The sequence below is a fragment of the Bacillus sp. 11C genome (assembly GCF_055486375.1).
In genome coordinates, this window is record NZ_JBUPVZ010000016.1 from 1 (window position 1) to 54469 (window position 54469).

Here is a 54469-nt window from a genome sequence, read left to right on the forward strand (position 1 = left end):
CCATCTGTCCGCTCGACTTGCATGTATTAGGCACGCCGCCAGCGTTCGTCCTGAGCCAGGATCAAACTCTCCGATAAAATGGATCACAGGTTAAGCTCACCGCATCCTGCGGTGACACCTGTGTGACCTGCGTCGTGCAGGCCTAGTTTGACTGACTACGCACATCGCTGTGCGATTTATAAAAAATGAATTAACAGGTACGTTTTGTCTTGTTTAGTTTTCAAAGATCATCACTGCCACTTAACGAAGCAGCTTTATTAATATAACATTCAGCTTCTTTTAAGTCAATAACTTTTTTCAAAGCATTTAATGAAGCTTTTAATTGTTGTCAGCTGTTTATCAGCGACGAATAATAATATATCACGGATATTATCAAAAGGTCAACACCTAATTTAAGCTGTATACAAAGATACATTTTATGGGTTATATTCAATCGGCCATGCTCATAAGATGTAATACAAGAACAATGGACAAGATAAGGAGGCATCATCAGTGAATCACTTCTATGTGTGGCACATTAAACGAGTGAAACAATTTATCATTATACTTATCGCCGCATTTGCAGCAGCCAGCTTTTTTTATATCCAAAGAGCTGTCCCGCTTCCCGTGTTTTCAACTGACACCGGACCTAAAGCCATTTATAAAGGAGAAACAGATTCGAAAGACGTTGCCCTTACTTTTGATATCAGCTGGGGTGATGAAAAAGCCGAACCTATACTTAATACTCTGAAGGCGAACGGGATTAAAAATGCGACGTTTTTTCTTTCCGCTTCTTGGGCTGAACGCCACCCCGACACAGTGGCGCGTATCGTGAAGGACGGCCATCAAATAGGGAGCATGGGCTACGCCTATAAAAACTATGCCAATTTAGAGAGCAGCGAAATAAAAAAGGACATTAACCGTGCGCAAACTGCCTTTGAAAAGTTAGGGATCAAAGACATGCAGCTATTAAGACCCCCTACCGGACAATTCAACAAGAATGTTCTAACGGTCGCAAAGCAATACAACTATACGGTCGTTCATTACAGCATAAACTCTCAGGATTGGACGAATCCCGGAGTTGAAAAAATCATCGATAATGTGACCCAGCAAGTTTCCGGAGGAGACATTGTTCTTTTACACGCCTCCGATTCGGCAAAACAAACAGAAGAAGCGCTGCCCGATATCATCCATCAGCTGAGAGAAAAAGGATTAAAAAATGTAACCGTAGGTGATCTCATTGCAAATTCTGATGCCAAATCCTCAGAGATAAAGTAATTACTTCGCTGCAAACTTTGGCAGCATCAGCAATTGGAAAGCATTACACGCCATTAACGGAAAAAGCATTAAATAAAGCCAGTCCTCATCATTTACTCTTAACGCAGGGAACCATTCTAATGCAGTAATCACAACCATTAAAAACAATGATGACACAAACGTTTTTTTAGGGGACTGCTTTTGCTTTATATATGCTGTTACCACCCCAAAGATCAGTAAAAATACCGGTAACCACGCATAACCAGTCAGCGATTCTCCGCTCTCTCCAAAAAATAAAAACCGCACGTACATTAAATCAAAAGCAACAAACAAGATGAAAAACAACTGAAGCAAATTCCACAAAGATGAGGATCTTAATATCTCAAGTGCAAACCGGTGAACGGTTAAAAAAACGAAAAACCCCATTTGGCTGATTACACTAAAAATCATGCCAACTCCAACAAACCAAAATAACACAGAGAAAATCTGCCCCGCTTCGAATTCTAGAAACAGCCCCTTATATCCTCCCCATTTTAAAGCAAAACCCACAATACCCGTGATGACCGCTCCGACAGCTAAATTAGAAAAGAAAAAACGAACCAAACCACGGCTTTTCATTTCTTTCATCCACCCCTCAAGAATCGCAAACCGCGATATTTTGTTATGTATAATTCTAAACAGATGAATCATATTAAAAGTAAGACAAGTATGTGAAAGGAGCTTAACCATGTCAAAAGCCAAAACGCTATTGATAAGCTGTTTTTTGTTATTATCTGTAACAGCTTGTGCTCCAAAAGACCAAGCAGCGGATATGGACTATGATCAGACTAAAAAAATGGTTGTTGATATATTAAAAACTGATGATGGAAAGAAAGCCATTAAGGAATTATTAAACGATGATGCGATGAATGAAGCGTTGGTGATTGACCAAGATGCGATTAAAGGAACGATAGTAAAAACACTCACCTCTAAAAAAGGAGAAGAATTTTGGAAAAACATCTTTGAAGACACTGATTTTGCCGAAGGTTTTGCGAAAACTCTTCAAAAAGAGCATGAAAAAGTGATAAAAAAACTGATGAAGGACCCGGATTATCAGAAGATGCTGATGGACGTTATGCAGGATCCAGGCATGAATAAAAAGTACAGCCAACTGGCAAAAAGCCAAGAATTCCGCAGTTACTTAGAAGAGGTTATTAACGAAACACTTTCTAGTCCGCTTTACAAAAAACAGTTCGAAGATGAACTGAAAAAAGCAGCAAAAGAAACCGCCAAAGAAAGTGAATAAAAGGAGAGCCGGGATATAGAATCCCGGTTCGCCTTTTTATACTTGCACTGACATTTTGTCAACTATTTTTTTTGCGATGTCCTGATATATTTCTCCTATAGGATGGCTTTTGTCATATACAGACGGAGCAAATTGACCCTTATCCCAATCAGGTTGTTTCAACGGGATTCTGCCAAGCAAAGGCACATTCAATTCCTCGGCTAGTTTATCTCCGCCGCCTTTTCCAAAGACGTATTCTCTTTCCCCTGTCTTTGCGCTTTCATAATAAGCCATGTTCTCTATAACACCAACAACTTCATGATCAGTTTTAATTGCCATAGAGCCTGCTCTAGCCGCTACAAAAGCAGCTGTAGGGTGCGGCGTTGATACGATGATTTCTTTGCAGCTCGGAAGCATTGTATGTACATCGAGAGCAACGTCCCCTGTTCCAGGCGGAAGATCAAGAACAATATAGTCTACTTCTCCCCACTCTACTTCATGGAAAAAGTTGTTCAGCATTTTACCAAGCATTGGCCCTCTCCAAACGACCGGCGCATTTTCTTCTACGAAGAAGCCCATTGACATCACCTTTACCCCAAAGCGTTCAACAGGAAGAAGTTTCTCTCCTTCAATAGTCGGACGCACAGTGATGCCCATCATATCCGGCACACTGAAGCCATAAATATCCGCATCAATTAAACCGACCTTTTTCCCTAGACGAGCCAGAGCAATAGCAAGATTTACTGACACAGTCGACTTGCCTACGCCGCCTTTTCCGCTTGCTACAGCAAGAAAGACTGGCGGATTATCCATATTTAATAATGTTTTTTTCTCAGCTGACGGCGCCCGGAACTTATCAACCGTTTCCTCAGGCAGCTCTTCAAATCGAAGGCCGACTGTCTCTGCGCCTGCCCCTTTTAAGACGTTTACGATCTCTTGCTGAATCTGCATTTGTTCTGCGGTTCCGGTTTTTGCAAGAGCGACTTTTACACTGACATGCCGTTTTTCAGGCTTTATTTTAATTTCCTTAACGGCATCCAATTCTCCCAGAGGTCTTTGAAGAAAAGGTTCGCGCATTTCACCGACTAGTTTTCTTACTTCATCTTCTCTTATCATCGAACCTCACCCTTTTGTGTATTCGTTTTCAAGCAATATTATATCATACATAATTGGCAGGTGTCTTATGCTTAGAACCATAAGAAAACCCTCCTTTACTCTGGAGGGTCTCCTTTTTCTGTGTAATATCGCATAATGCCTTTATATATGGAAGATGCCACCTTGTCCTGATATTTCGAATTCCCGAGCAGCTTTGCTTCACTTGGATTGGATAAAAACCCGACTTCTATAAGCGCTCCCGGTTTGGTGACGTTTTGCATTAAGTAGACACCATGAATCCGCTTTGCTTTCCGGGTTGTGTTTTCCAGGTTGCTTCTCAATTCATCCTGAATGTATTTCGCGACCTTCTCATTTTCTGCGTATTTTCCGAAATAAAAGCTTTGGGCTCCGCTCCACTTTTGCGAAGGAATCGCATTGAGATGGATACTGATATAGAGTTCAGCCTCTGAATGGTTTATTAATTTGACCCGCTGTCTCAAATCTTCCGCTTTTCGTCTGCTATAGCCCTTCGTTCCTTCTGGAGCGAGATCGGTATCACTTTCCCTGGTCATAATGACAAGCGCCCCTTGTTCCTGAAGGTAGTCCCTGACTCTAAAGGCCACTTCCAGGGTTACATCCTTCTCTAACAGCTTTCCGCCGACTGCTCCGCCGTCAGGGCCGCCATGACCTGGGTCCAGATAAATAATTTTCCCGCTCAAGGGCAGACTCCACGGCTCCCATGAATCGTTATTGCTGAACTGATACTTAAATAGAAATAGTAATACGATGAAGCCTAGCAAAAAACCGAGCCATTTAAGCTTTCTCCTCATCCCTTCCCCTCCCGCTTGTCCGTTACTACTATAACTATGGGACAGGGCCGGGAAATATGATTATCGCATGCGAAGCTTACACTGTTTTTCTCTTTGGACAAACCCCTCTGTCCACCAGTCTTTAATGAACTTTCGTGCTGCTTCATAAACCGTATTTTTATCAAATGTTGCGTATTGCTCGTGTATCCAATTATAGAGATAATCAAAAAACTCCATACGCAGCTCTTCTTCTTCACTTGCTGAGCGGGCACTAATGCTCTGCATGGATTCCCCGTAATAGCCGAATATCCCAAAACGCCCGCCTAACAAATAAGCTTCTATCGCAAAATCAATACAGCCTTCGCTGATAATATCTCTTTCATCATCTAAAAACGGGAATAATGGTTCCAAACAGTCCTTAACAGACAGAATAATTTGCCTCAGAGAGAGTTCTTTAAGCAAGTTCTTTTCTAATTCATAATCCTTTTGGCGTTTCACATCCATAAAAGACAGTACCTCTGCCATACAAATTCACTCTCCTTTTACCGGTTATTTTGAGGTTTGGATGGTGAAACCATGCCCGAATTCGGTTGGAAATTCGCCCAAATGAAGGTGCAGAGACCGGTAAAAAGAAGGGGATTTAGAAGCTTTCTACAGAGGATAGAACAAATGTTCTTTCTATAGCATTATAAAAGCAGCCCCTCTAATAGGTTGCTGCTTTTCATACTTTCACACTTCTTGTTGCAGAATATGTATGAATATATTGGTCCAATACAAAACCGCCTTTATCTTCATAAAAGCCAGTGACGATAAAACCGGCATCAATTTGGCCCTTGATTTGGTCTTCTAAGGAATGGCCGAATTCCAGAGCTTCTTTATTTTCAATCAGTTTTTTCACTTTATGTTTTGGAAGATCTTCTGGGTCGGCATATGGAATAGAGTGTTTTACTTTTAAAATGCCTTGCTGTTCTAATTCTACATCAAACAGAAATACGACAGGATTGACAAAACCCGAGATTAGAGCGCCGTTTCTTTTCAGCACACGGTGGGCTTCCTTCCAGACCGGGAGGACATTCTCAACAAAAACATTAGCAACAGGATGTACAATGATATCAAATGATTCATCCTGAAATTGACTGAGATCGTCCATGCTTCCTTTGACAGGATGTATCGCGAGACAATCGCGCTCAGCAACCATTCTATCCTGATCCAGCTGCTTTTCCGAGTTATCTAATACAGTGACATCCGCTCCTGCGGCTGCCAAAATCGGACCCTGCTGGCCGCCACCTGATGCTAAACAGAGAACTTTCAGCCCGTTGACAGGGGGAAACCAATCCCTCGGTACATCTTTCATTGGTGTCACTCTTATATCCCAATTTCCTTTTTTCGCTTGTTCGATGACATGCTGCTCGACAGCAACAGTCCATTCATTACCTGTTTCTACTTTTTGATCCCAAGCTTTGCTATTATGATCTACTAACGCATTCATGAATCGTTCTCCTTACTTTAATGTATAGAGTATAACAAATATTTCTAGATTGTTATCGCTTTCCCTTTGCATATTTAGAAAAAAGTTCATAGAAACGCAAAAAAACCACAAAGGAGATGTGATTTTTTTGGCTAGGGATTATCATATCATTTTTTTGAATCATATAAATGACAAAATACTTGGTGCTGCTCGGACATATTGCTTAGCATCGGCATCTCTGTTTTACATTGCCCCATGACAACTGGGCACCTCGTATGAAACGGACAGCCGGCCGGCGGATTTGAAGGACTAGGCAAATCACCTTTCAGCACAATACGTTCCTTTCTGCGATGCGGGTCTGGGATCGGGACAGCTGACAGCAGCGCTTTCGTATACGGATGCTTCGGATTCTGTATAATTGAATCGCGATCGCCAACTTCAACCAGTTTGCCAAGGTACATGACACCTATACGGTCGCTTATAAAATCAACAACACTTAAATCGTGTGCTATAAACAGGTAGGTTAAACCAAATTCCTTCTGCAAGTCTTTCATCAAGTTAAGTATCTGCGATTGGATCGATACATCGAGTGCGGAAACAGCTTCATCTGCAATGATCAGCTTCGGATTAACAGCGAGAGCCCGGGCGATTCCGATTCTTTGTCTTTGCCCGCCGCTGAATTCATGCGGAAAACGACTGCCGTGCTGACGGGACAGCCCCACCGTATCCAGAAGCTGATGCACTTTTCTTTCACGTTCAGAAGAAGTCATGAGTCCATGAACAATCAACGGTTCTTCAATGATTTCTTTCACTCTCATTCTGGGATTCAATGAGGCGTAAGGATCTTGAAATACCATTTGAAAATCTTTGCGCAAACTACGCACGTTTTTATCATTCATTTTTGTAATATCCTGTCCATTAAACAGAATACTGCCTTCAGTAGGCTCTAGCAGCTTCATTAACATCCGTCCGGTTGTCGACTTTCCGCATCCGCTCTCTCCGACCAGGCCGAAAGTTTCTCCGCGATTAATTGTAAATGATATATCATCAACCGCTCTCACGGGCTTTGATTTTTTAAAAAGTCCCGATGAATCCGCAAAGATTTTTTTCAAGTGTTTCACTTCAACTAAAGGTTCATGATTCATATACTTGCTCCTCCTTTCGCCCATTTTCATTAAGCCAGCATCGGCTTGTTCTTCCTTCCCCCACGTTTAGCAGCGGCGGTTCTTTTTTCAGGCATTTATCAAAGACAAACGGACAGCGTGATGCAAATTTGCATCCAGCCGGCCAATCCTCTGCCATCGGAACATTGCCTTGGATAGAATGCAAACGTTCCTGTCGCTTTCCGATTCGAGGGATGGATTCCAGCAGCCCTTTTGTATACGGATGCTTCGGATCATCAAACAGATCATAAACCGAGCCTTGTTCTACAATTCTTCCTGCATACATTACAGCCACTCGATCACACGTTTCAGCGATGACGCCAAGATCATGTGTGATCAACAATATCGATGTGCCGTGTTTCTCCTGCATATCTTTCATGACATCTAGTATTTGGGCTTGAATCGTCACATCAAGTGCTGTCGTAGGTTCATCTGCGATTAATAATTTAGGCGAACAAGACATGGCCATGGCGATCATGACGCGCTGTCTCATTCCTCCGGACAACTGGTGAGGGTATTGTTGTAAAATTTCATCAGCCCTTGAAATACCGACTTGGGTCAGCATTGAAACTGCATGTTCATCCGCTTTCTTTCGTGAATATTTGAGATGCTTTTTAATCGCCTCTCTTAGCTGATTCCCTATCGTTAGAACAGGATTCAATGAAGTCATCGGCTCTTGGAATATCATGGCGATCTCTTTTCCACGCAGTTCCCGCACTTCTTTTTCTGAAAGATCTAATAGGTCTTTGCCGTCAAAATGAATTGATCCGCCGACTATCTTTCCCGGTGTGTCTTTTAACAGTTTCATAATGGATAAAGAGGTGACGCTTTTTCCGCTCCCGGACTCACCGACAATACCCAGAATTTCACCTTCGTTTATCGTAAAATCAACTCCGTCAACTGCAGGAATTTCTTTACCGTTTACAAAAAAACTCGTCCGTAGCTGATTGACGCTTAATATCGGTTTCATTCATTTACCTCCTAATCCTTTATCTTAGGATCAAGTGCATCCCGGAGTCCGTCACCAAGCAAATTAAAAGCTAAAACGGTGAGAAATATTGCAAGTCCCGGAAAAATCGTCACATGCGGAGCTGTGTTTAAGTAGTTATGCCCATCACTCAGCATAGCGCCCCATTCAGGAGTAGAGGGATCTGCTCCTAATCCTAAAAAGCTAAGTCCTGCCGCTATTAAAATAGCAGAACCGATTCTCATTGTGAAATACACGATAATCGTTGAGAACGTACCCGGCAAAACGTGTTTAAGAATAATGCGTGTATCTTTAGCACCTGTTGATTTTGCCGCTTCCACGTACAGGCTTGATTTCATCTCCAGCACACTGCTTCGAACAATCCGCGCAAATACAGGCACGCTGAATATAGCAACTGCAAAGATTACATTCATCAAACCTGTTCCAAGTATTGCGATAATACCGATTGCCAGCAGCATTCCCGGAAAAGCTAATAAAATATCACAGAATCGCATAATCAAACTATCAATCCACTTACCAAAATAGCCGCTTATAATGCCAAGTGCACTCCCGGCTAAAGCTCCCAAAAAAACAGAAGACAAACCAACAGATAAGGAAATTCTCGCTCCAACTAATATCCTGCTGAAGATATCCCTTCCGTATGCATCGGTTCCCGCCAAATGAGCTGCTGAAGGCTTTAAAAATAATTGGCCGTAATCGACTTTTGCAGGTTCATATGGCACAAAATACTGGCCGAATAATGCGACAATAAATAATAGCAAAAGAAATACAGCGGATATCAGCGATACTTTTTGCTTTTTAAAAGAAACCCAAAAATCATGGAACCTGCTGCTTTTTGCCGGCTTCTCAACATGTTTTATCTCCATTTGATATCCTCCTTCCTATGATCCGTAGCGTACTTTCGGGTTCAGCCAGCCATATAACAAATCAACAATTAAATTAATGAGTAGAAATTCAAAAGAAAATAATAAAAGTTCAGCTTGTATAACCGGGTAATCCCTTGACACAATTGAATTAATTAACAGACGGCCCAATCCGGGCCAGCTGAATAACGTTTCTGTAATGATTGATCCGCTAAGCATAAATCCGAACTGTAATCCAGTCATCGTGACAACCGGAATCATCGCATTTCTGAAGGCATGCTTCATGAGAACTGTATATTCATGCAGGCCTTTAGCTCTGCTCGTCCGGATATAATCATTCTTTAACACATCCATGACTGCTGATCTTGTAAAGCGGGCAATGATAGCTGCAACTCCTGCTCCTAGCGTAATAGAAGGAAGAATATAATGTTTCCAAGAGTCTATTCCGCCTGTAGGAAGCCAGCCTAATTGAACGGAAAACAACTGCATGAGCATAAGCCCCAGCCAGAAAGAAGGAATAGATATCGCTGAAACGGCAAAAACCATTGTAATATGATCCTGCCACTTGTTTCTTTTGACAGCTGAAATCAATCCGATTGGAATTCCGAATAGCAGGGACCAAAACATGCTCACAACTGTCAGCCAAAATGTCGGCATAAACCGCTCAGACAACATCTCTGCCACAGGTCTTCCCGCCTGAATAGACGTTCCTAAATCTCCTTGAAAGAGATTGGACATATATGAGATGTATTGTTGATATAAAGGCTGATCTAAGCCATATTTCTCTCTTACTAATTTGATTTCATCAATTGTTGCATCACTGCCTGCGATTAACCGGGCAGGATCTCCGGGAATCATATGTACAAACATAAAGACAATGACAGTAATAATGAACAAGAGAGGAATCATCAGCAATAAACGTTTGATTGAATACTTTATCATTAAGCGCCCTCCTTGACTTCAATAAAAGGAGGCTGACCCACATGAGTCTGCCTCCGGAACACGCTGGATGGGCGTCACCCAAGCTCCAGCATTATTTTTTTTCAGCCCCGCGGACATCCATCACACCTGATGGCTGCATCACCACTCCGTCGACACTGTCTTTTTTCGCATAAATTAAATCTGGTACAGCAAGGAAAACCCACGGAGCATCTTCCCATATCTGCTGCTGCGCCTTTCCATATAATTCTTTGCGTTTCGCCGTGTCAGAACTTTGTAACGCTTGGTTCAGATAGCTGTTTACAGTACCACTTTGATAGTAGGACGTGTTATAAGAATTCGGCGGGAATGCTTCCTCTCCGCCAAAGACAGGGCGAAGACCCCAATCGGCATCGCCGGTAGACGGAGACCATCCGCCATTATAAAGCTCCAGATCAGCATCTTTCGCGTTTGTAACACCCCAGATTTTATCCCCGATAGTACCGCTTTCCATAGGAACTGTTTTTAATGTAATTCCTACTTTATCAAGCTGCTGTTTATAGAATTCCATCATTTTAACCTTATCAGAGCTGTTGCCTCCCCAGATTGTTGCCTCAAAACCATTTGGATAACCCGCTTCTTTTAAAAGCTGTTTCGCTTTTTTGATGTTATATTCGTATGGTGTTTGTCCTGCGTAAAACTGTGTATCAGGTGCAACAGATGATTTCGCTTCAGAAGCATATCCGTTATATACAACTTTCAGGAAAGCTTCTTTATCAATTGCATAGTTAATAGCCTGGCGGACTTTCACATCATTAAAAGGCTTTTTCATAGTATTCATTGAAAAATACTTCACAATTAAAGACGGCTTTGTAACCAGCGACAGGCCGTCGGTGTTCTCAATTGTTTTTGAATCAGTCGGAGGTACGGGATAGATGAAATCCGCTTCTCCCGTTTGAAGCATCGCAATTCGTGCTCCATTTTCAGGAACAGGCTTAAAGACAATGTTATGTACCTTTGGAAGGTCCTTGTTCCAATAATTTTTATTGACAGTTAATTTAAGATATTCGCCGTGCTGCCATTTTTCAAATGTAAACGGTCCTGTTCCGACCGGGTGCTGTGATACTTTGTCACCATATTTTTTTATCGCATCAGGACTAATCATCATAGCTGCCGGATGAGCAAAGTTGTTGATCATCGCCGCAAATGGCTTGCTTAAAGTGACACGCACTGTATCATCATCTATTACTTTCGTTTCTTTTACTAACTCAAATAAACTATGTCGTTTTAACTTAGATTCAGGATCGGCAAGACGGTCAATGTTCGTTTTCACCGCTTCGGCATTAAAGACAGTTCCGTCTTGGAACTTGATTCCTTTCTTGAGCTTGAACGTAAACTCAGTCGAATCTTTGTTTATCTCATAGCTTTTGGCTAGGACAGGAACAACTTTGTTATCCTTATCAAAGCCTAAAAGTCCCTCCATAATAGCTGATTCAGCTGTATAAGAGGCATTATCGTTTGTATCATGAGGATCAAGCGTTGTCACATCACTTTCTAAAGCAACCGTGAATGTATCACTTGATGACCCCTTACTCTCTGAAGCTTTATCATTTTTATCGTTGTTACCGCACGCCGCTAAGAAAATACTGGTAATAAGCACAAATGACAAGCTGAATATAAACCGCTTTTTCACTTTAAACCCCCCCATATAAAATTGTTAAAATTTAAACTAATTGAACAATAGTGTATACTACAAGAGAAGCGTCATATTGTCAATAATGCTGATAAGTTTAATAAGCTTTATGGCAGTCTGCAGTATAGTCAGTTGGAAGGAATGAGTATAGATGAAACCTGTTATCGGCATATCAGGGAGTATCATCATTGATCAAGGCGGGCGTTTCCCAGGTTATAAGCGCGCCTATGTAAATGATACATACGTTCAATCTGTTTTAGATGCGGGAGGCGTCCCTTTTATCGTGCCTGTTATAAATGATGAAGAAACAATCGATCAGATGATACAGCAAATAGATGGGCTTGTGATGTCAGGAGGGCATGATGTTAACCCCCTCCTTTACGGTGAGGAGCCTCTTGCTAAGCAAGGTTCAGTTTTTCCCGAGCGAGATGAATTTGATCAATTACTAATAAAAAAAGCCATTGCTGCCGACAAACCAGTATTTGCCATTTGCAGAGGATTGCAAATTTTGAATGTCGCGTATGGCGGCTCTATTTACCAAGATCTATCTTATATTAAGAATGCATCTATTAAACATGATCAGTACAATAATACCAAGGTTCCCACTCATACCATTGACATTGAAACGGGTACGCACCTTCATTCTATATTTGGAGATACAGCGCTGGTCAATTCGTTCCATCACCAAGCGATTAAAGATGTGGCTCCCGGGTTCCTTATATCTGCACGGGCACGGGATGAAGTCATTGAAGCAATCGAAATGGAGAGCAGCACATTTGTGCTTGGGGTTCAGTGGCATCCAGAAATGTTGACAAAAGAATATCCGCTCATGCTGATGCTATTCGAAACTTTAGTGGAGAAAGCCAATCAGCAAAAAGCGGCCGTTTTATAAAGCAAAAAGCAGAAGCACTCATATAGGCTTCTGCTTTTTTATAAGGATATAAAAAAGCTCCCAACCCAAGGTTGAGAGCTTCGAAAACGTAAAATTAACGTTTTGAGAACTGAGGTGCACGACGAGCGCCTTTAAGACCGTATTTTTTACGTTCTTTCATACGAGCGTCACGAGTCAGAAGACCAGCGCGTTTAAGTGTTGCACGGTATTCTGGATCTGCTTCAAGCAAAGCACGAGCGATACCATGACGGATTGCTCCAGCTTGACCAGATAAGCCGCCTCCATGTACGTTTACTAAAACATCATAAGTACCAGCTGTTTCAGTCAAAGTTAATGGTTGTTTGATATCTTCGATTAGAGCTGGAGATGGGATGTGCTCGCTGATTTCACGATTATTAACGACGATACGACCTTCTCCTGGAACTAAGCGCACACGCGCTACAGAGCTTTTACGACGGCCAGTACCGTAATATTGAACCTGTGCCAAATTGGTAACCTCCTTTTTAATTAACCGCGAAGTTCGTAAACTTCAGGTTTTTGTGCTTCATGTGGATGCTCAGAACCACGGTATACGTTCAATTTTTTGAACATTTGACGACCTAGAGAACCTTTTGGAAGCATGCCTTTGATAGCAAGCTCAAGCATTTTCTCAGGGTAGTTTGTACGCATTTCAAGAGCAGTTCTTGATTTTAATCCGCCTGGATGTTGAGTGTGACGGTAGTAGATTTTGTCAGTTAACTTTTTACCAGTTAACTCGATTTTTTCCGCGTTGATGATGATCACATGATCTCCAGTATCAACGTGCGGTGTGTAAGTCGGTTTGTGTTTTCCGCGAAGGATAGATGCAACTTCTGTAGAAAGACGTCCTAGAGTCTTGCCAGCAGCATCAACAACTAACCACTTGCGTTCAATAGTACTTGCGTTAGCCATAGGTGTTGTACGCATTGAATTTCCCTCCTAAATGATCTGTCATTTTCAATAAACTTCGATTACGTTCTATTTCACAACACAATAAGTTCCGGGGCTTATCGTGGGGTTGAAATACATACCATATGATATCTTATAACTTTATGCAGACTCTGTCAAGAAAATATTACACACCTGGTTTAGTTGTCATAGAAAACGTTCCATAAATATAGCCCGTGCCCCGGCGCTGTGCGCCCTGCCGCTTCGCGATCCTTCGCTTCCAGCATGGATTTCACATCATTGGGAGAAATTTTGCCAATACCTGCATCAAGCAAAGTACCCGCAATAATTCTGACCATATTATATAAGAAACCGCTGCCTGTGATCCGCATTTGCAGGCCGTCATCTGTCTCAGTCCAATCAAGTTCGTAAATCGTTCTTACCTTGTCCTGCACTTCTGTTTTAACCGCGCAAAAGCTCGTAAAATCATGCGTCCCTAAAAGATGCTTTGCCGCTTCTCTCATGTTCTGCACATTAAGGTGATATGAAAAATGGTAAGCGTAATGCCGTTTAAATACGTCCGGGTGTTTATCCGTGTATACAAAGTAGCGATATTCTTTTTTCACTGCGCTAAATCGTGCATGGAACCCATCATCCGCAATTTCCGCCTGTTTGACTGCGATATCGTCCGGAAGCAGTGCATTTAAAGCATACGGCCATCTCTCTGCCGGGATAGACAGCGGTGTATCAAAATGAATCACCTGTCCGGCTGCGTGAACCCCGCTGTCTGTTCTTCCTGACGATACGACCGGAATTCTTTCTTTCAACTTATGCAGGACAGCTAAAGCCTTCTCCAGTTCACTCTGAACCGTTCGTTTGCCCGGCTGAACCTGATAACCGTTAAACAAATGTCCGTCATAAGAAATCGTGCATTTCAGTCTCATACCAGCACCTCTAAGCCCTTAAGAAAAATAACAAAGCAGCCAATACCATCAAGCTGACAATGACAGAAGTATCTTTTCCTGTCCATACAAGCTTTCTATATTTCGTACGTCCCTCTCCGCTTTGATAGCCTCTTGCTTCCATTGCCACCGCAAGCTCCTCGGCACGTTTGAATGCACTGACGAAGAGAGGGACAAGAAGCGGGACAATAGCCTTTACTCTGTCTTTGACAGGGCCGCTTGTAAAATCAACACCTCGCGCCATCTGAGCCTTCATGATCTTATCTGTCTCCTCCATCAAGGTCGGGATAAACCGCAAAGAAATTGACATCATAAGAGCCAGCTCGTGCACAGGAAGCTTTACTTTTTTTAATGGATTCAGCAGCTGTTCCATTCCATCGGTAATCTCAATCGGAGTAGTCGTTAGTGTTAGTAAGGTTGTGATTAAAATCAGATAGACGAATCTTAGAGAAATGAATATCCCTTGAACCAAACCGCCCTCATAGACTTTGAAAACGCCTAATTGAAAGATAATCGGTCCTTCGTGTGTCATTAAAATGTGAAGAAGGAACGTGAAAAGGACAATCCAGATAATAGGCTTCAACCCTTTCATTAAAAAAGAGAAAGGAACTCTTGTTAAAGAAACGACGCCCGCTGTAAATAATCCAAGCAGTGCATATGTCTGTACATTATTGGCTAAGAATACGATACAAACAAATAAAAAGATCGTGATGAGCTTTGTTCTGGGGTCAAGCCGGTGCACAAGTGAAGAGCCCGGTACATACTTGCCGATAATCATGCTGTCCATCATAAGGTTTTCTCCCCATGAAAGAGAGTACGGATTTCAGCAGCGGCATCTTCAATCGTGAGCATAGGCTCTTTAAATTTGACGCCAAGTGCAGCTTCCAGCTGTCTTTGGAATTTGATCGTTTCCGGAAGATCCAGCCCCCAGCCAGCCATCTCTTCACCTTTTAAAAACAGATCACGCGGACTGCCTGAAGCTTGTATCGTTCCTTTATGCATGACAATCATTTCATCAGCGTATGCAGCGGCATCCTCCATGCTGTGAGTCACAAGGATCGTCGTCAGGTTTCCCCGTTGATGAAGCTCATAAAACATGTCCATTATCTCTTTTCGACCTCTTGGATCCAAACCAGCAGTCGGTTCATCCAAAACAAGCACTTCAGGATCCATTGCAAGTACGCCGGCAATTGCAACTCTGCGCATTTGTCCCCCGCTTAATTCAAAAGGCGATCTGTCCAGAAGCTCTTCTGATAAACCTACAAGCTTCAGCATCTCTCTCGCTCTTTGTTCAGCAGCCTCTTTTTTTAAACCAAAATTCATTGGTCCGAACGAAATATCTTTGAGAACTGTTTCTTCGAATAATTGATGTTCAGGAAATTGGAAAACGATTCCGACTTTTTTGCGAAGGGCTTTCAGCTCTTTATTCTTTTTCCCTGCCTGAATGACAGTGCTGTCTAGTGATATCTGTCCCTTCGTCGGCTTCAGAAGACCATTCAGGTGCTGAAGAAGAGTGGACTTGCCAGAGCCTGTATGCCCGATAACGGCTACGTAGCTTCCTTCTTTAATCGATGCATTGATGTCATACAGTGCAAGGCGCTCAAACGGCGTCTTCATCTGATAGCGATGCTCTACATCTTTGATTGTAATGTCCATAGCTCTTTCACCAGCCCTTCCTGAGTCAAATGATTTTCTTCCAGTGCCAGTCCATTTTCACGTAATAGCAGGCTAAGCTGGAATGAGAAGGGTAAATCAAGCCCGATTCGAACAAGTTCCTTATTCAATTTAAAAATCTCTTCAGGCGTCCCTTCGGCATGTTTCTTACCGCCATTCATGACAATGATTCGATCTGCTTTTGCCGCCTCATTCAAATCATGTGTGATGGAAATGACAGTTGCCATGCCCTGTTCCTTTAAGTGTCTTACCGTTTCAAGCACTTCTTCTCGCCCAATCGGGTCAAGCATAGATGTTGCTTCATCTAAGATAATAATATCAGGACGTGCGGCAATAACTCCCGCAATCGCAACTCTCTGCTTTTGGCCTCCGGAGAGATGGTGCGGCTCTTGATCGAGAAAATCTTGCATATTCACCTGTTTTACTGCCCAGTCTACTCTCTCAATCATTTCTTCCCGCGGTACACCATTGTTTTCTAAACCAAAAGCCACATCATCGCGAACCGTCGTTCCGACAAATTGGTTATCCGGATTTTGAAAGACCATACCAATCTTCTTACGCACTTCCCAAACCGATTCCTCTGTCAATTGAATCCCGGCAACCTTGATATCACCTGATTCAGGAAGGATTAAACCATTCAAAGTCCGGGCCAGTGTTGATTTTCCTGAACCGTTATGACCTACAATAGCAAGCCATTCACCCTCATACACCTGCAGGGAGACGCCGTCTAGTGCTCGCCTTTCTGCGTCTTTCCGATATCGAAATACGATATCCTCTACCGATATCAACTGATTTTGATTCATGGAAAACCGGCCTCCTCTCAGCTAACGCTCTGCTATTCTCTCTATATAAAAAGTTGCAGTATCTAAAAAAAGGGCATAGATCCAGTTAGAAACTGTCCCGCCCTTCTTTAGATACACAAAAATATGTGATATTAAACCAATTCGATAATTGCCATTGGTGCTCCGTCACCACGGCGAGGACCAAGCTTCATAATACGTGTGTATCCGCCTTGGCGCTCCTCGTAACGAGTTGCAATGTCAGAGAATAATTTTTGAAGTGCATCTTGGTTATTTTCTTCGTTAGCAACCTCGTTGCGGATGTATGCAGCAGCTTGACGGCGAGCGTGAAGATCACCGCGTTTGCCAAGCGTGATCATTTTTTCAACTACAGAGCGAAGTTCTTTCGCACGTGTTTCAGTTGTTTCGATTCTTTCGTTGATGATCAAATCAGTTGTAAGATCACGAAGCATAGCTTTACGCTGTGCACTCGTACGTCCTAGTTTTCTGTATGACATGTGATGTCCCCTCCTTTATTGGAATGCTGTTTCTGATAATAAACACACGAAAATCCTAGTTCGCATAGGAAACTAGTCAATCGTCTTTGCGAAGTCCGAGTCCAAGTTCTTCTAGTTTCGCTTTCACTTCTTCAAGTGATTTGCGTCCTAAATTACGAACTTTCATCATATCTTCTTCCGTCTTGTTCGCAAGCTCTTGAACCGTGTTAATACCCGCACGCTTTAAACAGTTGTAAGAACGAACAGAAAGATCTAATTCTTCAATTGTCATTTCAAGAACTTTCTCTTTTTGATCTTCTTCTTTTTCAACCATGATTTCAGCATGTTGAGCTTCGTCAGTTAAACCAACGAATATATTAAGGTGTTCAGTTAAAATCTTTGAACCAAGCGCAATGGCTTCTTTCGGTCCAGTGCTTCCATCAGTCCAAACATCAAGTGTAAGTTTATCATAGTTTGCAACTTGGCCTACACGAGTGTTCTCTACCTGATAAGATACACGAGAAACTGGTGTAAAGATAGAATCGATCGGAATCACGCCGATTGGCTGATCGTCTCTCTTGTTTGCGTCAGCAGGCGTATACCCACGTCCTCTTTGAGCAGTAAGGCGAACTCGGAAACTCGCATTCTCACCAAGAGTCGCGATATGAAGATCTGGATTTAAAATCTCTACATCACTATCGTGTGTAATATCTGCTGCCGTTACAGTTCCTTCGCCCTGTACATCAATTTCTAACGTCTTCTCTTCATCAGAGTAGATTTTCAATGCAAGCTTTTTAATGTGTAAGATAATCGTTGTAACATCTTCCACAACGCCTTCAATTGTCGAGAATTCGTGCAGTACACCATCTATCTGGATTGATGTTACAGCGGCACCAGGGAGTGAGGATAAGAGGATACGACGTAAGGAGTTACCCAGAGTTGTACCATATCCACGCTCAAGTGGCTCTACGACAAACTTACCAAATTTGGCATCGTCGCTGATTTCAACCGTTTCGATTTTTGGTTTTTCAATCTCGATCATTACTTAAAACCCTCCTTCAAAACGTCGAAACCTCGAATAGAATCATATGAGATTCCATCCGAAATTCCCCATTGTTTAGTCCCGTATGTGCTCAGGCAACGAGTCGGTGCATTCGTTTCATAAATAACTGTATCATAACCCATTATTGACAGGGACACAAAATCTATACAAACAAATTACACGCGGCGACGTTTTGGTGGACGGCATCCGTTATGAGGAACAGGAGTTACGTCTCTGATAGCAGTGACTTCTAGTCCAGCAGCTTGAAGTGCACGAATTGCAGCTTCACGGCCTGAACCAGGGCCTTTAACAGTAACCTCAAGAGTTTTAAGACCATGTTCGATTGAACCTTTAGCAGCTGTTTCTGCAGCCATTTGCGCAGCAAAAGGAGTAGATTTACGAGAACCTCTGAATCCTAGAGCTCCGGCACTAGACCAAGAAAGAGCATTACCATGAGTGTCAGTGATCGTAACGATCGTGTTATTGAAAGTTGAGCGAATATGAGCAATTCCAGACTCAATATTCTTTTTCACGCGACGTTTACGCGTGTTAGATTTACGAGCAGCAGCCATTGTTTAGGTACCTCCCTTACTTATTTTTTCTTGTTAGCTACAGTACGACGCGGACCTTTACGAGTACGCGCATTGTTTTTAGAGTTTTGTCCGCGAACAGGCAAACCTCTGCGATGGCGGATTCCGCGGTAGCTTCCGATTTCGATCAGACGCTTAATGTTAAGAGAAACTTCACGACGAAGGTCACCTTCTACTTTCAGTTTATCAATAACATCACGGATTTTACCAAGTTCTTCTTCAGTAAGATCACGCACACGAGTATCTTCTGAAACACCAGCCTCTTTCAAGACTTGTTGAGCCGTTGTGCGGCCAATTCCGAAGACATACGTTAAAGAAATAACAACACGTTTGTCACGTGGGATATCTACACCAGCAATACGAGCCATTCTCTGGGCACCTCCTTATAAATTATCCTTGTTTTTGTTTATGCTTTGGATTTTCACAGATCACCATTACTTTTCCTTTTCTGCGAATAACTTTACATTTTTCGCAGATTGGTTTAACTGATGGTCTCACTTTCATGTGTTTCCAACCTCCTTCAGTTTCCGGAGTGCTTTATTTGTAACGGTACGTAATCCTGCCACGAGTTAAGTCATATGGAGATAATTCTACCGTAACTTTGTCTCCAGGTAAAATGCGAATGAAGTGCATGCGGATTTTACCAGATACATGAGCCAAAACAGTATGGCCGTTTTCGAGTTCAACTTTGAACATCGCGTTTGGCAATGTTTCGACTATAGTACCTTCCACTTCAATTACATCGTCTTTCGCCATTCAAGTGTTCTCCCTTCTTCAAATCAGTAACTTGCTTTCTGACAAATTTCAAAAGAGAAAATCTCAGTTTTCCGTTTGTCACACGCCCTGTTTCGTTTATACTGTTCTGAACTTCCGGAGATACGCAATCATAAAGGGTTAAATGATTGATATTCTTTTTCTTAGGAGAATGAAATGTACGCTTTTCTCCGTCTGCTGTTAGTACAATGATGATCGTTAACAATTCCAATGACAACAGCAAGATGAATTCAGTCCTGCCAATGTTCATCCAAACTTTCTGCCCTATCAAGCAGGATAAAACACCTGTCTTCGGAATTATTTTCATCACCTAGACTCTCGTCAGTATATCAAAACCCGTTTCCGTAATCGCAATTGTATGTTCAAAATGAGCACACTTTTTCCCATCTACCGTTACAACCGTCCAGTTATCAGCCAATGTTTTCACGTAGCGGCTGCCAGCGTTCACCATAGGTTCAATAGCGAGAACCATGCCAGGTTTGAGCCGTGGTCCTTTGTTGGGCGGACCATAATGAGGAATTTGCGGGTCCTCATGCAAGTCTTGACCAACACCATGTCCGACATACTCCCTAACAACTGAAAACTGCTCATTTTCGACATACGTTTGTATTGCGTGGGAAATATTCGACAAACGTTCACCTGGTTTTGCTTCCTGCAAGCCTTTATATAAAGACTCCTCTGTCACTTCCAGAAGTTTTTTGTCATCATTGCTGATGTTTCCTACCGGATATGTCCATGCAGAGTCACCATGATAACCATTTAATTTAGCACCGATATCAATACTGATGATGTCTCCGTCCTTCAGCACCCTGCTGCCAGGAATACCGTGAACGAGTTCTTCATTAACTGATACGCAAATGCTCCCGCGAAACCCATTATACCCCTTAAAAGATGGGATTGCACCCTGCTTATTAATAAAACGTTCGGCAATTTGATCCAATTCTTTTGTCGAGATTCCTGGTTTAATATGCTTTTTTAACTCTTCATGAGTTAAAGCCACGATTCGCCCTGCTTCCCGCATGATACCAAGTTCACGTGGGGTTTTACAGATAATCATTTTTTTAATCCTCCAAGAAGATCCTTCACATCTGCATATACGTCTTGAATGTCCTGTTGGCCATTCACGTTTGCAAGATAACCTTTCTCAGAATAAAAATCGAGTAAAGGCTGAGTTTGCTTCATGTTTACCTCAAGCCGTTTAGAGACTGTTTCCTCATTATCATCTGCCCGTTGATAGAGTTCGCCTCCGTCTTTATCACAAACACCCGGCGTTTTCGGCGGATTAAAGACTAAATGATAGGTTGTGCCGCAAACACTGCAAATTCTGCGTCCAGTCAGACGTTCCATCAGAACATCCTTGTCGACTTCAATGTTAATGACATAATCAATCGGCTTGCCGTACTCCTCAAGAATTCCTTCAAGAGCCTCGGCTTGAGCGACTGTTCGCGGAAATCCGTCCAGAAGAAAACCTCTTTCACAATCGTCTTTGCCAAGCCTTTCTTTGACAATTCCGATTGTGACTTCGTCAGGTACGAGCTCTCCCTTATCAATATAAGATTTTGCTTCGAGTCCGAGTGGTGTTTCTTCTTTCATAGCAGCACGGAACATATCTCCTGTTGAGATATGAGGAATCCCATAATCCTCAACAATTCGTTCGCCCTGTGTACCTTTACCGGCACCAGGAAGCCCCATTAAGACTAAGTTCATTCGGATTTCCCCCGTCCTCTCTTTATTAAGAGGGAATGGATAAATCCATTTCCTCTAGTTTTTCATAAATCCACGGTAGTTTCGTTTCACCAACTGGCTTTCTAGTTGCTTCATTGTCTCTAAGGCTACCCCGACAACAATTAACAAAGATGTTCCGCCAATTTGTGCACTTTGAGGCAATCCAGCGAATTGAATGAAAAAGATAGGAAGAATGGAAATCACGGCTAAGAATATAGAACCCACAAACGTAAGTCGATACAAAATGCTCGTAATTCTATCTTGAGTCATTTTCCCTGGACGAACCCCCGGGATATAGCCACCCTGTTTTTTAAGGTTATCAGCCATTTGTTCAGGATTGACCTGTACAAAAGCATAAAAGTACGTAAAGGCAATAATCAACGCAACATATATCGCCATACCCACCGGATGCGTATTATCAAAGTAGTTTTGAATCCACTTTGTCACATCATTTGTTCCAAAGAATGACGCGATCGTCCGCGGCGTTATCAGAAACGCAACCGCAAAGATGACCGGAATAACCCCCGCAGGGTTTACTTTCAATGGTAGGTGAGTAGACTGTCCTCCGCCTGCAGGTGAACGACCTGTGCCTTTAGCATATTGAATCGCAATTTTCCGTACGGCTTGCTGAATGAAAATAACTCCAACAATAACTGCTAAAATCGCAATCACAAGAAGTGCGATTTTTACAATATGAATAAACAACTGATCGTCGCTGCCGACAAATTGAGTCTCATATATTTGTCCAACCGTTTTTGGAATACTAGCCACAATCCCCGCGAAGATAATGATCGATATTCCGTTGCCTACCCCATGAGACGTAATTTGTTCTCCGAGCCACATTAAAAAGGCAGTTCCGCCAGTGAGCACTAAAGCAATGATGAGATATGTCGAAACACCCGAATTTTCGATCAGCATACCGTTTGCCAGATTGTTGAATCCGTATGACATACCTAACGCTTGGATGAACCCAAGCACAATCGTAAAGTACCTTGTGAACTGAGCTAATTTACGGCGGCCAACTTCACCTTGCTTAGACCACTCGGTAAACTTCGGCACAACATCCATCTGAAGCAGCTGAATGATGATCGAAGCCGTGATATAAGGAGTAATTCCCATTGCAAAAATGGAGAATTGGTAAAGCGCACCGCCGCCAAATGTATTAAGGAGATCAAAAACACCCATTTGAGACTGTGCCTGTAACGCTTCAGCGTTAACATAAGGCACAGGAATAAACGCACCTATGCGAAAGACGATAAGCATGAGTAAAGTGAATATGATTTTATTCCTGATATCACTCACACGCATAAAGTTGGAGATTGTTTTAAACAAGTTAGATCACCTCAGCTGTACCGCCAGCAGCTTCAACAGCTTCTTTCGCAGAAGCAGAGAATTTATTGGCTTTTACAGTTAATTTTTTCTCTAATTTACCGTTGCCAAGAATCTTTACTCCTGCATTAAGTTTGCTAATAACACCAGTCTCAAGAAGAAGTTCAGGAGTGACTTCCGTTCCTTCTGCAAAACCGTTCAATTTGTCTAGGTTGACTACAGTGTAATCCTTGCGGTTGATGTTAGTGAAACCGCGTTTAGGAAGACGTTGGAATAAAGGCATTTGTCCCCCCTCGAATCCTGGACGCACACCGCCGCCAGAACGAGCGTTTTGACCTTTGTGACCTTTACCAGCTGTTTTACCGTTACCAGAACCAATACCACGACCTACGCGATTACGCGTTTTGCGTGAACCTTCTGAAGGTTTTAATTCATGAAGTTTCATTAGGACACCTCCTTATCCGATCAAATATTTTTATTGTTCTTTAACAGAAACTAAATGAGATACTTTATTAATCATACCGCGAATCGCAGCGTTGTCTTCATGAACAACAGTTTGGTTTGTTTTCTTTAAACCAAGTGTTCTCACAGTAACGCGTTGATCTTCCGGACGACCGATTACACTTCGTTTGAGGGTAATTTCTAATTTAGCCATTAATGTTCCCTCCTTATCCTAACAGTTCTTCTACAGATTTTCCACGAAGCTTCGCAACGTCTTCAGCACGTTTAAGTTCACTTAAACCTTGAAGAGTTGCACGAATCATGTTGATCGGTGTGTTAGAACCTAAAGACTTAGAAAGGATATCAGCTACACCTGCAAGCTCAAGTACCGCACGTACAGGGCCTCCAGCGATAACTCCAGTACCTTCAGAAGCAGGTTTTAACAAGATGTTACCTGCACCGAAACGTCCGATGATTTCGTGTGGAATTGTAGTTCCAACCATTGGTACTTCAATTAAATTCTTTTTCGCATCTTCAACAGCTTTGCGGATCGCTTCTGGTACTTCTTGTGCTTTACCAGTACCGAATCCTACGTGTCCGTTTTTGTCACCGACAACTACTAGAGCTGCGAAGCGGAAACGACGACCACCTTTAACAACTTTCGCTACGCGGTTAACCGTAACTAAGCGTTCTTCTAACTCTAATTTGCTTGGGTCAATACGACGCATAATCATGTGTCCCTCCTTCTTTTATTAAAATTTAAGTCCAGCTTCACGAGCAGCATCAGCTAAAGCTTTTACACGTCCATGGTATAAGTATCCGCCACGGTCAAATACTACGTCAGAAATGCCTTTTTCAGCAGCGCGTTTTGCAACTAATTCTCCAACTTTAGTAGCAGCAGAAGCATCTCCTGTGCTTTCAACGTTCAAGTCTTTATCGAGAGTAGATGCACTAGCAAGTGTTACACCATTTACATCATCGATGATTTGAGCGTAAATGTGCTTGTTAGAACGGAAAACGTTCAGACGCGGTCTTTCAGCAGTACCGGAAAGTTTAGCGCGAACACGAGCGTGTCTTTTAAGACGAGCAGCATTTTTGCTAGTTTTCGTAATCATCTAGGTCACTCCTTTCTTCACTTTAAGCGATCTTACTTAGCAGATTTACCTTCTTTGCGGCGAACAACTTCACCTTCGTAGCGGATACCTTTACCTTTGTAAGGCTCTGGAGAACGGACAGCACGAATGTTAGCAGCAATAGCTCCTACACGTTCTTTGTCTGTTCCTTTTACAACTACTTTAGTTTGAGAAGGAACTTCAATTTCGATGCCTTCCTCAGGAACGATCTCAACAGGGTGAGAGTATCCAACGTTTAAAACAAGTTTATTTCCGGATTTAGACGCACGGTAACCGACACCGACTAATTCCAAACCTCTTTCAAATCCTTTAGATACACCTTCAACCATGTTGCCAAGCAGACTGCGAGTAGTACCATGCAGCGCACGGTGCTCTTTATGATCAGAAGGACGAGCGACTGTAAGCACATTGTCCTCTACTTTAATCTCCATATCAGGGTGAAACGTACGAGTTAATTCTCCTTTTGGTCCTTTCACAGCTACAGTATTGTTATCGTTCAACGTAACTGTAACATCAGAAGGAATCTCAAGTAACTTCTTACCTACACGAGACATACCAAACACCTCCATTCATGTTAAACTTCTTACCAAACGTATGCTAGAACTTCTCCACCAGCTTGTTTTGCACGGGCTTCTTTGTCCGTTAAAACACCTTGTGATGTAGAAATAATCGCAATTCCAAGACCGTTAAGTACGCGAGGTACTTCATTAGATTTAGCATATACACGCAAACCAGGCTTGCTGATTCTTTTAAGACCAGTGATAACGCGCTCGTTGTTTTGTCCGTATTTCAAGAAAACGCGGATGATACCTTGTTTGCTGTCTTCTACGAACTCAACGTCACGAATGAAACCTTCACGCTTTAAAATTTCAGCAATTTCTCTTTTCAATTTAGAAGCAGGAATTTCAAGCTTCTCATGACGTACCATGTTTGCATTGCGAATACGAGTTAGCATATCTGCAATTGGATCTGTCATAACCATTATATAATTACCTCCTTCCCTTTCTTGGGGATTACCAGCTGGCTTTTTTCACGCCAGGAATTTGTCCTTTATATGCAAGCTCACGGAAACAAATACGGCAAAGTTTAAATTTACGAATGACTGAATGCGGACGTCCGCAGCGTTCACAGCGTGTGTACTCTTGTACTTTAAACTTTGGTGTACGTTGTTGTTTCGCAATCATAGACTTTTTAGCCACGATTTCGCCTCCCTTTCATTGATTATTTCTGGAACGGCATACCTACTTGAGTTAATAGCTCACGAGCTTCTTCGTCAGTATTAGCAGTTGTTACGATAACGATGTCCATTCCGCGAACCTTTGTTACTTTATCGTAGTCAATTTCAGGGAAGATTAACTGTTCTTTGATACCAAGTGTGTAGTTACCGCGACCGTCGAAAGATTTTTTAGAAATCCCGCGGAAGTCACGTACACGCGGTAAAGATACAGAAATAAGTTTATCAAGGAAATCATACATGCGCTCTCCGCGAAGAGTTACTTTCGCACCGATAGGCATTCCTTCACGAAGACGGAATCCAGCAATTGATTTCTTCGCACGAGTAACGACAGGTTTTTGACCTGCGATAAACGTTAATTCTTCAACAGCACTGTCGATTGCTTTCGCGTTTTGAACAGCGTCACCAACACCCATGTTGATTACGATTTTTTCGATTTTAGGCACTTGCATGACAGAATTATAGTTGAACTTTGTCATTAAAGCAGGTGCAATTTCTTTATTGTACTTTTCTTTAAGGCGGTTCATGAGATAGACCTCCCTTCCTTTTAATACTATTTATCTAGAACTTGCCCAGATTTTTTTGCTACACGAACTTTTTTGCCATCTTCCACTTTGTATCCTACGCGAGTCACTTCACCTGTTTTAGGATCGAGCGGCATAACGTTTGATACATGAATTGGCGCCTCTTGATTAGAAATACCGCCTTGAGGATTAGCTTGAGTTGGTTTAGAGTGTTTCTTCACCATGTTCACACCTTCAACTAAAACGCGGTCCTTTTTAGGGAAAGCAGCAAGGATTGTTCCTTGTTTGCCTTTATCTTTACCAGAGATAACCATTACTTTATCGCCTTTTTTAACATGCATCCTGATCGCACCTCCTTGACTAAGGCATTTATTTCATTAGATAACTTCTGGAGCTAGAGAAACAATTTTCATAAAGTTGTTTTCACGCAACTCACGAGCAACTGGTCCGAAGATACGAGTTCCACGCGGGCTCTTGTCGTCACGGATGATAACACATGCATTCTCATCGAAGCTGATGTATGAACCGTCGCTTCTGCGTGCTCCGCTTTTCGTGCGAACGATAACAGCTCTTACGACTTCACCTTTTTTGACAACGCCTCCTGGTGTTGCTTGTTTAACCGTGCAAACAATGACATCACCAATGTTAGCTGTTTTGCGTCCAGAACCGCCAAGAACTTTAATAGTAAGCACTTCACGAGCGCCAGAGTTATCAGCTACTTTTAAACGAGTCTCTTGTTGAATCATTATTTGTTACCTCCCTTCGGAAAAAGAATTCCGAACTTTATTAGATAATAACAGCTTCTTCGACAACTTCAACTAGACGGAAACGCTTAGTTGCAGACAATGGACGAGTTTCCATGATCTTTACGATGTCACCGATTTTAGCTTGATTATTTTCATCATGTGCTTTGAATTTTTTTGAGTATTTTACGCGTTTACCGTAAAGTGTATGTTTTTTGTATGTTTCAACAACAACAGTAATGGTTTTATCCATTTTGTCAGAAACTACACGGCCTTGGTAAACTTTGCGCTGGTTACGTTCGCTCATGCTCACGACCTCCCCTCAGTGATTATTTATTTGCAGCAATTTCTCTTTCACGAATCACAGTTTTCATGCGCGCGATAGCTTTGCGCACTTCACGAATGCGAGCAGTATTTTCAAGTTGTCCTGTCGCTAATTGAAAGCGAAGATTGAAAAGTTCTTCTTTAAGAGACTTTACTTTTTGTTCAATTTCAGCAGTGGTAAGGTCACGAATTTCATTAGCTTTCATTTGATTCACCACCAATTTCTTCACGTTTTACGAACTTCGTTTTAATTGGCAATTTGTGAGATGCAAGACGAAGCGCTTCACGAGCAACCTCTTCAGACACACCAGAAATCTCAAATAAAACTTTGCCCGGTTTTACAACAGCTACCCAACCTTCTGGAGCCCCTTTACCGGATCCCATACGTACCTCAAGTGGTTTAGCAGTGTAAGGTTTAGAAGGGAAAATTTTGATCCAAACTTTACCGCCACGTTTCATGTAACGAGTCATCGCAATACGTGCAGCTTCGATTTGACGGTTAGTAATCCATGAAGCTTCAAGAGCTTGGATACCGAACTCACCAAAATGTACTTCAGTACCGCCTTTCGCACGGCCACGCATTTTTCCGCGATGCTCTCTGCGATATTTAACGCGTTTTGGTAATAACATATTATTTTCCTCCTTCCTCAGTTTTCTTCTTAGTAGGAAGAACCTCTCCACGATAGATCCAGACTTTTACACCAAGCTTACCGTAAGTAGTGTCAGCTTCAGATGTTGCATAGTCAATGTCCGCACGTAATGTGTGCAATGGAACAGTTCCTTCACTGTAGTATTCAGAACGAGCGATATCTGCACCGCCAAGACGACCAGAAACCATTGTTTTCACACCTTGTGCTCCAGCGCGCATTGTGCGTTGGATTTGTTGTTTCTGCGCACGGCGGAAAGAAACACGGTTTTCTAATTGACGAGCGATGTTGTCAGCAACTAGCTGTGCATCAAGATCTGCTCTTTTGATTTCAAGAATGTTAATGTGTACACGCTTGCCAGTAAGGCTGTTAAGGGCTTTGCGAAGTGCTTCAACTTCAGAACCGCCTTTACCGATAACCATACCAGGCTTAGCTGTGTGGATCGTAATGTTAACGCGGTTTGCTGCACGCTCGATTTCTACTTTAGAAACAGAAGCGTCAGAAAGGCGTTTGCTAATGTATTCACGAATTTTTAAATCTTCGTGCAGGAAGTCAGCGTAATCTTTACCAGCGTACCACTTAGATTCCCAATCACGAATGACTCCGATACGAAGACCGACTGGATTTACCTTTTGACCCACTACTTATCCCTCCTTCTTTTCTGATACAACGATTGTAATGTGGCTCGTACGTTTGTTGATTTGGCTCGCACGTCCCATAGCACGTGGGCGGAATCTTTTTAACGTAGGGCCTTCGTCAACGAATGCTTGAGAAATAACCAGGTTGTTAACGTCCATTTCATAGTTATGCTCAGCATTTGCAATAGCGGATTTTAATACTTTCTCGATAATTGGAGAAGCAGCTCTTGGTGTAAGGTTCAAGATTGATACTGCCTCACCTACTTGCTTGCCTCGAATTAGGTCCATTACTAGACGTGCTTTACGAGGAGCAATACGGACTGTTCTTGCAACAGCTTTAGCTTGCATTTAAAAGCCTCCTCTCTTAGCGTCTTGTTTTTTTGTCATCACTAGCATGACCTTTGTACGTACGAGTTGGAGCGAATTCACCCAACTTGTGCCCTACCATATCTTCAGAGATGAATACAGGCACGTGTTTACGTCCGTCATAGACTGCGATTGTGTGACCAATAAACTGTGGGAAAATAGTGGAACGACGAGACCAAGTTTTTACCACTTGTTTCTTGTCTGATTCGTTTAATTTCTCGATTTTTGTCATCAAGTGTCCATCGACAAATGGTCCTTTTTTCAAGCTGCGAGCCATTTTGGAACCTCCCTTCGTGATTGCACTACGGTCCGAAATGAACCGTAGACAACCCCGTTATTTATTTTTACGACGACGTACGATAAATTTATCAGATTTGCTCTTTTTCTTACGTGTCTTGAATCCAAGAGTTGGTTTACCCCATGGAGACATAGGTGATTTACGTCCGATTGGCGCACGTCCTTCACCACCACCGTGTGGGTGATCGTTAGGGTTCATTACAGAACCACGAACTGTAGGACGGATGCCTTTCCAGCGAGAACGTCCAGCTTTACCAATGTTGATAAGTTCGTGCTGTTCATTACCTACTTGACCGATAGAAGCACGGCAAGCAGAAAGAATCATGCGAACTTCCCCAGAGTTAAGACGCACAAGAACGTATTTACCTTCTTTACCAAGAACCTGAGCAGATGTACCAGCTGAACGTACAAGCTGTCCGCCTTTGCCAGGTTTTAATTCAATGTTATGCACAACAGTACCAACAGGGATGTTGATAAGTGGAAGTGCATTACCTACTTTAATGTCAGCTTCAGGACCTGACATGATTTCAGTACCCACTTGAATTCCTTTAGGAGCAAGAATGTAACGTTTTTCTCCGTCTGCATAGTTGATTAGAGCGATGTTAGCTGAACGGTTTGGATCGTATTCAACTGTAGCAACGCGTCCAGGTATACCATCTTTATCGCGTTTGAAGTCGATAACACGGTATTGGCGTTTATGTCCGCCACCTTGGTGACGTACAGTCAATTTACCTTGGTTGTTACGTCCACCTTTTTTGTGAAGGGGAGCAAGCAAGGATTTTTCCGGCTTGTCAGTCGTGATTTCAGCAAAATCTGAAGTTGTCATGCCACGACGTCCATTAGAGGTCGGTTTATACTTTTTAATCGCCATTTTGAATTTCCCTCCTTCTTTTTACAGATAATTAAGCTTCAAAAATTTCGATTTCTTTGCTGTCTGCAGTAAGTTTTACGATCGCTTTTCTGCGACGGCTAGTCATACCAGTGTAGCGTCCGACACGTTTTGATTTACCTTTGTAGTTCATGATGTTGACTTTGTCAACTTTCACTCCAAAGATGCTTTCAATCGCGTCTTTCACTTCTGTTTTATTAGCTCTTACATCAACTTCAAAAGTGTATTTCTTTTCAGCCATTAAATCAGCAGAACGTTCAGTAATGACGGGGCGCTTTAGAACATCACGAGGATCTTTCATTATGCAAGCACCTCCTCTACTTTTTCAACCGCTGCTTTTGTAATCAGAAGCTTCTCGTGGTTGACAACGTCTAAAACGTTGATTCCGTTAGCTTCAACTACAGTAACTCCAGGAATGTTGCGAGCAGATAAAGCGACTGCTTCGTTAGCATCCGCAGTTACAATTAAAGCTTTTTTCTCAACAGATAATCCTTTAAGGATAGCTGCCATTTCTTTTGTTTTAGCTGTATCAAGAGCAAGATCTTCAAGTACGATGATGTTGTTGTCGATCACTTTAGAAGACAATACTGATTTGATTGCCAAGCGGCGAACTTTTTTAGGTAATTTATAAGAATAGCTGCGTGGTGTTGGGCCGAATACGACACCACCTCCGCGCCATTGCGGTGAACGGATAGAACCTTGACGGGCACGTCCAGTACCTTTTTGACGCCATGGTTTACGACCTCCGCCGCGTACTTCAGAACGATTTTTTACTTTGTGAGATCCTTGACGTAAGGAAGCTCTTTGCATAAGAATAGCGTCGAATACAACACTCTCATTTGGCTCGATACCAAATACAGAAGTGTTTAATTCGATGTCACCAGCAGTAGAACCGTTTTGGTTGTATAATGCTACTTTTGGCATGATCAATTTCCTCCTTTCCTAAGAGAGTTATTTAGATTTAACAGCACTTTTAACAGTGATTAAAGTTTTCTTCGGACCAGGTACGTTACCTTTGATCAAAAGAAGATTGCGTTCCGCATCAACTTTAACGATTTCAAGGTTTTGAACAGTGATTTGATCTCCGCCCATACGTCCAGGTAATAGTTTGCCTTTGAATACACGGTTAGGATCTACAGGTCCCATTGAACCAGGACGACGGTGGTAGCGTGAACCGTGAGACATTGGTCCGCGAGATTGTCCGTGGCGCTTGATTGCACCTTGGAAACCTTTACCTTTAGATACTCCTGTTACATCTACGATTTCTCCAGCAGAGAAAATTTCAACCTTGACTTCCTGACCAACTTCATACGCATCCATTTCCACTCCGCGTAATTCTTTAACGAAGCGCTTAGGAGCAGTTTCCGCTTTTGCAACGTGTCCTTTTTCAGGTTTGTTAGAAAGCTTTTCTCGCTTGTCGTCAAAACCAAGCTGGATAGCCTCGTAGCCATCGTTTTCAGCTGATTTCTTTTGAAGAACAACGTTTGGAGCAGCTTCAATAACAGTTACCGGAATAAGATCACCGTTTTCTGCGAATACTTGCGTCATACCAATTTTTCTTCCTAAGATTCCTTTGGTCATTCGTCACACCTCCTATTAAGATCATTCTATATTTTAGAATTAAAGTTTAATTTCGATATCGACACCAGATGGTAAATCTAATCGCATGAGAGCATCAACAGTTTGTGGTGTTGGGTTCACAATGTCGATTAAACGTTTATGTGTACGCATTTCAAATTGCTCACGAGAATCTTTGTATTTGTGCACCGCACGAAGGATTGTGTAAACTGATTTTTCAGTTGGCAACGGGATCGGACCAGATACGCTGGCACCAGAACGTTTTGCCGTTTCAACAATCTTCTCAGCAGATTGATCAAGGATTCTATGATCATATGCTTTCAAACGAATACGAATTTTTTGTTTTGCCATTATTTTCCCTCCTTTTCGCCTACATCACGTTAGACAGTTCTCCGCGAGAAAAACCTGAACACCTTGCCATGGCAAAGCGGCCGGGTGTGTCAGCAACCTCTCGCTTCATCGCAGTCAAAAGACCAACATACACCATTATACAGAAAATAGACGTATGTTGCAAGACTTATTTAAGATATGCATGATTTGCATACTTTTTTTATTATACAGGTGTTTGTCTTATTTATCAAGGACCTATCATAAGTGGTGCAGTGCGTGGCGACTCAATGTACTTGCGAATAATGATGGCTCCTCGATATGCGGGGTGTGAGCGGAATTCTCAAATTGAAGCCAGTGCTTTTCAGGCGCGTCAAGCTCTTGATAAAACTGTTTTGATATTTCAGCAGGAACAATTAGATCATGTCTCCCCGAAATGAAAAAGCACGGTACTTTAATAGAAGGAATTGATGCAAATCCATTAAACTGGTACAACTCATCAGTTAAATGTTTTTTGCTGAATCGATGTCCATTGAGGAATTTGTGCATGTTTTTTATTCCATACTCATTCCCGGTAAGCATTTGAAAAAAAATAGATAGAGCTTGACGATGATGGTGAGTGAATCCTCCCCTACTCATCTCGACACAAAACCGATAGATATGATGATTGATCTCCTTCTCCCAAGGCGGAGCGCCAATAAACCGTATGGCCTTGGATACTATACTGGCTCTCTTTGCATCACACATTTCACGAATATAATGATAAGCAGCTGATTCTTCATAGTGAGGGTTAACAACCTGGCTGATTCCATAATACGCGTAATACAACTCCGGACGTTGCTGCAGTACATGAAGTGCTAGCACCGAGCCCCACGAATGGCCGGCAAGATATAGTTTTGTTTTTGAAAAATGGTCTAGGACCCATTGAGTGACTTGAATTGCATCATTAATGAAATGACTGATTGTCATGGAGTGATGAGGAATTCGTTTTGAATAAGAAAGCCCTGATCCTCTTTGATCCCAATGTACTACTGTAAAATGCTGTTCCAGCTCTTTTTGATAATGCCTAACATACCCGATTTGGGGCGTCCCCGGCCCGCCATGTAAAAAAAGCAGCAAAGGATTTTTCACATCAGCCCCATTAATCATCAGCATTTGCTTCGTTTTGTCAATGGTCAGTTCTTTCATGATAGCGATTGATCTCTTTTCAGGAATCATAAAAATTAGCCCCTCGAATATGATAGATCCTATTATACAAGAAATAGATTATAAAATAAAAAACGAGACCCGCAGGGGGTCTCGTTTATGATCATACTATTACTCAGTGATTGTAGAAACAACGCCTGAACCAACAGTACGTCCGCCTTCACGAATAGAGAAACGAGTTCCTTCTTCGATAGCGATTGTAGAGATAAGTTCAACGATCATTTCAGTGTTGTCTCCAGGCATAACCATTTCTACGCCTTCTGGAAGTTGGATGATACCAGTTACGTCAGTTGTACGGAAGTAGAACTGAGGACGGTAGTTAGAGAAGAATGGAGTATGACGTCCACCCTCTTCTTTAGAAAGAACGTAAACTTCAGCTTTGAATTTGCTGTGCGGAGTGATTGTACCTGGTTTAGCAAGTACTTGACCACGTTGGATATCTTCACGAGCTACACCGCGAAGAAGGGCTCCAATGTTGTCTCCAGCTTCAGCGTAATCAAGAAGCTTACGGAACATTTCAACACCTGTAACAGTTGTTTTCTTGTTTTCTTCTTGAAGACCGATGATTTCTACTTCGTCACCGACTTTAACTTGTCCGCGTTCAACACGTCCAGTAGCAACTGTACCACGACCAGTGATTGAGAATACGTCCTCAACTGGCATCATGAATGGTTTTTCAGTGTCACGCTCTGGAGTTGGGATGTACTCATCAACCGCATCCATAAGTTCGAAGATTTTTGCTTCGTAATCAGCGTCACCTTCAAGTGCTTTAAGAGCAGAACCTTTGATTACTGGTACATCATCACCAGGGAAGTCATATTCGCTAAGAAGATCGCGAACTTCCATTTCAACTAGTTCAAGAAGCTCTTCGTCGTCTACCATGTCGCATTTGTTTAAGAATACAACGATGTATGGTACACCAACGTTTTTAGAAAGAAGGATATGCTCACGAGTTTGTGGCATTGGGCCATCAGCAGCAGATACTACAAGGATAGCTCCGTCCATTTGCGCAGCACCAGTGATCATGTTTTTAACATAGTCAGCGTGTCCTGGGCAGTCAACGTGTGCATAGTGACGAGTTTCAGTTTCATACTCAACGTGTGCAGTAGAGATTGTGATTCCGCGCTCGCGCTCTTCTGGTGCACCATCAATTTGATCGTACGCCATAGCTGTACCTTTACCAGATTTCTTATGAAGTACTGTTGTGATAGCAGCAGTTAATGTTGTTTTACCATGGTCAACGTGTCCAATTGTACCAATATTGGCATGTGATTTGGAACGGTCGAATTTTTCTTTAGCCATTCTAAAATCCTCCTTAAGAGCTTTTAATTAGTAATGTATAGTGTGATAGGAAGTGAAAGAAAGCTTTCACTTCCTCATCTTACAATAGTAGTTATACTTGAGTTAAGAGGCAAAATCAATTATTCGCCTTTATTTTTTTTGATAATTTCTTCAGAAATGCTCTTCGGTACTTCTTCGTAGTGATCCATGAACATAGTGAACGTACCGCGACCTTGCGTATTAGAACGAAGTGCAGTAGCGTAACCGAACATTTCAGCAAGAGGAACCATCGCGCGAACAACTTGTGCGTTACCGCGAGCTTCCATACCTTCTACGCGTCCGCGACGAGAAGTAACATCACCCATGATGTCTCCCATGTATTCTTCAGGAATAACAACTTCAACTTTCATAATTGGTTCAAGAAGAACAGGGTTACATTTGCTGACTGCATTTTTCAATGCCATTGAAGCAGCGACTTTAAACGCCATTTCATTTGAGTCAACATCATGGTAAGATCCATCAAAAAGTTTTGCCTTGATGTCAATTAGCGGGAATCCTGCTAAGACACCATTTTCAAGAGAGTCTTCAAGACCTGCTTGTACGGCTGGGATGTATTCACGAGGAACAACACCACCGACGATTGCGTTTTCGAATTCAAATCCAGCGCCTTCTTCATTAGGTTCGAATTCAATCCAAACGTGTCCGAATTGACCGCGTCCACCAGATTGACGTACGAATTTACCTTCAACTTTTGCACCTGAACGGAATGTTTCACGGTACGCAACTTGAGGAGCACCTACGTTAGCTTCTACTTTGAATTCACGCTTCATACGGTCAACAATGATATCGAGGTGAAGTTCACCCATACCAGAGATGATCGTCTGACCAGTTTCCGGATTTGTTTGAGTACGGAATGTAGGATCTTCTTCAGCAAGTTTCGCTAAAGCGATACCCATTTTATCTTGGTCAGCTTTTGATTTAGGCTCAATCGCTACATCGATAACCGGCTCTGGGAATTCCATTGATTCAAGGATTACAAGATCCTTTTCGTCACATAGAGTATCTCCAGTAGATGTATCTTTTAGACCTACAGCAGCTGCGATGTCTCCTGCATAAACAGTAGCGATCTCTTCACGGCTGTTGGCATGCATTTGCAGGATACGTCCGACACGCTCACGTTTGCCTTTTGTTGAGTTTTTCACGTATGAACCGGAATCAAGAGTTCCAGAGTACACACGGAAGAACGTCAGCTTACCAACATAAGGGTCAGTCATTACTTTAAATGCAAGTGCAGAGAATGGCTCTTCATCAGAAGAATGACGAACAATCTCTTCATCAGTATCCGGGCGTACACCTTTGATTGCAGCAACATCAGTTGGTGCAGGAAGGTAGTCAAGAACTGCATCAAGTACAAGCTGAACACCTTTGTTTTTGAAAGCGGAACCGACTAGTACTGGATAGAATTCAACATTCAAAGTACCTTTACGGATTGCAGCTTTCAACTCGTCGATTGTGATTTCTTCACCTTCGAGGTACTTTTCCATAAGCTCTTCATCAAGCTCTGCGACAGCTTCAATTAAGCTGTTACGAAGCTCTTCGGCTTGTTCTTTGTACTCTTCAGGGATTTCTTTCGCATCAGAACGAGTTCCAAGATCATCTTCGTAGAAATACGCAACGTTTTCTACAAGGTCGATGATACCTTCGAAATTGTCTTCAGCACCGATTGGCAATTGGATTGCATGGGCGTTAGCTTGAAGACGGTCTCTTAAAGTACCTACAGAGTAAAGGAAGTCTGCGCCGATTTTGTCCATTTTGTTGACAAATACGACACGCGGAACTCCGTAAGTTGTTGCTTGGCGCCATACTGTTTCTGTTTGAGGCTCAACGCCTGATTGTGCATCAAGTACGGCAACCGCACCATCAAGTACACGAAGAGAACGTTCAACTTCAACTGTGAAGTCTACGTGTCCTGGAGTATCGATGATGTTTACGCGGTATCCTTTCCACTGCGCAGTTGTCGCAGCGGATGTGATTGTGATACCGCGTTCTTGTTCCTGCTCCATCCAGTCCATTTGTGAAGCTCCTTCATGAGTTTCACCAATTTTGTGGATACGGCCTGTGTAGAACAAGATACGTTCTGTAGTAGTCGTTTTACCAGCATCAATGTGAGCCATGATCCCGATATTACGAGTTTTATCTAAGGAGAACTCTCTTGCCATTGGGTAATTTCTCCTTCCTTATTAGGAAATTGTGTTTTTTAAATATATGAAACCTACCAGCGATAGTGAGCAAAAGCTTTGTTTGCTTCAGCCATCTTATGAGTATCTTCACGTTTCTTAACAGCAGCACCAGTATTGTTAGCTGCGTCAAGGATTTCGTTAGCTAAACGCTCTTCCATCGTTTTTTCTCCGCGAAGACGAGCATAGTTTACTAACCAGCGAAGTCCAAGAGTAGTACGACGTTCAGGACGAACTTCTACAGGAACTTGGTAGTTCGCACCACCTACACGGCGTGCTTTAACTTCAAGTACAGGCATGATGTTTTTCAATGCTTGTTCGAAAACCTCCATTGCATCATTGCCAGTACGTTCTTTAATGATATCGAATGACTTGTATAGGATTGTTTGAGACTTACCTTTTTTACCATCGATCATCATTTTGTTGATTAGACGAGATACAAGCTTAGAATTATAAAGCGGATCAGGTAAAACATCTCTTTTTGCTACAGGACCTTTACGTGGCATCTGAATATCCTCCCTTCATTATTTTTACGTTTTTGTGTTTATTATTTTGCTTTAGGACGTTTAGTTCCGTATTTAGAACGGCCTTGCGCACGGTTTTCTACTCCAGCAGTGTCAAGCGCACCACGAACGATGTGGTAACGTACCCCTGGTAAGTCTTTTACACGTCCGCCGCGGATTAGTACAACGCTGTGCTCTTGCAGGTTGTGACCGATACCAGGAATGTAAGCCGTAACCTCGATTCCGTTAGTCAAACGAACACGAGCATATTTACGAAGTGCTGAGTTCGGTTTTTTCGGTGTCATTGTACCAACACGAGTACATACCCCGCGTTTTTGTGGAGAAGATACATTAGTGTGCTCTTTTTTAAAGCTGTTGTATCCTTTGTTAAGTGCAGGAGACTTTGAGTTTTCTACTTTACTCACGCGTCCTTTACGAATTAGCTGATTGATTGTAGGCATTATTTTTTCCTCCCTTCATTACGTTTTATAACCCACATACCCAGGTGGTTCATCAAAAGGCAAAAAACAATGTCTTCACACGAGAAAAAATCTCACGCAAAAACAAAAAAGTACGTTATAACATAATGGCAACAGCTGCTGCTCCTACTTCAATTCCGCAGGCTTTGCCGAGCTTTTTCATGGATTCGACCATTGAGACTGCGATCCCCTGATCTTTCGCAAGTGTAATAACACTTTTCGTAAGGATAGGATCTGCGTCTTCTGCAACGACTACTTCCTTTACCGAACCTCGTTTTAGAGCTTTCACTGTTTGCTTCGTACCAATAATAATTGATTTGGCCTGTGATACTTTATCATAAGACATAAATACATCCTCCAAAGTAACAGGTTTATTTCGAGCACCTTGGTTATATTATCATTCTAGGAGACGTATGTCAACATAGTATGACATTTTTTAGTTTCGTTCTTCTCATAGAGTGATTTTTTATTAAAAATATCTGCTGAAAGACTGTTTTGCAGTCTTTCAGCAGCTTTAAATCAATTATTCAACCGGAACCATGTCATCAGTCGGCTGAACATTTGAAACTGTTTTTACTTTTCGGTATTTCATCATACCTGTACCAGCCGGAACAAGCTTACCGATGATAACATTCTCTTTCAAGCCGAGAAGCTCATCACGCTTACCTTTGATCGCTGCGTCTGTAAGGACACGTGTTGTTTCCTGGAAGGAAGCAGCAGATAAGAATGAATCAGTTTCAAGAGATGCTTTTGTAATACCGAGTAAGACAGGACGGCCTGTAGCAGGACGATTACCTTCAAGCAATACCTTTTTGTTCGCTTCAGTAAATTGGTGAATATCAAGCAATGTACCTGGAAGCACATCAGTGTCACCGGCATCAATCACGCGGACTTTGCGAAGCATCTGGCGAACCATTACTTCTACGTGTTTATCACCGATTTCAACACCCTGCATACGATAAACCTTTTGAACCTCATGGAGAAGATACTCTTGAACAGCAGTCATGTCAGTCACTTTCAGAAGCTCTTTCGGATCGATTGAACCTTCTGTCAGTACTTGGCCTCGAGTAATTTTATCTCCTTCCGCTACTTTCAAACGGGAGTTATAAGGTGCCGTATAAGAACGTGTTTCCACTGCGCCTTGAACCACAATTTCCTGTTGCTTATCACGAACTTCATTGATCTCAACGACTGTACCGTCGATTTCTGTAATTGTTGCCTGACCTTTCGGATTACGCGCTTCAAAAAGCTCTTGGATACGCGGAAGACCCTGTGTGATATCGTCTCCGGCAACCCCGCCTGTATGGAATGTACGCATTGTTAACTGTGTACCAGGCTCACCGATTGATTGGGCAGCAATGATACCGACAGCCTCACCGACTTCAACATCGGAGCCAGTTGCAAGATTTCGGCCATAGCATCGTTTACATACACCATGAGGCGTGTTACATGTGAAGGCAGAACGAATCCAGACTTCTTCAATGCCGGCTTCAACAATCTCTAGTGCTTTATCTTCATCGATCAGTTCGTTTTCATTGACAAGTACTTCACCTGTTTCAGGGTGTTTCACTTGTTTTCGTGCAAATCGGCCAATTAAGCGTTCTTCTAAGCGCTCAATGGTTTCCGTTCCTTCTTTAAGAGGCTTAGCAAGGATGCCTCGGTCAGTTCCGCAATCAGTTTCACGGATGATAACATCCTGTGCAACGTCAACGAGACGACGTGTAAGGTATCCTGAGTCAGCTGTTTTAAGGGCGGTATCGGCAAGACCTTTACGCGCACCGTGAGTAGAGATAAAGTACTCCAATACTGTCAGACCTTCACGGAAACTTGATTTGATCGGCAATTCAATGATACGTCCAGCCGGGTTGGCCATCAGACCGCGCATTCCGGCAAGCTGTGTAAAGTTAGACGCGTTACCACGGGCACCAGAGTCACTCATCATGTAGATTGGGTTGAGCTCATCAAGTGATTGCATTAGTTTGCCTTGGATAACGTCTTTCGCAGCACTCCAGATAGAGATAACTCTCTCATAGCGTTCTTCTTCAGTGATTAGACCACGTCGGAATTGCTTCATGACGTTATCAACTTTACCTTGTGCTTCTTCAAGGATTTCTTGCTTATCATCGAGAACGACGATATCAGAAACACCAACTGTAATACCAGCTTTTGTAGAGTATCTGAAACCTAGGTTTTTCATGCGGTCAAGCATTTTAGACGTTTCCGTGATATGGAATCGTTTGAAGATTTCCGCGATGATTTTACCCAGAATGCCTTTTTTAAACGGTGCATTGATTGGCTGCTGTGCAATGGCAGCTTTAACATCGGCACCTTTTTCTAAGAAGAAACGGTCAGGTGTTTTCTCTTCAATGTTGCTCTTCGTTGGTTCATTCATGTAAGGGAATGATTCCGGCAGAATTTCATTGAAGACAAGCTTACCGACAGTTGTAATTAACAATTTTGAGCGCTGCTCTTCGGTAAATGTCACATTCTTAAGGGCGCTAGCTGGAACAGCTACTCTCGTATGAAGGTGGACATATCCGTTTTGATAAGCAAGAAGCGCTTCGTCTGTATTCTTGAAAACCATACCTTCACCGACAGCACCGGCACGCTCAAGTGTCAGATAATAGTTACCCAGTACCATATCCTGAGACGGTGTTACAACCGGTTTACCATCTTTAGGGTTCAAGATGTTCTGAGCGGCAAGCATCAAGATACGTGCTTCAGCTTGAGCTTCTGCAGATAATGGTACGTGAACCGCCATTTGGTCACCATCAAAGTCAGCGTTATAAGCTGTACATACGAGTGGGTGAAGGCGGATTGCGCGTCCTTCAACAAGCGTTGGTTCAAACGCTTGGATACCTAGTCTGTGAAGTGTAGGGGCACGGTTCAGAAGTACCGGGTGCTCCTTAATAACTGATTCTAGTACATCCCATACCTCAGGCTGTACGCGCTCAATTTTACGTTTCGCACTCTTAATGTTGTGAGCAAGACCTTTTTCAACAAGCTCTTTCATAACGAAAGGTTTGAAAAGTTCAAGCGCCATTTCCTTCGGCAATCCGCATTGGTACATTTTCAAATGAGGACCAACAACGATTACAGAACGTCCGGAGTAATCGACACGTTTACCAAGAAGGTTTTGACGGAAACGGCCTTGCTTCCCTTTCAACATGTGAGAAAGAGATTTTAACGGTCTGTTACCAGGACCTGTTACAGGGCGTCCGCGGCGGCCGTTGTCAATTAAGGCATCGACAGCCTCTTGAAGCATACGCTTTTCGTTTTGAACAATGATGCTAGGTGCACCAAGATCCAAAAGACGTTTCAAACGATTATTACGGTTGATGACACGACGATAAAGGTCGTTCAAATCAGAAGTCGCAAAACGTCCGCCATCAAGCTGAACCATCGGTCTAAGCTCAGGAGGAATAACAGGGAGCACATCAAGGATCATCCAAGAAGGCTTGTTTCCTGAGTTACGGAAGGCTTCTAAAACTTCAAGGCGTTTGATCGCACGAGTACGGCGCTGCCCTTGTGATGTTTTCAGCTCTTCTTTTAACATATCAACTTCTTTTACAAGATCAATATCTTGAAGAAGCTTATGAATCGCCTCTGCACCCATAGATGCTTGGAATTTATTACCGTATTTATCGAGATAAGCACGGTATTCTTTCTCAGACAGAAGCTGTTTCTTTTCAAGCGGTGTGTTTGCCGGATCAGTTACAACGTAAGAAGCAAAGTAAATGACTTCTTCTAAAGCACGAGGTGACATATCCAGCACAAGACCCATACGGCTTGGAATACCTTTGAAATACCAAATGTGGGAAACTGGGGCAGCCAGTTCAATGTGCCCCATTCTCTCACGACGGACTTTAGCCCGTGTTACTTCGACTCCGCAGCGGTCACAAACTACGCCTTTATAACGAACTCGCTTGTACTTCCCGCAATGACATTCCCAGTCTTTAGTCGGTCCGAAAATGCGTTCGCAGAATAGACCGTCCTTTTCAGGTTTTAACGTACGATAGTTTATCGTTTCAGGCTTTTTCACTTCACCAAAAGACCATGAACGGATTTTATCCGGTGAAGCAAGACCGATGTTCATATACTCAAAATTGTTCACATCTAGCAAGGGGCCTACCTCCCTTTTTATCTTCGGATTAACCGATGTCACTTGCCTTTATAACTAGAGATTATTCTTTTGTTACTACATCTCGTTCAACGTCTGCAGATGCTGTTTCCTCCGGCTCTTCATCACCTGATAACGCCAGGCCGTCAGCTTGTTTTGCATCTTCTTCGTCTTCTAAATCTCTCATTTCTATTTCTTCTTCATCACCAGAAAGGATTTTGACATCCATACCTAAGCTTTGAAGTTCTTTGATTAATACTTTGAATGATTCCGGAACACCTGGTTCAGGAACGTTGTCGCCTTTAACGATGGCTTCGTATGTTTTCACACGTCCAACCACGTCATCAGATTTAACAGTCAGAATTTCTTGAAGAGTGTAAGCCGCACCGTAAGCTTCAAGTGCCCAAACCTCCATCTCACCAAAACGCTGTCCGCCAAATTGCGCTTTACCGCCAAGAGGCTGCTGCGTAACAAGTGAGTAAGGACCTGTAGAGCGCGCATGAAGTTTATCGTCAACCATGTGAGCCAATTTAATCATGTACATAATACCGACAGATACACGGTTATCAAACGGCTCTCCGCTACGCCCGTCGTAAAGAACCGTTTTGGCGTCACGAGACATTCCGGCTTCTTCAAGTGTTTCCCAAACATCCTCTTCACGCGCTCCGTCAAATACCGGTGACGCAATGTGGATGCCGAGATAACGAGCGGCCATACCCATGTGAAGCTCCAATACCTGCCCGATGTTCATACGTGATGGTACGCCCAGCGGGTTAAGCATGATATCAATTGGTGTGCCGTCAGGAAGGTAAGGCATATCCTCTTCAGGAAGAATCTTAGAGATAACACCCTTGTTACCGTGACGACCGGCCATTTTATCCCCTTCAGAAATCTTACGTTTCTGAACGATATACACACGTACCAACTGGTTAACGCCTGGAGGAAGTTCATCTCCGTCTTCACGATTGAAGACTTTAACGTCGTGGATAATCCCGCCGCCGCCGTGAGGCACACGAAGAGAAGTATCACGAACCTCGCGGGCCTTTTCACCGAAGATGGCGTGAAGCAGGCGTTCTTCAGCAGTCAGTTCGGTTACACCTTTAGGCGTTACTTTACCAACAAGAAGATCTCCGTCTTTCACTTCTGCCCCAATACGGATGATTCCGCGGTCATCAAGATTGCGAAGCGCATCTTCACCGACGTTTGGAATATCGCGAGTGATTTCTTCAGGTCCAAGTTTTGTATCGCGTGCTTCTGATTCATATTCTTCAATATGGATAGATGTATAAACATCATCCTTCACAAGGCGTTCACTCATGATGATGGCATCCTCATAGTTGTAACCATCCCAAGTCATGAAGCCAACCATTACGTTACGGCCAAGTGCAAGTTCACCAAGCTCCATAGAAGGACCGTCAGCAAGGATTTCTCCTTTTACCACTTCATCGCCTACACTTACGATCGGACGTTGATTGTAGCAAGTACCTTGGTTGGAGCGGACAAATTTCAGCATGCTGTATTTATCCAGGTTCCCTTTTACTTTTTGACCATCTACTTCTTCATAACGGCGAACCCAAACGTTCTTCGCTTCTACGCGTTCAACGATACCAGGGTGTTTACAAATAACAGCGGCACCAGAGTCTTTACCTGATACATATTCCATACCAGTTCCAACGAACGGCGCTTCCGGCTGCATCAAAGGCACAGCCTGACGTTGCATGTTCGCTCCCATGAGGGCACGGTTGGAGTCATCGTTTTCTAGGAACGGGATACATGCTGTCGCAGCAGAAACAACCTGCTTAGGTGATACATCCATGTAATCCACACGGTTTCTGGAAACAACGGTGTTCTCCCCGCGGAAACGGGCTATGATGCTGTCATCAATAAATGAGCCATCGTCATCAAGACGAGCGTTCGCCTGAGCGACAACATAGTTATCCTCTTCATCAGCAGTTAAGTAATCGATTCTGCCCGTTACCTTCCCTGTTTCAGGGTCAACACGGCGATAAGGCGTTTCGATGAAACCAAAACGGTTTACTTTTGCATAAGATGAAAGCGAGTTGATCAAACCGATGTTTGGACCCTCAGGTGTTTCAATCGGACACATACGGCCATAGTGGGAGTAGTGAACGTCACGCACTTCCATTCCGGCACGCTCACGTGTCAATCCGCCTGGTCCTAATGCTGACAGACGACGCTTATGCGTTAATTCAGCAAGCGGGTTCGTCTGGTCCATGAACTGGGAAAGCTGAGAGCTTCCAAAGAACTCTTTAATGGACGCAATAACAGGACGAATATTGATCAGTTGCTGAGGCGTAATTGTATTCGTATCTTGAATTGACATTCTCTCACGAACCACACGCTCCATCCGGCTTAACCCGATACGGAATTGGTTCTGGAGAAGTTCACCTACAGAACGCAAACGGCGGTTTCCAAGATGATCGATATCATCTGTATCGCCTACTCCGTGCAGCAGGTTGAAGAAGTAGCTGATAGAGGAAATAATATCAGCAGGCGTAATGTTTTTAATCTCTTCTTCAATGTAAGCATTGCCGATTACATTGATAACCTGTTCTCCTTCTTGGTCAGTCGGAGCATAGATTTTAATCGATTGAAGAGTTACTTCATCTTCAACAACACCGCCATTTGGATACAGCTTTCTGAAACCGATTCCGTTTTCTAAGTATGGCAGTACTTTATCAAGTGTTCTTCTATCAAGAATCTGACCTTTTTCAGCCAGGATTTCTCCTGTTTCAGGGTCAACAAGCGTTTCAGCAAGTCTCTGATTAAAGAGGCGATTCTTAATATGAAGTTTTTTATTAATTTTATAGCGTCCTACATTTGCAAGATCGTAACGTTTCGGATCAAAGAAACGCGAATCAAGCAAGCTTTTCGCATTTTCAACTGTAGGTGGCTCTCCAGGACGGAGACGTTCGTAAATTTCAAGCAAAGCTTTGTCGCTATTTTCTGTGTTATCTTTATCAAGCGTATTTCGCAGGTATTCATTTTCTCCTACGAGATCAAGAATCTCTTGATCGGAACCGAAGCCGAGAGCACGCAAAAGAACCGTAACCGGCAACTTACGTGTGCGATCAATGCGGACATAAACAACATCTTTCGCATCAGTTTCGTATTCTAACCATGCGCCACGGTTTGGAATGACAGTAGCGGTAAAACCTTTTTTACCGTTTTTGTCTACTTTACCACTGAAATATACACTTGGAGACCGAACAAGCTGGGAAACGATTACGCGTTCCGCACCGTTAATGATAAAAGTACCTGTATCTGTCATGATTGGGAAATCCCCCATGAAGACATCTTGGTCTTTTACCTCTCCAGTTTCTTTGTTAATTAAACGAACCTTCACTCTTAGCGGAGCTGAGTAAGTCACATCACGTTCTTTTGATTCCTCTACAGGATATTTAGGCTCACCTAAACTATAATCAATGAACTCAAGAGAGAGGTTACCAGTGAAATCCTCAATTGGCGATATGTCTTGAAACATCTCTCTAAGACCCTCATCAAGAAACCACTGATAAGAAGAGGTTTGAATTTCAATGAGATTTGGTAATTCTAACACTTCGCTAATGCGAGCATAGCTTCTGCGCTGGCGGTGTCGTCCATACTGAACTAGTTGACCTGTCAACTGATTCACCCCTCAAATCATGCGTATTATATGTGTAATAAGCATTTCTTCCAAAGAAAGAAAATACTTTTACAAGACAAAAGAAAAAAGGGTTTCTAATTAAGAAAACCACATCCAAAAACAAATACCGATTTTATTAGCATTTCCATACTTGTATAATTTATACATAGATATTGACAATTCATCATATCAAGCAAAATATATACATTGGCATTTTATAATATTAACATAGCTAAAATACCGAGTCAAACTTTTTTTGCTTTAATGATATAATAGCCTTTCTTTTTTTGAACGACAGAAACTTCATCGAACAATTCCTCGAGCTTTTCAATGGCAGAAGGCGCGCCTTGTTTTTTCTGTATGACGATCCACAACTCACCTGAAGTTTTTAAGTGTTCAGCGCTTTTCTCAAAGATAGCATGGACAACTTTTTTTCCGGCTCGGATTGGGGGATTTGTAAGAATAGAAGCAAATGTTTGAGCAGAATCAACGTTCGAAAACAAATCACTCTGATAAATCTTAACGTTTGTTATTCCATTTTGTTCCGCATTTTCATTTGATAGCTCTACGGCTCTCTCATTAACGTCAATCATGTGGATGGTCCGGTCTTTAAAGTCGCTGGCGAGCGATAAACCAATCGGGCCGTACCCGCAGCCAACATCCAGAATGCCGCCCTCAACTTCAGGCTCTTCAAAAGAATCAATCAGCAGGCGGGAGCCGAAATCAACTTCCTTTTTAGAAAAAACCCCGCTGTCGCTGGTAAACGTGAAATCTTTTTTACGAAGCCTAAAAGACCAGGTTTGCTTGTTGCTTTTAACTGAAGGTTTATCTGAATAATAATGCTCACTCATTATTAGAACCTCCTTTTGTAATGGCATAAAGAATGGCAAAGAAAAAGCCCGCCTCATAAAAGCGAGCTCCCCCTACAGGTAAGTGAAGATTACTTAACTTCTACAGAAGCGCCAACTTCTTCAAGTTTAGCTTTAAGCTCTTCAGCTTCTTCTTTAGCAATACCTTCTTTAAGTGGTTTTGGAGTGTTGTCAACAAGTTCTTTAGCTTCTTTCAAGCCAAGACCAGTGATTTCACGTACAACTTTGATAACTTTGATTTTTTGAGAACCTGCACCAGCAAGGATAAGGTCGAATTCGCTTTGCTCTTCAGCAGCTCCGCCTGCAGCAGCTCCGCCAGCTACAGCTACAGGAGCAGCAGCAGTTACGCCGAATTCTTCTTCGATTGCTTTTACTAGGTCGTTCAATTCAAGTACAGTTGCTTCTTTAACGGAAGCAATGATTTCTTCGATATTTAAAGCCATTTGTAATTCCTCCATTTTGTTTTAATTTATGAAAAACTGATTAGATTAAGCGCCTTGTTCTTCTTTTTGTTCTGCCACAGCTTTTGCAGCAAGAGCAAAGTTGCGAACTGGAGCTTGAAGTACGCTAAGCAACATAGAAAGCAAGCCATCGCGTGATGGAAGTTCAGCAAGAGCTTTCACTTCTTCAACAGTAGAAACTTTACCTTCGATAACGCCAGCTTTAATTTCTAGAGCTTCGTGATTTTTAGCGAATTCATTAAGAACTTTAGCCGGAGCGACAACATCATCAGTACTGAATGCGATCGCGTTCGGTCCAGTTAAGAAATCATTCAAACCATTAAGCTCAGCTTGTTCAACCGCACGGCGAGTCATCGTATTTTTGTAAACTTTGAACTCAACGTTAGCTTCGCGAAGCTGTTTACGAAGTTCTGTTACTTCAGAAACGGTAAGTCCGCGGTAGTCAACGATGATCGTTGATTTACTTTCTTTCAGTTTAGAAGCAATTTCTTCAACAACAACTTTTTTTGTTTCAATTGCGCTGCTCATGGTTACACCTCCTGTAGATTCTTGTGTAACACTTATACCGTTAGGTGATCACGACCGAGACGACGGATTCCATATAAAAAGCCTCCATGAGACATGGAGGCTGTATATACAAGCATACGTAACGTAATAGCTGTGATAATATACACCTCGGTAGGAAGATTAAGCGGTTAGGCCCCTACTGTCTACGGTATAAATGATATTCTATTTTACAACATTTTGAATAATATCAGAATGTTGATGTCGTGTCAATATTATTTTACGTTGAAAGTTGAAGAGTCTACTTTGACACCAGGTCCCATAGTAGAAGTTACCGCAACGTTTTTCACGTAAACGCCTTTTGCTGCAGCAGGTTTAGCTTTCAGGATTGTATCGTACATTGTTGTGAAGTTCTCAACAAGTTTTTCATCCTCGAAAGAAACTTTACCGATAGGAACATGAATGTTTCCAGCTTTATCAACGCGGTATTCAACTTTACCAGCTTTGATTTCGCCGATTGCTTTTTCAACTTCGAAAGTAACTGTACCAGTTTTAGGGTTTGGCATTAAACCTTTTGGTCCAAGTACACGGCCGATTTTACCAACTTCACCCATCATGTCAGGTGTTGCTACGATTACATCGAAATCGAACCAGCCTTGTTGAATTTTGTTGATGTAGTCAGTATCGCCAACGAAATCTGCACCAGCAGCTTCAGCTTCTTTCGCTTTTTCGCCTTTTGCGAAAACGAGAACGCGCTGAGTTTTACCAGTTCCGTTTGGAAGCACAACTGCTCCACGGATTTGCTGGTCGTTTTTACGAGGGTCAACCCCAAGACGGAAAGCCACTTCAACTGTAGCGTCGAATTTAGCTGTGTTTGTTTTTTTAACGAGAGCTACTGCTTCAGAAACGTCGTAAGCTTTTGAACGATCTACAAGCTTAGCAGCTTCAGCGTACTTTTTACCTTTTTTAGCCATTTTAAAATTTCCTCCTTATGTGGTTATAGCGGAATAACCTCCCACGAATAAGGGTTGCGAACTTGTTAAAACTCGCAACCCGACAAGAAACAAATTAATCCTCGATTACAATACCCATACTGCGTGCAGTACCTTCAACCATGCGCATTGCCGCTTCAACGTCTGCTGCGTTTAAGTCAGGCATTTTCGTTTCAGCGATTTCGCGTACTTTATCGCGCTTAACGGTTGCCACTTTATTACGGTTTGGTTCACCAGAACCAGACTCAATTCCAGCCGCTTTTTTAAGCAATACAGCAGCAGGTGGAGTTTTTGTAATAAATGTAAATGAACGGTCTTCGTAAACCGAAATTTCAACAGGAATAATTAAACCAGCTTGGTCAGCTGTACGAGCGTTGAACTCCTTACAGAATCCCATGATGTTAACACCGGCTTGACCAAGTGCAGGTCCAACTGGTGGTGCTGGGTTAGCTTTTCCAGCAGGAATTTGCAATTTTACAACTTTTACTACTTTTTTAGCCACGAGACACACCTCCTTAAGTCCGTGATGTGGTAATAGGGTAAACCCTCCCACTCAAGGTTTCATTCTTTATATGAATGACGAAATATCAAGCTAGTTGCCTTGGATAAGTCCAAGACGTACCTTTGCTATATTATCATTTATATATAGCAATTTCAAGTTTTTTCACATTACAATTTATCGATTTGGGTAAATTCCAGCTCAACCGGCGTTTCCCGGCCGAACATATTAACGAAAACTTTGACCTTGCTTTTATCATAATCAATCTCTTCAATTGACCCAGTAAAGTTAGCAAAAGGTCCGTCTATTACTTTCACTGTCTCTTTCAGTTCAAAGTCAATGTCCGTTTTGCGTTCGTCCATGCCCATTCTCTTCAGAATGGTTTCTGCTTCGCCCGGAAGAAGCGCCGTAGGTTTTGAACCAGAGCCGGCAGATCCTACGAAACCAGTAACACCCGGCGTGTTGCGGACAACATACCAAGAGTCGTCTGTCATTACAATTTCAACAAGCACATAACCAGGGAATACTTTCTTTTTCACCACTTTTTTCTTGCCGTTTTTGATATCCGTTTCTTCTTCTTCAGGTACGACTACACGGAAAATTTTATCTTGCATCCCCATTGATTCAACACGTTTTTCCAAGTTGGCTTTTACTTTATTCTCATAACCAGAGTACGTGTGAACAACATACCAATTCTTTTCCATTCTCTTCAGGACTGTTCAGTCCTTCCCTCCCCGCATTTGGTTTTAGTGAATTACCATAACGCTCAAAAAATAGGCGTCAAGCCTATGATAACTTTCATTTTAAGCCACAATAAAAAACCCGCTGAACGGGTTTTGGCAAGTGATATTATGATCTATTATAGCACGTATTGCTGATCATTATTCAACTATTAAACGAATTAATTGAGAAATTCCTGTATCAAGGAGGGCAAAAAAGATAATAAAAAAGATAACTGTTGAAATCACCGTAATGGTATAACGCGTTAACTCTTTTCCTTTAGGCCAGCTTACCTTTTTCATTTCTTTCCCAACATCTTTAAAGAATCTCATAATACGCATGTAAAAGACCTCCACAATTTAAAAGCGCAAAAACTATTTTGTTTCAAGATGAGCTGTATGTGAATTGCAAGTACTGCAGTATTTCTTTACTTCTAATCGCTCAGCCGCTGATGCAGAGCTCTTCATTGTCGTATAATTACGGTTTCCGCAAGTCTTGCATGCCAAGGTAATCTTTTTTCTCATGTCATTACACCTTTTTCTAAATAGACATTAGTTCTTATCTTTAGTAACATATCACAGTCAGAAAAATACTGTCAATATAACTTAAATCCCTATCAAAAACTGATTTCGCGAATTTCCAAGTACTTCTCCAGCTTGCGTTTCACACGCTGAAGGGCATTATCGATCGATTTCACATGCCGGTTCAGTTCATCAGAAATCTCTTGGTAACTTCTCCCGTCAAGATATAAGACGAGGACTTTTCTCTCTAAATCACTTAATATTTCTCCCATTTTCATTTCAATATCATCAAATTCTTCCTGGTTGATGATCATTTCCTCAGGATTTAAGGTTTTCGCTCCTGAAATGACATCAAGCAGCGTTCGGTCTGATTCTTCATCAAAAATCGGTTTATCTAATGAGACGTAGGAATTCAAAGGAATGTGTTTCTGGCGAGTAGCTGTCTTTATTGCGGTAATAATTTGGCGGGTAATACATAATTCTGCGAAAGCTTTGAATGAGGTAAGCTTGTCCTCTTTAAAGTCGCGAATAGACTTATAAAGGCCTATCATACCTTCCTGAACAATATCCTCTCTGTCCGCTCCTATTAAAAAATAGGATCTTGCTTTTGCCCGAACAAAGTTTCGGTACTTCGTAATCAAGTAATCTAACGCATCACTGTCCCCAACATGAACCTTTTCAATGACCTGCTCGTCCTCCAACTGACAAAACTGTTCTTTGTTGAATTTTCCCTTGTTGTTCTGTAGATTCACTCCGATCCCCCCGGCGCACGTAGATAGAAATATTATACAGTATTGGGCAAAAAAGCGTCAACTTAATCTAAGTCCCCCCGCCTCCACTTTTCAAACGTTTTCAAAACCTCTTCCGATAAAGCAATTTTACCCGCCGGCTTTTCGGAAGTGATTTTTCTGACCCGTCTCTCTATTCGCCTTTCAATCGCTTCTACCTCTCTCAAAAGCTCCCGGGCCGATTTCCGCAATGCCCCCTGTCCGAAAATCGCCCACTGTTCAGTATAATCAGAGGTCGCGACATGAATTTGAGTCGCGATATTATTCAACGCCTGAGCAAGCTTTTCTATCCGCTCATCAGCCGTTTCATTTTCTTTTGTAAAAATCACTTCAACTCTGTGGTTGGTCTGTTTTTTCTCAAGCCCTTTTACGAGATGCGCGTCAAAAACAACAATAACCCTGTTTCCTGTATACGATTGATATTCCGCCATTTTCTGAATCAGTACGTCTCTCGCCTCTTCAAAACTGTTCGCTTTTAAATCCTTCAGCTGCGGCCAGGCTCCAATCATGTTGTATCCGTCTACTAACAGGATATCCATAAGTCTTTATTCTCCCAGAGGGTTTCGTTTCCGATAGACTTCATACATCAAAAGACCAGCCGCTACAGATGCATTCAGTGAAGTTACCTTCCCGGCCATCGGGAGTTTAATGAGAAAATCACACTTTTCTTTAACGAGGCGGCCCATCCCTTTTCCTTCACTTCCGATAACTAAAGCCAAAGGCATATTGCCGTCCATATTGCGGTAATCCTCACGCGCAGACGCATCCGTTCCGACAACCCAGATACCCCGCTCTTTCATCTCTTCTAACGTTCGTGCCAGATTGGTGACTTTTACCACAGGGATATGCTCGATCGCGCCTGTTGATGCTTTTGCCACTGTTGTTGTCAGCCCGACAGCTCTCCGTTTTGGAATCACGATGCCATGGGCGCCGACCGCATCAGCTGTTCTCATAATGGAACCAAGATTATGAGGGTCTTCAAGTTCGTCCAAAATAAGGAAGAAAGGCTGTTCATTTCTTTCTTCGGCTGCTTTATATAAATCATCCAGTTCCGCATATTCATAAGCGGCAACCTGTGCCACTACGCCTTGATGCTGCCCTGTCACCATTTGATCGAGTTTTTTTCTCGGGACATATTGAATCGTGATTCCCTGCTTTTTCGCAAGTTCAATCACCTGCTGTGCTTGTCCCTTTACGGTGTTTTCCGCCATCCACAGCTTATACAGCTTCCGATCTGATTTTAACGTTTCGATCACTGCATTTTTTCCTATGACGTAATCATGTTGCTGACTCATTTGTTTTCCTCCCTGACGTCCCGAATTGTATAGCTTCGGCAACGAGCTGACTAAGTCTATCCTCTTTTTTCTCTAGAAAAAGGTAGCCAAGCAGCGCTTCAAATGCCGTACTGTAGCGGTACGTCTGAACATCTGTATTTTTAGGTGTCGTTCCCGACTTGGCATTTCTGCCTCTTTTCAACACCGCTTCCTCTTCTTCCGTAAAAAATGATTTATCCTGCAGAAAGAATAGGATCTCAGCCTGTGACTTAGCCGAAACAATCCGGCTTGATTTCTTATGAAGATCATTTGGTTTGGTAAAGCCCTGCTTAAGCAGGTGATGCCTGACATACACTTCAAAAATGGCATCACCTATATAAGCAAGCGCAAGACCGTTAAGCTGCTTTGAATCTTTTATCGTCTCAAAATCAAGCATCCGTTATTCTCCCCGTTTCCAGCGAGTGCCTTGAGCCGTATCTTCAAGAATGATATTCATGCTTTTCAGCTGGTCGCGGATCTGATCTGACAATGCAAAATCGCGGTTCCGGCGCGCTTCATTTCTTTTTTCGATTAAGTCTTCAATCTCTTGATCAAGCAGTTCCTGCTCCCCCAATGAAAAACCGAGGACAGAAACAATGCGGTTAAACATCTCAATAAACGCCGTAATCACATGATCAGCCGTATGATCTTTCTGAAGATAATAATTAGCATGCTTCGCTAAGTCGAATAAGACAGAAATGGCATTCGCCGTATTAAAATCATCATCCATCGCTTCTTCGAATGCTTTGCGGTGCTCTTCCACTTTCCCCAGCCATTGATCGTCATCTTCCGTTAAATTCGTACTGCTGTTCAGACGGTGCTGAAGGTTGCTGTACGCTGTTTTTAAACGGTTAAACGCACTTTTTGTATTCTCCAAAAGTTCTTCTGAATAGTTAATTGGATGACGATAATGAACAGATAGCATAAAGAATCTTAAAAGCTGCGGATCATGCTGTTTAATGATGTCATGCACAAGCACAAAGTTGCCCAGTGATTTTGACATTTTTTCATTATCAATGTTGATATAGCCATTATGGAGCCAGTACTTTGCAAACGTTTTGCCTGTCAGCGCCTCAGATTGCGCAATTTCATTTTCGTGGTGAGGGAAGGTTAAATCCTGTCCGCCCGCATGGATATCAATCTGGTCACCCAAATACTTTTTCACCATCGCTGAGCATTCAATGTGCCAGCCCGGACGTCCTTTACCCCAAGGGCTATCCCAAGAGATTTCTCCGTCTTTCGCCGCTTTCCACAGCGCGAAATCAAGAGCATCTTCTTTTTTCTCACCGACCCGGATGCGTGCACCTGATCTCAGTTCATCAATTGATTGCTGAGAAAGCTTTCCATACCCTTCAAATGCTCTTGTTTTGAAATAAACGTCACCTTCTGATTCATAAGCGTAGCCCTTTTTCACGAGCTGATCTACGAACTCGATAATCACATCCATGTTTTCCATCACTCGCGGATGAAGGTCGGCTTTTCGGCAGCCGAGCGCGCCTACATCTTCAAAGTATGCTTTAATAAAACGCTCTGAAATGGCAGGTACATCCTCACCAAGTTCATTTGCCGCTTTTATTAATTTATCGTCTACGTCTGTAAAGTTAGAGACATACTGCACATCATAGCCTTTATACTCCAGATAATTTCGAACCGTATCATAAACGATAGCGGGACGCGCGTTCCCGATGTGAATGTAATTGTAAACCGTCGGTCCGCACACGTACATTTTCACTTTTCCCTCTTCAAGAGGAACGAATGTTTCCTTCTGTCTAGTCAAAGTATTATAAAGAGTGATTGTCATTTTTGATTGATCCTTTCTTTTCTGTCTTCAATTTCTGCCTTCAGCTCTAAAATCTGCTGTTCCAAAGACTTAAAGCGATCAGCAACCGGATCGGGCAAATCCTGATGGTTTAAATCGCGTCTTACTTTCTTGCCATTTTGTACAACGACCCGTCCAGGAATGCCGACAACTGTTGAAAAATCAGGAACATCGTGCAACACTACTGAACCGGCACCAATCTTTGAGCCTTCACCGACAGTAATCGAACCGAGCACTTTAGCACCTGTGGCTATCAATGCGTCATTTTTAATCGTTGGGTGCCTTTTTCCCTTTTCTTTCCCCGTTCCCCCGAGGGTAACCCCCTGAAAAACGGTGACGTTATTGCCGATTTCACATGTCTCCCCAATGACAACCCCCATACCATGGTCTATGAAAAATCTTCTCCCGATTGTAGCGCCAGGGTGGATTTCTATCCCGGTAAAAAATCGGCTTACTTGAGATATAAGGCGTGCAAGGAAATAAAATTTTCGTTTATATAAAGCATGTGCAATCCGATGCGCCCATATAGCATGTAAACCGGAATAAGTTAAAATCACTTCAAAATAGCTTCTTGCTGCTGGATCTTGATCGAACACTGTATCAATGTCTTCTTTGAGCATTCTAAAAAACACATGCTTCCCCCCCCATTTCTCTCTATCTGATTTCCTCTACCCAATAAAAAAAAGCGCCTCTGCATGTAAAC

Annotated in this window: 72 protein-coding genes, 1 rRNA gene and 1 other annotated feature; of the genes, 3 read left to right on the forward strand and 70 right to left on the reverse strand. The window is 42.5% G+C overall.

Annotated elements, in window-relative coordinates; all coding sequences use genetic code 11:
* Positions 1–77, reverse strand: a 16S ribosomal RNA gene (locus tag ACY3LV_RS17840); the annotation flags it as partial.
* A gap of 415 nt (positions 78–492) precedes the next feature.
* Between ACY3LV_RS17840 and pdaB the strand changes: the two genes are divergently transcribed.
* Positions 493–1257: a polysaccharide deacetylase family sporulation protein PdaB gene (pdaB, locus tag ACY3LV_RS17845; protein ID WP_333562244.1), complete on the forward strand. Its 765-nt coding sequence runs from the start codon at positions 493–495 to the stop codon at positions 1255–1257.
* Here pdaB and kbaA read toward each other — a convergent pair whose 3' ends face one another.
* Positions 1258–1854: a KinB-signaling pathway activation protein gene (kbaA, locus tag ACY3LV_RS17850; protein ID WP_202329135.1), complete on the reverse strand. Its 597-nt coding sequence runs from the start codon at positions 1852–1854 to the stop codon at positions 1258–1260.
* A gap of 109 nt (positions 1855–1963) precedes the next feature.
* On the opposite strand from kbaA, the gene gerD reads away from it, so the two are divergent.
* Positions 1964–2521 (forward strand): spore germination lipoprotein GerD, encoded by a 558-nt coding sequence (gene gerD, locus ACY3LV_RS17855; protein WP_464864264.1) that lies wholly within the window; start codon positions 1964–1966, stop codon positions 2519–2521.
* A 36-nt stretch (positions 2522–2557) separates the two neighbouring features.
* Here the strand turns inward: gerD and salA are convergent, their stop codons facing one another.
* The 9 genes from salA to ACY3LV_RS17900 form a co-directional block, all read right to left on the reverse strand.
* Positions 2558–3616 carry an iron-sulfur carrier protein/transcriptional regulator SalA gene (salA, locus tag ACY3LV_RS17860; protein WP_333562245.1) on the reverse strand — a complete coding sequence of 353 codons (1059 nt, stop codon included), beginning with the start codon at positions 3614–3616 and terminating at the stop codon, positions 2558–2560.
* 95 nt (positions 3617–3711) lie between these two features.
* Positions 3712–4425: an N-acetylmuramoyl-L-alanine amidase CwlD gene (cwlD, locus tag ACY3LV_RS17865; protein ID WP_333562246.1), complete on the reverse strand. Its 714-nt coding sequence runs from the start codon at positions 4423–4425 to the stop codon at positions 3712–3714.
* A gap of 60 nt (positions 4426–4485) precedes the next feature.
* On the reverse strand, positions 4486–4929 hold the full coding sequence (locus ACY3LV_RS17870) for a YbaK family protein (protein ID WP_087991710.1): 444 nt from the start codon (positions 4927–4929) through the stop codon (positions 4486–4488).
* A 196-nt stretch (positions 4930–5125) separates the two neighbouring features.
* Positions 5126–5893, reverse strand: coding sequence for a class I SAM-dependent methyltransferase (locus ACY3LV_RS17875; RefSeq protein WP_333562247.1), 768 nt, complete (start codon positions 5891–5893; stop codon positions 5126–5128).
* A gap of 146 nt (positions 5894–6039) precedes the next feature.
* Complete coding sequence (locus tag ACY3LV_RS17880) at positions 6040–7017, reverse strand: dipeptide ABC transporter ATP-binding protein (RefSeq protein WP_333562248.1); 978 nt, start codon at positions 7015–7017, stop codon at positions 6040–6042.
* On the reverse strand, positions 7007–8005 hold the full coding sequence (locus ACY3LV_RS17885; protein WP_333562249.1) for an ABC transporter ATP-binding protein: 999 nt from the start codon (positions 8003–8005) through the stop codon (positions 7007–7009). Before ACY3LV_RS17885 ends, ACY3LV_RS17880 begins: the two co-directional genes overlap by 11 nt.
* Before the next feature lie 11 nt (positions 8006–8016).
* Positions 8017–8889 (reverse strand): ABC transporter permease subunit, encoded by an 873-nt coding sequence (locus ACY3LV_RS17890; RefSeq protein WP_333562250.1) that lies wholly within the window; start codon positions 8887–8889, stop codon positions 8017–8019.
* Positions 8890–8904: 15 nt separating this feature from the next.
* On the reverse strand, positions 8905–9828 hold the full coding sequence (gene gsiC, locus ACY3LV_RS17895) for a glutathione ABC transporter permease GsiC (protein ID WP_333519450.1): 924 nt from the start codon (positions 9826–9828) through the stop codon (positions 8905–8907).
* Positions 9829–9919: 91 nt separating this feature from the next.
* Positions 9920–11497, reverse strand: a complete 1578-nt coding sequence (locus ACY3LV_RS17900; protein ID WP_464864265.1) for a glutathione ABC transporter substrate-binding protein — start codon at positions 11495–11497, stop codon at positions 9920–9922.
* A gap of 151 nt (positions 11498–11648) precedes the next feature.
* Here ACY3LV_RS17900 and ACY3LV_RS17905 point away from each other — a divergent pair, with 151 nt between their 5' ends.
* Positions 11649–12389, forward strand: coding sequence for a gamma-glutamyl-gamma-aminobutyrate hydrolase family protein (locus tag ACY3LV_RS17905; protein WP_464864266.1), 741 nt, complete (start codon positions 11649–11651; stop codon positions 12387–12389).
* Between the two features lie 94 nt (positions 12390–12483).
* On the opposite strand, the gene rpsI is transcribed toward ACY3LV_RS17905, so the two are convergent.
* The 59 genes from rpsI to cysE all read right to left on the reverse strand — a co-directional run bounded on the left by rpsI (position 12484) and on the right by cysE (position 54398).
* Positions 12484–12876, reverse strand: a complete 393-nt coding sequence (gene rpsI, locus ACY3LV_RS17910) for a 30S ribosomal protein S9 (protein ID WP_003225846.1) — start codon at positions 12874–12876, stop codon at positions 12484–12486.
* Between the two features lie 20 nt (positions 12877–12896).
* Entirely contained in the window at positions 12897–13334 is a 438-nt protein-coding gene (rplM, locus tag ACY3LV_RS17915) for a 50S ribosomal protein L13 (protein ID WP_003225844.1), read from the reverse strand.
* Between the two features lie 161 nt (positions 13335–13495).
* Complete coding sequence (truA, locus tag ACY3LV_RS17920; RefSeq protein WP_333562252.1) at positions 13496–14239, reverse strand: tRNA pseudouridine(38-40) synthase TruA; 744 nt, start codon at positions 14237–14239, stop codon at positions 13496–13498.
* A 10-nt stretch (positions 14240–14249) separates the two neighbouring features.
* A complete protein-coding gene (locus tag ACY3LV_RS17925; RefSeq protein ID WP_333562253.1) occupies positions 14250–15047 on the reverse strand; it encodes an energy-coupling factor transporter transmembrane protein EcfT in 798 nt (265 codons plus the stop codon).
* The gene (locus ACY3LV_RS17930) at positions 15044–15913 is read right to left on the reverse strand and encodes an energy-coupling factor ABC transporter ATP-binding protein (RefSeq protein WP_333562254.1); all 870 of its coding nucleotides are present in this window, start codon (positions 15911–15913) and stop codon (positions 15044–15046) included. The genes ACY3LV_RS17925 and ACY3LV_RS17930 overlap by 4 nt, the downstream gene beginning before the upstream one ends.
* Positions 15889–16734, reverse strand: coding sequence for an energy-coupling factor ABC transporter ATP-binding protein (locus ACY3LV_RS17935; RefSeq protein ID WP_464864267.1), 846 nt, complete (start codon positions 16732–16734; stop codon positions 15889–15891). Before ACY3LV_RS17935 ends, ACY3LV_RS17930 begins: the two co-directional genes overlap by 25 nt.
* Positions 16735–16865: 131 nt before the next feature.
* Positions 16866–17228 (reverse strand): 50S ribosomal protein L17, encoded by a 363-nt coding sequence (gene rplQ, locus ACY3LV_RS17940; protein ID WP_003225836.1) that lies wholly within the window; start codon positions 17226–17228, stop codon positions 16866–16868.
* 76 nt (positions 17229–17304) lie between these two features.
* Positions 17305–18249 (reverse strand): DNA-directed RNA polymerase subunit alpha, encoded by a 945-nt coding sequence (locus ACY3LV_RS17945; protein ID WP_087991698.1) that lies wholly within the window; start codon positions 18247–18249, stop codon positions 17305–17307.
* Positions 18250–18425: 176 nt separating this feature from the next.
* Positions 18426–18821: a 30S ribosomal protein S11 gene (rpsK, locus tag ACY3LV_RS17950; RefSeq protein ID WP_010332782.1), complete on the reverse strand. Its 396-nt coding sequence runs from the start codon at positions 18819–18821 to the stop codon at positions 18426–18428.
* A gap of 20 nt (positions 18822–18841) precedes the next feature.
* Entirely contained in the window at positions 18842–19207 is a 366-nt protein-coding gene (gene rpsM / locus ACY3LV_RS17955) for a 30S ribosomal protein S13 (RefSeq protein ID WP_003156545.1), read from the reverse strand.
* 22 nt (positions 19208–19229) lie between these two features.
* Positions 19230–19343, reverse strand: a complete 114-nt coding sequence (gene rpmJ / locus ACY3LV_RS17960; protein WP_003156543.1) for a 50S ribosomal protein L36 — start codon at positions 19341–19343, stop codon at positions 19230–19232.
* Between the two features lie 33 nt (positions 19344–19376).
* The gene (gene infA, locus ACY3LV_RS17965; protein WP_003156508.1) at positions 19377–19595 is read right to left on the reverse strand and encodes a translation initiation factor IF-1; all 219 of its coding nucleotides are present in this window, start codon (positions 19593–19595) and stop codon (positions 19377–19379) included.
* A complete protein-coding gene (locus ACY3LV_RS17970; RefSeq protein WP_176365281.1) occupies positions 19573–19863 on the reverse strand; it encodes an RNA-binding protein in 291 nt (96 codons plus the stop codon). The genes infA and ACY3LV_RS17970 overlap by 23 nt, the downstream gene beginning before the upstream one ends.
* 60 nt (positions 19864–19923) lie before the next feature.
* Positions 19924–20670 carry a type I methionyl aminopeptidase gene (gene map / locus ACY3LV_RS17975; RefSeq protein WP_087991697.1) on the reverse strand — a complete coding sequence of 249 codons (747 nt, stop codon included), beginning with the start codon at positions 20668–20670 and terminating at the stop codon, positions 19924–19926.
* Positions 20667–21320 (reverse strand): adenylate kinase, encoded by a 654-nt coding sequence (locus ACY3LV_RS17980; protein WP_087991696.1) that lies wholly within the window; start codon positions 21318–21320, stop codon positions 20667–20669. The genes map and ACY3LV_RS17980 overlap by 4 nt, the downstream gene beginning before the upstream one ends.
* Positions 21321–21374: 54 nt before the next feature.
* A complete protein-coding gene (gene secY, locus ACY3LV_RS17985; protein WP_087991695.1) occupies positions 21375–22670 on the reverse strand; it encodes a preprotein translocase subunit SecY in 1296 nt (431 codons plus the stop codon).
* Position 22671: 1 nt separating this feature from the next.
* Entirely contained in the window at positions 22672–23112 is a 441-nt protein-coding gene (gene rplO, locus ACY3LV_RS17990) for a 50S ribosomal protein L15 (RefSeq protein ID WP_087991694.1), read from the reverse strand.
* 30 nt (positions 23113–23142) lie between these two features.
* Positions 23143–23322 (reverse strand): 50S ribosomal protein L30, encoded by a 180-nt coding sequence (gene rpmD / locus ACY3LV_RS17995; protein WP_003156497.1) that lies wholly within the window; start codon positions 23320–23322, stop codon positions 23143–23145.
* 13 nt (positions 23323–23335) lie between these two features.
* A complete protein-coding gene (rpsE, locus tag ACY3LV_RS18000; RefSeq protein WP_003328273.1) occupies positions 23336–23836 on the reverse strand; it encodes a 30S ribosomal protein S5 in 501 nt (166 codons plus the stop codon).
* Between the two features lie 24 nt (positions 23837–23860).
* Positions 23861–24223 carry a 50S ribosomal protein L18 gene (gene rplR, locus ACY3LV_RS18005; protein ID WP_087991693.1) on the reverse strand — a complete coding sequence of 121 codons (363 nt, stop codon included), beginning with the start codon at positions 24221–24223 and terminating at the stop codon, positions 23861–23863.
* 32 nt (positions 24224–24255) lie between these two features.
* A complete protein-coding gene (gene rplF / locus ACY3LV_RS18010; RefSeq protein ID WP_087991692.1) occupies positions 24256–24795 on the reverse strand; it encodes a 50S ribosomal protein L6 in 540 nt (179 codons plus the stop codon).
* A gap of 29 nt (positions 24796–24824) precedes the next feature.
* On the reverse strand, positions 24825–25223 hold the full coding sequence (gene rpsH / locus ACY3LV_RS18015; protein WP_003241998.1) for a 30S ribosomal protein S8: 399 nt from the start codon (positions 25221–25223) through the stop codon (positions 24825–24827).
* 31 nt (positions 25224–25254) lie between these two features.
* Positions 25255–25440, reverse strand: coding sequence for a 30S ribosomal protein S14 (gene rpsN / locus ACY3LV_RS18020; protein WP_003156488.1), 186 nt, complete (start codon positions 25438–25440; stop codon positions 25255–25257).
* Positions 25441–25462: 22 nt separating this feature from the next.
* Positions 25463–26002 carry a 50S ribosomal protein L5 gene (rplE, locus tag ACY3LV_RS18025; RefSeq protein ID WP_148964429.1) on the reverse strand — a complete coding sequence of 180 codons (540 nt, stop codon included), beginning with the start codon at positions 26000–26002 and terminating at the stop codon, positions 25463–25465.
* Positions 26003–26028: 26 nt separating this feature from the next.
* Complete coding sequence (gene rplX, locus ACY3LV_RS18030; protein WP_003156486.1) at positions 26029–26340, reverse strand: 50S ribosomal protein L24; 312 nt, start codon at positions 26338–26340, stop codon at positions 26029–26031.
* Positions 26341–26376: 36 nt separating this feature from the next.
* Complete coding sequence (gene rplN / locus ACY3LV_RS18035) at positions 26377–26745, reverse strand: 50S ribosomal protein L14 (protein ID WP_003156485.1); 369 nt, start codon at positions 26743–26745, stop codon at positions 26377–26379.
* A 40-nt stretch (positions 26746–26785) separates the two neighbouring features.
* Positions 26786–27049, reverse strand: a complete 264-nt coding sequence (rpsQ, locus tag ACY3LV_RS18040; protein WP_003225804.1) for a 30S ribosomal protein S17 — start codon at positions 27047–27049, stop codon at positions 26786–26788.
* A 22-nt stretch (positions 27050–27071) separates the two neighbouring features.
* Positions 27072–27272, reverse strand: a complete 201-nt coding sequence (rpmC, locus tag ACY3LV_RS18045) for a 50S ribosomal protein L29 (protein WP_003156482.1) — start codon at positions 27270–27272, stop codon at positions 27072–27074.
* Entirely contained in the window at positions 27262–27696 is a 435-nt protein-coding gene (gene rplP, locus ACY3LV_RS18050) for a 50S ribosomal protein L16 (protein ID WP_003225801.1), read from the reverse strand. The genes rpmC and rplP overlap by 11 nt, the downstream gene beginning before the upstream one ends.
* Before the next feature lies 1 nt (position 27697).
* Complete coding sequence (gene rpsC / locus ACY3LV_RS18055; RefSeq protein ID WP_003242001.1) at positions 27698–28354, reverse strand: 30S ribosomal protein S3; 657 nt, start codon at positions 28352–28354, stop codon at positions 27698–27700.
* A gap of 3 nt (positions 28355–28357) precedes the next feature.
* Positions 28358–28699 carry a 50S ribosomal protein L22 gene (gene rplV, locus ACY3LV_RS18060; protein WP_014662532.1) on the reverse strand — a complete coding sequence of 114 codons (342 nt, stop codon included), beginning with the start codon at positions 28697–28699 and terminating at the stop codon, positions 28358–28360.
* Positions 28700–28715: 16 nt separating this feature from the next.
* Positions 28716–28994 carry a 30S ribosomal protein S19 gene (gene rpsS, locus ACY3LV_RS18065; protein WP_039076395.1) on the reverse strand — a complete coding sequence of 93 codons (279 nt, stop codon included), beginning with the start codon at positions 28992–28994 and terminating at the stop codon, positions 28716–28718.
* Positions 28995–29051: 57 nt separating this feature from the next.
* A complete protein-coding gene (rplB, locus tag ACY3LV_RS18070; RefSeq protein WP_024714051.1) occupies positions 29052–29885 on the reverse strand; it encodes a 50S ribosomal protein L2 in 834 nt (277 codons plus the stop codon).
* 31 nt (positions 29886–29916) lie between these two features.
* On the reverse strand, positions 29917–30204 hold the full coding sequence (gene rplW, locus ACY3LV_RS18075) for a 50S ribosomal protein L23 (protein ID WP_087991691.1): 288 nt from the start codon (positions 30202–30204) through the stop codon (positions 29917–29919).
* The gene (rplD, locus tag ACY3LV_RS18080) at positions 30204–30827 is read right to left on the reverse strand and encodes a 50S ribosomal protein L4 (protein ID WP_148964430.1); all 624 of its coding nucleotides are present in this window, start codon (positions 30825–30827) and stop codon (positions 30204–30206) included. Before rplD ends, rplW begins: the two co-directional genes overlap by 1 nt.
* Before the next feature lie 27 nt (positions 30828–30854).
* Positions 30855–31484 (reverse strand): 50S ribosomal protein L3, encoded by a 630-nt coding sequence (gene rplC, locus ACY3LV_RS18085; RefSeq protein ID WP_039076392.1) that lies wholly within the window; start codon positions 31482–31484, stop codon positions 30855–30857.
* A 39-nt stretch (positions 31485–31523) separates the two neighbouring features.
* The gene (gene rpsJ / locus ACY3LV_RS18090; RefSeq protein ID WP_003156464.1) at positions 31524–31832 is read right to left on the reverse strand and encodes a 30S ribosomal protein S10; all 309 of its coding nucleotides are present in this window, start codon (positions 31830–31832) and stop codon (positions 31524–31526) included.
* Between the two features lie 237 nt (positions 31833–32069).
* Positions 32070–33026 (reverse strand): alpha/beta fold hydrolase, encoded by a 957-nt coding sequence (locus ACY3LV_RS18095; RefSeq protein WP_464864268.1) that lies wholly within the window; start codon positions 33024–33026, stop codon positions 32070–32072.
* A 99-nt stretch (positions 33027–33125) separates the two neighbouring features.
* Positions 33126–34316, reverse strand: coding sequence for an elongation factor Tu (tuf, locus tag ACY3LV_RS18100; RefSeq protein WP_087991688.1), 1191 nt, complete (start codon positions 34314–34316; stop codon positions 33126–33128).
* Positions 34317–34435: 119 nt separating this feature from the next.
* Positions 34436–36514: an elongation factor G gene (gene fusA, locus ACY3LV_RS18105; RefSeq protein WP_087991687.1), complete on the reverse strand. Its 2079-nt coding sequence runs from the start codon at positions 36512–36514 to the stop codon at positions 34436–34438.
* A 53-nt stretch (positions 36515–36567) separates the two neighbouring features.
* Entirely contained in the window at positions 36568–37038 is a 471-nt protein-coding gene (gene rpsG / locus ACY3LV_RS18110; RefSeq protein ID WP_003156447.1) for a 30S ribosomal protein S7, read from the reverse strand.
* Between the two features lie 41 nt (positions 37039–37079).
* On the reverse strand, positions 37080–37496 hold the full coding sequence (rpsL, locus tag ACY3LV_RS18115; protein ID WP_003156445.1) for a 30S ribosomal protein S12: 417 nt from the start codon (positions 37494–37496) through the stop codon (positions 37080–37082).
* A 115-nt stretch (positions 37497–37611) separates the two neighbouring features.
* Positions 37612–37860 (reverse strand): 50S ribosomal protein L7ae-like protein, encoded by a 249-nt coding sequence (locus ACY3LV_RS18120; RefSeq protein ID WP_087991686.1) that lies wholly within the window; start codon positions 37858–37860, stop codon positions 37612–37614.
* Between the two features lie 177 nt (positions 37861–38037).
* Positions 38038–41637, reverse strand: a complete 3600-nt coding sequence (gene rpoC, locus ACY3LV_RS18125; protein ID WP_333562257.1) for a DNA-directed RNA polymerase subunit beta' — start codon at positions 41635–41637, stop codon at positions 38038–38040.
* Positions 41638–41698: 61 nt separating this feature from the next.
* On the reverse strand, positions 41699–45280 hold the full coding sequence (gene rpoB / locus ACY3LV_RS18130) for a DNA-directed RNA polymerase subunit beta (RefSeq protein WP_333562258.1): 3582 nt from the start codon (positions 45278–45280) through the stop codon (positions 41699–41701).
* 245 nt (positions 45281–45525) lie between these two features.
* Entirely contained in the window at positions 45526–46131 is a 606-nt protein-coding gene (locus ACY3LV_RS18135) for a class I SAM-dependent methyltransferase (RefSeq protein ID WP_253268769.1), read from the reverse strand.
* Positions 46132–46220: 89 nt separating this feature from the next.
* Positions 46221–46592: a 50S ribosomal protein L7/L12 gene (gene rplL, locus ACY3LV_RS18140; RefSeq protein ID WP_003156436.1), complete on the reverse strand. Its 372-nt coding sequence runs from the start codon at positions 46590–46592 to the stop codon at positions 46221–46223.
* 45 nt (positions 46593–46637) lie between these two features.
* Entirely contained in the window at positions 46638–47138 is a 501-nt protein-coding gene (rplJ, locus tag ACY3LV_RS18145; RefSeq protein ID WP_148964435.1) for a 50S ribosomal protein L10, read from the reverse strand.
* A gap of 65 nt (positions 47139–47203) precedes the next feature.
* Positions 47204–47344 (reverse strand) — a sequence feature (ribosomal protein L10 leader region).
* A gap of 45 nt (positions 47345–47389) precedes the next feature.
* Positions 47390–48088 carry a 50S ribosomal protein L1 gene (gene rplA, locus ACY3LV_RS18150; protein ID WP_010327718.1) on the reverse strand — a complete coding sequence of 233 codons (699 nt, stop codon included), beginning with the start codon at positions 48086–48088 and terminating at the stop codon, positions 47390–47392.
* A gap of 94 nt (positions 48089–48182) precedes the next feature.
* Entirely contained in the window at positions 48183–48608 is a 426-nt protein-coding gene (rplK, locus tag ACY3LV_RS18155) for a 50S ribosomal protein L11 (protein ID WP_003156430.1), read from the reverse strand.
* 167 nt (positions 48609–48775) lie between these two features.
* Entirely contained in the window at positions 48776–49309 is a 534-nt protein-coding gene (gene nusG / locus ACY3LV_RS18160) for a transcription termination/antitermination protein NusG (RefSeq protein WP_010332761.1), read from the reverse strand.
* 177 nt (positions 49310–49486) lie between these two features.
* Positions 49487–49666: a preprotein translocase subunit SecE gene (gene secE, locus ACY3LV_RS18165; RefSeq protein ID WP_010327716.1), complete on the reverse strand. Its 180-nt coding sequence runs from the start codon at positions 49664–49666 to the stop codon at positions 49487–49489.
* Between the two features lie 33 nt (positions 49667–49699).
* The gene (gene rpmG, locus ACY3LV_RS18170; protein WP_003156421.1) at positions 49700–49849 is read right to left on the reverse strand and encodes a 50S ribosomal protein L33; all 150 of its coding nucleotides are present in this window, start codon (positions 49847–49849) and stop codon (positions 49700–49702) included.
* Between the two features lie 92 nt (positions 49850–49941).
* Positions 49942–50598, reverse strand: a complete 657-nt coding sequence (sigH, locus tag ACY3LV_RS18175; protein WP_087991681.1) for an RNA polymerase sporulation sigma factor SigH — start codon at positions 50596–50598, stop codon at positions 49942–49944.
* A 62-nt stretch (positions 50599–50660) separates the two neighbouring features.
* Entirely contained in the window at positions 50661–51173 is a 513-nt protein-coding gene (gene rae1 / locus ACY3LV_RS18180; RefSeq protein ID WP_003225756.1) for a ribosome-dependent mRNA decay endonuclease Rae1/YacP, read from the reverse strand.
* Positions 51174–51179: 6 nt separating this feature from the next.
* A complete protein-coding gene (rlmB, locus tag ACY3LV_RS18185) occupies positions 51180–51929 on the reverse strand; it encodes a 23S rRNA (guanosine(2251)-2'-O)-methyltransferase RlmB (RefSeq protein WP_064814479.1) in 750 nt (249 codons plus the stop codon).
* Positions 51913–52344 carry a mini-ribonuclease 3 gene (locus ACY3LV_RS18190; protein WP_333562259.1) on the reverse strand — a complete coding sequence of 144 codons (432 nt, stop codon included), beginning with the start codon at positions 52342–52344 and terminating at the stop codon, positions 51913–51915. Before ACY3LV_RS18190 ends, rlmB begins: the two co-directional genes overlap by 17 nt.
* Before the next feature lie 3 nt (positions 52345–52347).
* Positions 52348–53748, reverse strand: a complete 1401-nt coding sequence (cysS, locus tag ACY3LV_RS18195) for a cysteine--tRNA ligase (protein ID WP_333562260.1) — start codon at positions 53746–53748, stop codon at positions 52348–52350.
* Positions 53745–54398, reverse strand: coding sequence for a serine O-acetyltransferase (gene cysE / locus ACY3LV_RS18200; protein ID WP_087991715.1), 654 nt, complete (start codon positions 54396–54398; stop codon positions 53745–53747). Before cysE ends, cysS begins: the two co-directional genes overlap by 4 nt.
* Positions 54399–54469 lie beyond the last annotated feature (71 nt).

What these genes read in the sequence shown, in the direction of transcription:
- rplV (WP_014662532.1), bottom strand. Translation starts at nt 28,699, where the DNA reads ATGCAAGCTAAAGCTGTTGCAAGAACAGTCCGTATTGCTCCTCGTAAA.
- rplX (WP_003156486.1), bottom strand. Translation starts at nt 26,340, where the DNA reads ATGCATGTTAAAAAAGGCGATAAAGTAATGGTTATCTCTGGTAAAGAT.
- rplW (WP_087991691.1), bottom strand. Translation starts at nt 30,204, where the DNA reads ATGAAAGATCCTCGTGATGTTCTAAAGCGCCCCGTCATTACTGAACGT.
- rpsM (WP_003156545.1), bottom strand. Translation starts at nt 19,207, where the DNA reads ATGGCTCGTATTGCTGGTGTAGATATCCCACGTGACAAACGTGTTGTT.
- secE (WP_010327716.1), bottom strand. Translation starts at nt 49,666, where the DNA reads ATGCGTATTATGAGATTCTTTAAAGATGTTGGGAAAGAAATGAAAAAG.
- rpsG (WP_003156447.1), bottom strand. Translation starts at nt 37,038, where the DNA reads ATGCCACGTAAAGGTCCTGTAGCAAAAAGAGATGTTTTACCTGATCCG.
- rpsJ (WP_003156464.1), bottom strand. Translation starts at nt 31,832, where the DNA reads ATGGCAAAACAAAAAATTCGTATTCGTTTGAAAGCATATGATCATAGA.
- rpsE (WP_003328273.1), bottom strand. Translation starts at nt 23,836, where the DNA reads ATGCGTCGTATTGACCCAAGCAAATTAGAGTTAGAAGAACGCTTAGTT.
- ACY3LV_RS17930 (WP_333562254.1), bottom strand. Translation starts at nt 15,913, where the DNA reads ATGGACATTACAATCAAAGATGTAGAGCATCGCTATCAGATGAAGACG.
- gsiC (WP_333519450.1), bottom strand. Translation starts at nt 9,828, where the DNA reads ATGATAAAGTATTCAATCAAACGTTTATTGCTGATGATTCCTCTCTTG.
- ACY3LV_RS17875 (WP_333562247.1), bottom strand. Translation starts at nt 5,893, where the DNA reads ATGAATGCGTTAGTAGATCATAATAGCAAAGCTTGGGATCAAAAAGTA.
- ACY3LV_RS17870 (WP_087991710.1), bottom strand. Translation starts at nt 4,929, where the DNA reads ATGGCAGAGGTACTGTCTTTTATGGATGTGAAACGCCAAAAGGATTAT.
- rplO (WP_087991694.1), bottom strand. Translation starts at nt 23,112, where the DNA reads ATGAAACTTCATGAATTAAAACCTTCAGAAGGTTCACGCAAAACGCGT.
- ACY3LV_RS17905 (WP_464864266.1), top strand. Translation starts at nt 11,649, where the DNA reads ATGAAACCTGTTATCGGCATATCAGGGAGTATCATCATTGATCAAGGC.
- rpsH (WP_003241998.1), bottom strand. Translation starts at nt 25,223, where the DNA reads ATGGTTATGACAGATCCAATTGCAGATATGCTAACTCGTATTCGCAAT.
- ACY3LV_RS17980 (WP_087991696.1), bottom strand. Translation starts at nt 21,320, where the DNA reads ATGAACTTAGTCTTAATGGGGCTTCCTGGTGCCGGTAAAGGTACACAG.
- rplD (WP_148964430.1), bottom strand. Translation starts at nt 30,827, where the DNA reads ATGCCAAAAGTAGCATTATACAACCAAAACGGTTCTACTGCTGGTGAC.
- rpsK (WP_010332782.1), bottom strand. Translation starts at nt 18,821, where the DNA reads ATGGCTGCTGCTCGTAAATCTAACACGCGTAAACGTCGCGTGAAAAAG.
- fusA (WP_087991687.1), bottom strand. Translation starts at nt 36,514, where the DNA reads ATGGCAAGAGAGTTCTCCTTAGATAAAACTCGTAATATCGGGATCATG.
- rplL (WP_003156436.1), bottom strand. Translation starts at nt 46,592, where the DNA reads ATGGCTTTAAATATCGAAGAAATCATTGCTTCCGTTAAAGAAGCAACT.
- rplA (WP_010327718.1), bottom strand. Translation starts at nt 48,088, where the DNA reads ATGGCTAAAAAAGGTAAAAAGTACGCTGAAGCTGCTAAGCTTGTAGAT.
- rplJ (WP_148964435.1), bottom strand. Translation starts at nt 47,138, where the DNA reads ATGAGCAGCGCAATTGAAACAAAAAAAGTTGTTGTTGAAGAAATTGCT.
- rpmG (WP_003156421.1), bottom strand. Translation starts at nt 49,849, where the DNA reads ATGAGAAAAAAGATTACCTTGGCATGCAAGACTTGCGGAAACCGTAAT.
- nusG (WP_010332761.1), bottom strand. Translation starts at nt 49,309, where the DNA reads ATGGAAAAGAATTGGTATGTTGTTCACACGTACTCTGGTTATGAGAAT.
- infA (WP_003156508.1), bottom strand. Translation starts at nt 19,595, where the DNA reads ATGGCGAAAGACGATGTAATTGAAGTGGAAGGTACTATAGTCGAAACA.
- ACY3LV_RS18120 (WP_087991686.1), bottom strand. Translation starts at nt 37,860, where the DNA reads ATGTCTTATGATAAAGTATCACAGGCCAAATCAATTATTATTGGTACG.
- rplN (WP_003156485.1), bottom strand. Translation starts at nt 26,745, where the DNA reads ATGATTCAACAAGAGACTCGTTTAAAAGTAGCTGATAACTCTGGCGCT.
- ACY3LV_RS18190 (WP_333562259.1), bottom strand. Translation starts at nt 52,344, where the DNA reads ATGCTTGATTTTGAGACGATAAAAGATTCAAAGCAGCTTAACGGTCTT.
- cwlD (WP_333562246.1), bottom strand. Translation starts at nt 4,425, where the DNA reads ATGAGGAGAAAGCTTAAATGGCTCGGTTTTTTGCTAGGCTTCATCGTA.
- rplE (WP_148964429.1), bottom strand. Translation starts at nt 26,002, where the DNA reads ATGAACCGCCTTAAAGAAAAGTACAATAAAGAAATTGCACCTGCTTTA.
- ACY3LV_RS17945 (WP_087991698.1), bottom strand. Translation starts at nt 18,249, where the DNA reads ATGATCGAGATTGAAAAACCAAAAATCGAAACGGTTGAAATCAGCGAC.
- ACY3LV_RS18135 (WP_253268769.1), bottom strand. Translation starts at nt 46,131, where the DNA reads ATGAGTGAGCATTATTATTCAGATAAACCTTCAGTTAAAAGCAACAAG.
- ACY3LV_RS17885 (WP_333562249.1), bottom strand. Translation starts at nt 8,005, where the DNA reads ATGAAACCGATATTAAGCGTCAATCAGCTACGGACGAGTTTTTTTGTA.
- rplP (WP_003225801.1), bottom strand. Translation starts at nt 27,696, where the DNA reads ATGTTATTACCAAAACGCGTTAAATATCGCAGAGAGCATCGCGGAAAA.
- rpsL (WP_003156445.1), bottom strand. Translation starts at nt 37,496, where the DNA reads ATGCCTACAATCAATCAGCTAATTCGTAAAGGACGCGTGAGTAAAGTA.
- rpmJ (WP_003156543.1), bottom strand. Translation starts at nt 19,343, where the DNA reads ATGAAAGTGAGACCATCAGTTAAACCAATCTGCGAAAAATGTAAAGTT.
- rpsS (WP_039076395.1), bottom strand. Translation starts at nt 28,994, where the DNA reads ATGGCTCGCAGCTTGAAAAAAGGACCATTTGTCGATGGACACTTGATG.
- map (WP_087991697.1), bottom strand. Translation starts at nt 20,670, where the DNA reads ATGATTATCTGTAAAACCCCACGTGAACTTGGTATCATGCGGGAAGCA.
- rpmD (WP_003156497.1), bottom strand. Translation starts at nt 23,322, where the DNA reads ATGGCTAAATTAGAAATTACCCTCAAACGAAGTGTAATCGGTCGTCCG.
- tuf (WP_087991688.1), bottom strand. Translation starts at nt 34,316, where the DNA reads ATGGCTAAAGAAAAATTCGACCGTTCCAAATCACATGCCAATATTGGT.
- rpmC (WP_003156482.1), bottom strand. Translation starts at nt 27,272, where the DNA reads ATGAAAGCTAATGAAATTCGTGACCTTACCACTGCTGAAATTGAACAA.
- ACY3LV_RS17935 (WP_464864267.1), bottom strand. Translation starts at nt 16,734, where the DNA reads ATGAATCAAAATCAGTTGATATCGGTAGAGGATATCGTATTTCGATAT.
- rplC (WP_039076392.1), bottom strand. Translation starts at nt 31,484, where the DNA reads ATGACCAAAGGAATCTTAGGAAGAAAAATTGGTATGACGCAAGTATTC.
- ACY3LV_RS17890 (WP_333562250.1), bottom strand. Translation starts at nt 8,889, where the DNA reads ATGGAGATAAAACATGTTGAGAAGCCGGCAAAAAGCAGCAGGTTCCAT.
- rae1 (WP_003225756.1), bottom strand. Translation starts at nt 51,173, where the DNA reads ATGGATATCCTGTTAGTAGACGGATACAACATGATTGGAGCCTGGCCG.
- ACY3LV_RS17880 (WP_333562248.1), bottom strand. Translation starts at nt 7,017, where the DNA reads ATGAATCATGAACCTTTAGTTGAAGTGAAACACTTGAAAAAAATCTTT.
- rpsQ (WP_003225804.1), bottom strand. Translation starts at nt 27,049, where the DNA reads ATGAGCGAACGTAACCAGCGCAAAGTTTACCAAGGCCGTGTAGTTTCT.
- gerD (WP_464864264.1), top strand. Translation starts at nt 1,964, where the DNA reads ATGTCAAAAGCCAAAACGCTATTGATAAGCTGTTTTTTGTTATTATCT.
- salA (WP_333562245.1), bottom strand. Translation starts at nt 3,616, where the DNA reads ATGATAAGAGAAGATGAAGTAAGAAAACTAGTCGGTGAAATGCGCGAA.
- rplR (WP_087991693.1), bottom strand. Translation starts at nt 24,223, where the DNA reads ATGATTACGAAAACTAGCAAAAATGCTGCTCGTCTTAAAAGACACGCT.
- rplM (WP_003225844.1), bottom strand. Translation starts at nt 13,334, where the DNA reads ATGCGTACAACACCTATGGCTAACGCAAGTACTATTGAACGCAAGTGG.
- ACY3LV_RS17925 (WP_333562253.1), bottom strand. Translation starts at nt 15,047, where the DNA reads ATGATGGACAGCATGATTATCGGCAAGTATGTACCGGGCTCTTCACTT.
- ACY3LV_RS18095 (WP_464864268.1), bottom strand. Translation starts at nt 33,026, where the DNA reads ATGATTCCTGAAAAGAGATCAATCGCTATCATGAAAGAACTGACCATT.
- rplF (WP_087991692.1), bottom strand. Translation starts at nt 24,795, where the DNA reads ATGTCTCGTGTAGGTAAGAAGTTACTTGAGATTCCTTCTGATGTTACA.
- rplQ (WP_003225836.1), bottom strand. Translation starts at nt 17,228, where the DNA reads ATGTCATACAGAAAACTAGGACGTACGAGTGCACAGCGTAAAGCTATG.
- rlmB (WP_064814479.1), bottom strand. Translation starts at nt 51,929, where the DNA reads ATGAGTCAGCAACATGATTACGTCATAGGAAAAAATGCAGTGATCGAA.
- ACY3LV_RS17970 (WP_176365281.1), bottom strand. Translation starts at nt 19,863, where the DNA reads ATGAACATTGGCAGGACTGAATTCATCTTGCTGTTGTCATTGGAATTG.
- kbaA (WP_202329135.1), bottom strand. Translation starts at nt 1,854, where the DNA reads ATGAAAAGCCGTGGTTTGGTTCGTTTTTTCTTTTCTAATTTAGCTGTC.
- cysS (WP_333562260.1), bottom strand. Translation starts at nt 53,748, where the DNA reads ATGACAATCACTCTTTATAATACTTTGACTAGACAGAAGGAAACATTC.
- rplB (WP_024714051.1), bottom strand. Translation starts at nt 29,885, where the DNA reads ATGGCGATTAAAAAGTATAAACCGACCTCTAATGGACGTCGTGGCATG.
- truA (WP_333562252.1), bottom strand. Translation starts at nt 14,239, where the DNA reads ATGAGACTGAAATGCACGATTTCTTATGACGGACATTTGTTTAACGGT.